General features: G+C 67.1%; 40 protein-coding genes and 2 pseudogenes. 18 read left to right on the forward strand and 24 right to left on the reverse strand.

The annotated features are described in order from the left end of the window. Positions 1-132 precede the first annotated feature (132 nt). On the reverse strand, positions 133-816 hold the full coding sequence (locus JF66_RS08765; RefSeq protein ID WP_035877107.1) for a response regulator: 684 nt from the start codon (positions 814-816) through the stop codon (positions 133-135). After that, positions 809-2,536 (reverse strand): ATP-binding protein, encoded by a 1,728-nt coding sequence (locus JF66_RS08770; RefSeq protein WP_035877108.1) that lies wholly within the window; start codon positions 2,534-2,536, stop codon positions 809-811. The genes JF66_RS08765 and JF66_RS08770 overlap by 8 nt, the downstream gene beginning before the upstream one ends. Before the next feature lie 179 nt (positions 2,537-2,715). Here JF66_RS08770 and JF66_RS08775 point away from each other — a divergent pair, with 179 nt between their 5' ends. The 4 genes and pseudogenes from JF66_RS08775 (at position 2,716) to JF66_RS08790 (ending at position 7,120) form a co-directional block, all read left to right on the forward strand. Beyond that, a complete protein-coding gene (locus JF66_RS08775; RefSeq protein WP_035877110.1) occupies positions 2,716-3,726 on the forward strand; it encodes a tripartite tricarboxylate transporter substrate binding protein in 1,011 nt (336 codons plus the stop codon). Positions 3,727-3,811: 85 nt separating this feature from the next. Further along, positions 3,812-4,297, forward strand: a complete 486-nt coding sequence (locus JF66_RS08780) for a tripartite tricarboxylate transporter TctB family protein (protein ID WP_197059368.1) — start codon at positions 3,812-3,814, stop codon at positions 4,295-4,297. After that, a pseudogene (locus JF66_RS08785) lies at positions 4,297-5,843 on the forward strand (tripartite tricarboxylate transporter permease). The gene JF66_RS08780 and the pseudogene JF66_RS08785 overlap by 1 nt, the downstream one beginning before the upstream one ends. A gap of 398 nt (positions 5,844-6,241) precedes the next feature. After that, positions 6,242-7,120 (forward strand): endonuclease domain-containing protein, encoded by an 879-nt coding sequence (locus JF66_RS08790; protein WP_156109704.1) that lies wholly within the window; start codon positions 6,242-6,244, stop codon positions 7,118-7,120. 134 nt (positions 7,121-7,254) lie between these two features. Here JF66_RS08790 and JF66_RS08795 read toward each other — a convergent pair whose 3' ends face one another. Continuing rightward, positions 7,255-8,403, reverse strand: coding sequence for an alkaline phosphatase family protein (locus JF66_RS08795; protein ID WP_231556352.1), 1,149 nt, complete (start codon positions 8,401-8,403; stop codon positions 7,255-7,257). 205 nt (positions 8,404-8,608) lie between these two features. Between JF66_RS08795 and JF66_RS08800 the strand changes: the two genes are divergently transcribed. After that, the gene (locus tag JF66_RS08800) at positions 8,609-9,103 is read left to right on the forward strand and encodes a universal stress protein (RefSeq protein WP_197059369.1); all 495 of its coding nucleotides are present in this window, start codon (positions 8,609-8,611) and stop codon (positions 9,101-9,103) included. Between the two features lie 114 nt (positions 9,104-9,217). Here the strand turns inward: JF66_RS08800 and JF66_RS08805 are convergent, their stop codons facing one another. From JF66_RS08805 to JF66_RS08820, 4 genes are read right to left on the reverse strand one after another with little or no spacing between them, the layout of a single operon-like run. Continuing rightward, positions 9,218-10,132 (reverse strand): carbohydrate ABC transporter permease, encoded by a 915-nt coding sequence (locus JF66_RS08805; protein WP_035877113.1) that lies wholly within the window; start codon positions 10,130-10,132, stop codon positions 9,218-9,220. Further along, complete coding sequence (locus JF66_RS08810; protein ID WP_081882257.1) at positions 10,129-11,385, reverse strand: carbohydrate ABC transporter permease; 1,257 nt, start codon at positions 11,383-11,385, stop codon at positions 10,129-10,131. The genes JF66_RS08805 and JF66_RS08810 overlap by 4 nt, the downstream gene beginning before the upstream one ends. Before the next feature lie 10 nt (positions 11,386-11,395). Beyond that, positions 11,396-12,646, reverse strand: coding sequence for an extracellular solute-binding protein (locus JF66_RS08815; RefSeq protein ID WP_035877115.1), 1,251 nt, complete (start codon positions 12,644-12,646; stop codon positions 11,396-11,398). Positions 12,647-12,702: 56 nt separating this feature from the next. Continuing rightward, the gene (locus JF66_RS08820; RefSeq protein ID WP_051973320.1) at positions 12,703-13,767 is read right to left on the reverse strand and encodes a LacI family DNA-binding transcriptional regulator; all 1,065 of its coding nucleotides are present in this window, start codon (positions 13,765-13,767) and stop codon (positions 12,703-12,705) included. Positions 13,768-13,935: 168 nt separating this feature from the next. Here JF66_RS08820 and JF66_RS08825 point away from each other — a divergent pair, with 168 nt between their 5' ends. Further along, on the forward strand, positions 13,936-16,011 hold the full coding sequence (locus JF66_RS08825) for a glycogen debranching N-terminal domain-containing protein (protein WP_051973321.1): 2,076 nt from the start codon (positions 13,936-13,938) through the stop codon (positions 16,009-16,011). Positions 16,012-16,264: 253 nt separating this feature from the next. Here the strand turns inward: JF66_RS08825 and JF66_RS08830 are convergent, their stop codons facing one another. Beyond that, positions 16,265-17,746, reverse strand: coding sequence for a sugar ABC transporter ATP-binding protein (locus JF66_RS08830; protein ID WP_035877172.1), 1,482 nt, complete (start codon positions 17,744-17,746; stop codon positions 16,265-16,267). A 116-nt stretch (positions 17,747-17,862) separates the two neighbouring features. Here JF66_RS08830 and JF66_RS08835 point away from each other — a divergent pair, with 116 nt between their 5' ends. Then, complete coding sequence (locus JF66_RS08835; RefSeq protein WP_035877116.1) at positions 17,863-18,648, forward strand: metal-dependent hydrolase; 786 nt, start codon at positions 17,863-17,865, stop codon at positions 18,646-18,648. A gap of 143 nt (positions 18,649-18,791) precedes the next feature. Here JF66_RS08835 and JF66_RS08840 read toward each other — a convergent pair whose 3' ends face one another. Both JF66_RS08840 and JF66_RS08845 read right to left on the reverse strand, forming a co-directional pair. Beyond that, positions 18,792-19,589, reverse strand: a complete 798-nt coding sequence (locus JF66_RS08840) for a nuclease-related domain-containing protein (RefSeq protein WP_035877117.1) — start codon at positions 19,587-19,589, stop codon at positions 18,792-18,794. 144 nt (positions 19,590-19,733) lie between these two features. Then, on the reverse strand, positions 19,734-20,522 hold the full coding sequence (locus JF66_RS08845) for a nuclease-related domain-containing protein (protein ID WP_051973323.1): 789 nt from the start codon (positions 20,520-20,522) through the stop codon (positions 19,734-19,736). 197 nt (positions 20,523-20,719) lie between these two features. On the opposite strand from JF66_RS08845, the gene JF66_RS21645 reads away from it, so the two are divergent. Next, positions 20,720-21,283 (forward strand): PepSY domain-containing protein, encoded by a 564-nt coding sequence (locus JF66_RS21645; RefSeq protein WP_051973324.1) that lies wholly within the window; start codon positions 20,720-20,722, stop codon positions 21,281-21,283. A gap of 717 nt (positions 21,284-22,000) precedes the next feature. Here JF66_RS21645 and rraA read toward each other — a convergent pair. Next, entirely contained in the window at positions 22,001-22,468 is a 468-nt protein-coding gene (gene rraA / locus JF66_RS08855) for a ribonuclease E activity regulator RraA (protein ID WP_035877120.1), read from the reverse strand. A 168-nt stretch (positions 22,469-22,636) separates the two neighbouring features. On the opposite strand from rraA, the gene JF66_RS08860 reads away from it, so the two are divergent. Both JF66_RS08860 and JF66_RS22935 read left to right on the forward strand, forming a co-directional pair. Continuing rightward, positions 22,637-23,266, forward strand: coding sequence for a hypothetical protein (locus JF66_RS08860; protein WP_035877121.1), 630 nt, complete (start codon positions 22,637-22,639; stop codon positions 23,264-23,266). Continuing rightward, complete coding sequence (locus JF66_RS22935; protein WP_156109709.1) at positions 23,242-24,102, forward strand: hypothetical protein; 861 nt, start codon at positions 23,242-23,244, stop codon at positions 24,100-24,102. Before JF66_RS08860 ends, JF66_RS22935 begins: the two co-directional genes overlap by 25 nt. Before the next feature lie 225 nt (positions 24,103-24,327). On the opposite strand, the gene JF66_RS08870 is transcribed toward JF66_RS22935, so the two are convergent. From JF66_RS08870 to JF66_RS08890, 5 genes are all read right to left on the reverse strand, one after another. After that, positions 24,328-25,080: an amino acid ABC transporter ATP-binding protein gene (locus JF66_RS08870; protein ID WP_035877178.1), complete on the reverse strand. Its 753-nt coding sequence runs from the start codon at positions 25,078-25,080 to the stop codon at positions 24,328-24,330. Positions 25,081-25,136: 56 nt separating this feature from the next. Further along, on the reverse strand, positions 25,137-26,099 hold the full coding sequence (locus tag JF66_RS08875) for an amino acid ABC transporter permease (RefSeq protein WP_051973326.1): 963 nt from the start codon (positions 26,097-26,099) through the stop codon (positions 25,137-25,139). 5 nt (positions 26,100-26,104) lie between these two features. Continuing rightward, the gene (locus JF66_RS08880; protein WP_231556353.1) at positions 26,105-27,037 is read right to left on the reverse strand and encodes an ABC transporter substrate-binding protein; all 933 of its coding nucleotides are present in this window, start codon (positions 27,035-27,037) and stop codon (positions 26,105-26,107) included. Between the two features lie 86 nt (positions 27,038-27,123). Beyond that, entirely contained in the window at positions 27,124-28,233 is a 1,110-nt protein-coding gene (gene menC / locus JF66_RS08885; RefSeq protein WP_035877122.1) for an o-succinylbenzoate synthase, read from the reverse strand. After that, entirely contained in the window at positions 28,230-29,096 is an 867-nt protein-coding gene (locus JF66_RS08890; protein ID WP_197059370.1) for a hypothetical protein, read from the reverse strand. Before JF66_RS08890 ends, menC begins: the two co-directional genes overlap by 4 nt. Positions 29,097-29,198: 102 nt before the next feature. Between JF66_RS08890 and JF66_RS08895 the strand changes: the two genes are divergently transcribed. From JF66_RS08895 to JF66_RS08905, 3 genes are all read left to right on the forward strand, one after another. Next, positions 29,199-30,800, forward strand: coding sequence for a CdaR family transcriptional regulator (locus JF66_RS08895; protein ID WP_051973327.1), 1,602 nt, complete (start codon positions 29,199-29,201; stop codon positions 30,798-30,800). Between the two features lie 203 nt (positions 30,801-31,003). Then, positions 31,004-31,681 carry a hypothetical protein gene (locus JF66_RS08900; RefSeq protein ID WP_035877123.1) on the forward strand — a complete coding sequence of 226 codons (678 nt, stop codon included), beginning with the start codon at positions 31,004-31,006 and terminating at the stop codon, positions 31,679-31,681. A gap of 338 nt (positions 31,682-32,019) precedes the next feature. Next, complete coding sequence (locus JF66_RS08905; protein WP_051973328.1) at positions 32,020-33,576, forward strand: hypothetical protein; 1,557 nt, start codon at positions 32,020-32,022, stop codon at positions 33,574-33,576. On the opposite strand, the gene JF66_RS08910 is transcribed toward JF66_RS08905, so the two are convergent. Beyond that, entirely contained in the window at positions 33,564-34,985 is a 1,422-nt protein-coding gene (locus tag JF66_RS08910) for a glycosyltransferase family 87 protein (protein ID WP_035877124.1), read from the reverse strand. The two genes, JF66_RS08905 and JF66_RS08910, sit on opposite strands and share 13 nt — an antisense overlap. A gap of 120 nt (positions 34,986-35,105) precedes the next feature. Between JF66_RS08910 and JF66_RS08915 the strand changes: the two genes are divergently transcribed. Both JF66_RS08915 and JF66_RS08920 read left to right on the forward strand, forming a co-directional pair. Beyond that, a complete protein-coding gene (locus JF66_RS08915; RefSeq protein ID WP_035877125.1) occupies positions 35,106-36,371 on the forward strand; it encodes a molybdopterin-dependent oxidoreductase in 1,266 nt (421 codons plus the stop codon). Beyond that, the gene (locus tag JF66_RS08920; RefSeq protein WP_051973329.1) at positions 36,368-36,958 is read left to right on the forward strand and encodes a hypothetical protein; all 591 of its coding nucleotides are present in this window, start codon (positions 36,368-36,370) and stop codon (positions 36,956-36,958) included. The genes JF66_RS08915 and JF66_RS08920 overlap by 4 nt, the downstream gene beginning before the upstream one ends. On the opposite strand, the gene JF66_RS08925 is transcribed toward JF66_RS08920, so the two are convergent. The 3 genes from JF66_RS08925 to JF66_RS08935 are packed head-to-tail and all read right to left on the reverse strand — an operon-like array spanning position 36,907 to position 39,037. Continuing rightward, complete coding sequence (locus JF66_RS08925; RefSeq protein ID WP_051973330.1) at positions 36,907-37,611, reverse strand: class I SAM-dependent methyltransferase; 705 nt, start codon at positions 37,609-37,611, stop codon at positions 36,907-36,909. The two genes, JF66_RS08920 and JF66_RS08925, sit on opposite strands and share 52 nt — an antisense overlap. Then, complete coding sequence (locus JF66_RS08930) at positions 37,608-38,372, reverse strand: DUF2064 domain-containing protein (RefSeq protein WP_081882260.1); 765 nt, start codon at positions 38,370-38,372, stop codon at positions 37,608-37,610. The genes JF66_RS08925 and JF66_RS08930 overlap by 4 nt, the downstream gene beginning before the upstream one ends. After that, complete coding sequence (locus tag JF66_RS08935; RefSeq protein ID WP_035877127.1) at positions 38,369-39,037, reverse strand: glycosyltransferase family 2 protein; 669 nt, start codon at positions 39,035-39,037, stop codon at positions 38,369-38,371. Before JF66_RS08935 ends, JF66_RS08930 begins: the two co-directional genes overlap by 4 nt. 108 nt (positions 39,038-39,145) lie before the next feature. Here JF66_RS08935 and JF66_RS08940 point away from each other — a divergent pair, with 108 nt between their 5' ends. Genes JF66_RS08940 through JF66_RS08950 form a run of 3 tightly spaced genes read left to right on the forward strand, consistent with a single transcriptional unit; the run spans position 39,146 to position 41,707 of the window. Further along, the gene (locus JF66_RS08940; protein ID WP_231556354.1) at positions 39,146-40,009 is read left to right on the forward strand and encodes a response regulator transcription factor; all 864 of its coding nucleotides are present in this window, start codon (positions 39,146-39,148) and stop codon (positions 40,007-40,009) included. Next, entirely contained in the window at positions 40,006-40,974 is a 969-nt protein-coding gene (locus JF66_RS08945; RefSeq protein ID WP_051973331.1) for a sensor histidine kinase KdpD, read from the forward strand. Before JF66_RS08940 ends, JF66_RS08945 begins: the two co-directional genes overlap by 4 nt. A 34-nt stretch (positions 40,975-41,008) precedes the next feature. Then, entirely contained in the window at positions 41,009-41,707 is a 699-nt protein-coding gene (locus JF66_RS08950; RefSeq protein WP_035877140.1) for an alpha/beta fold hydrolase, read from the forward strand. 137 nt (positions 41,708-41,844) lie between these two features. On the opposite strand, the gene JF66_RS08955 is transcribed toward JF66_RS08950, so the two are convergent. From JF66_RS08955 to JF66_RS24265, 4 genes and pseudogenes are all read right to left on the reverse strand, one after another. Then, the gene (locus tag JF66_RS08955; protein WP_035877145.1) at positions 41,845-42,912 is read right to left on the reverse strand and encodes an NAD(P)-dependent oxidoreductase; all 1,068 of its coding nucleotides are present in this window, start codon (positions 42,910-42,912) and stop codon (positions 41,845-41,847) included. Further along, entirely contained in the window at positions 42,909-43,607 is a 699-nt protein-coding gene (locus tag JF66_RS24255) for an MTAP family purine nucleoside phosphorylase (protein ID WP_231556355.1), read from the reverse strand. Before JF66_RS24255 ends, JF66_RS08955 begins: the two co-directional genes overlap by 4 nt. After that, entirely contained in the window at positions 43,604-44,038 is a 435-nt protein-coding gene (locus JF66_RS24260) for a hypothetical protein (RefSeq protein ID WP_231556356.1), read from the reverse strand. Before JF66_RS24260 ends, JF66_RS24255 begins: the two co-directional genes overlap by 4 nt. 208 nt (positions 44,039-44,246) lie before the next feature. Beyond that, a pseudogene (locus JF66_RS24265) lies at positions 44,247-44,458 on the reverse strand (hypothetical protein); the annotation flags it as partial.

Here is a 44,458-nt window from a genome sequence, read left to right on the forward strand (position 1 = left end):
GGCTCGAGCGCCTCGACCGCGAGGCCGACGCCTGACCGGCCGTCCCTCGCCAACCCCGGATACATCGGCCCTGCGCGCCAGGCCTGCGCGCCCGGCTCGAGCGCCTCGACCGCGAGGCCGACGCCTGATCGTCTACCCCGCGTTGACCCAGGCGTAGCGGCGCTGCGGGCGCCCGGTCTGACCGTAGCGCAGGGCAACGGTGGCCTGCCCGGTGCCGACGAAGTACTCCAGGTATTTGCGCGCCACCACGCGTGACATACCCAGTGCTTCGCCGCACTCCGACGCGGCCAGGTCGGGTGAGCTCGCACGTAACGCCGTCTCGATCAGCGCGCCGGTCACCGTGCTGAGACCCTTCGGCAGTTCGACAACACGAACGGATACCGTTCCCCCGGCCCCAAGCGCGCGGTCGAGATCGGCCTGGCTCAGCACCCCCGGGCGGGCGAGCAGCTCCCGTCGTTCGCCGTACCCCACCAGCCGACTCTGCAACTCGCTGATCTTGAACGGCTTGAGCAGGTAACTCACGATGCCGCCCTGCAGCGCCGCGGCCACGATGTCCGCCTCGCGCGCCGCGCTCAGCACGAGGAAGTCCACGGCCGCCCCCGCCGACCGGGCGTGACGGATCACGTCCAGCCCGGTCATGTCCGGCAGGTACATGTCGAGCAGCACGAGTTGCGGCGCGAGTTCCTCAATCAGGTCGAGCGCCTGCGCGCCCGAGTGCGCCACGCCCACCACCCGGTAGCCCGGCAGCTGTTGCACGATGCGCTCGTGCGCCCGCGCCACCATGAAGTCGTCGTCGACGACGAGCACATCACACACGAGCGGTCTCCTTCTGCCTGGGCTCCCGCAGGGCGGTCACCGGCAGCACGGCCTCGAACACCGCACCGGCTCCCTCGTCGTTGCGGTAGGTCACGTCTCCGCCGCGACGGGTAGCCACGAGACGCACGATCGCGAGGCCGTAGCCGTGGCTCGCCCCGGCCGCCGACGGCGCCTTCGATGTGATCCCCACCTCGAACACCCGCTCGAGCAGGGCCGTATCGATGCCGGGTCCGCTGTCACTCACCGTCACCCGCACCCGGTTCGGCTCGCCGACGCGGTCCATGCCGTTCGGGGCATATTCGGCTGAGGGGGCGAGCGCCGGCGGGTCACCGAGCACCGCGGCATCCGCCGTCGCCTCGAGTGCGCGCACGTCGACCTCGACCACCCGCACGGCGGCCCCGGTGACGGCATCGAGCGCGTTGTCGATCAGGTTGCCGAGCACGGTGACGAGGTCCACCGACAGTTCCGCGTCGACCCTCGGCAGCGCCGAGGCCTCGCTCAGGCGCAACTCGGCGCCGCGCTCCCGGGCGAGTGAAGACTTCGCGATGATCAGCGCGGCCACGGCCGGCTCCTGCACCCGGGCGAGCACCTCGCTGTCCAGCTGGGACCGGTCCCGACTGACGGAATCGATGTAGTCCACGGCCGCCTCGGTGTCGCCGAGCTGCATGAGCATCGAGATGGTGTGCAGCCGGTTCGCGAACTCGTGCGTCTGTGCGCGGAGCGTATCGGTGGCCTGCCTGCTGCTGCCCAGGTCGTGCTGCAGGGTGACGAGTTCGGTGCGGTCGCGCAGCGTCGTCACGACCTCCGGGCGGGCGCGCGGCGGATGAATCGTCGTCTGGTTGAGCACGAGCAACATGCCGCTGTTCACGAGCACGGCGTCGCGGTCGGAACCGTGCGCGCGCAGCGCCCGCACCGCGTCGGGGTCGAGGCCCACCCGGTCGATCGGCATGCCCTCGGCGTTGCTCGGAAGTCCGAGCAACGCTCGGGCACTGTCGTTCGCGAGGGTGATGATGCCGTCGGCGTCGACCGCGATCATGCCCTCCCGAATGCCGTGGATCATCGCGTCACGGTGCTCCACCAGCCGTCCGATCTGCTCGGGTTCGAGGCCCAGCGTCTGCCGCTTCACCCGGGCGGCGAGCAGCAGCGAGCCGACGGTGCCGAGCACACCGGCCACGCCGAGGTACGTGAGCAGGTTCGGGGCGGCGGATGCGAGCAGCCCGGCAAACGACGGAACCTGCCGCCCGGCGATGATCGTTCCAACGACCGCGCCGCCATCGCTCAGCACGGGAACCTGTCCGACCACATTGTCGATGCCGCCGAGCGCCACCTGGCCGGCCCACGCCCCGTCGGACGGCTTTTCTTCCAGTTCCAGCGTGGTGCCCAGCAGTCTCGGGTCGGCGGGCGAGGCCAGCACACGACCCGCGGCATCCGTCACGATGAGTTCGTCGACCCCGGTCGTGGTGCGCAGGGACTCGACCGGCCCCACGAGCTGCTGCGGCAGCACGTTCGTGGCGAGCTGGCTGCGCAGCAGCGGATTGGCCGCCGTGTATTCGGCGACGGCGAGCATGCGCCGCACCGCGCCGGTGGTGAACGTACTGCGGGACTGCTCCAGCGAAATGGCCGTGACGGCCACGAGCACGATGGCAATCAGCACGAGCTGAAACAGCAGCAGTTGCCGGGTGAGGCTGAGGCGGGCACGCGGGGACGCTGTCACATTCACGTGCCCTCCAGTCGGCCGGCGGTGGCCTGAAAAAAATTGTGCCTCACAATTGATCAGGAACGAAATGGAACGCAAGCTACACAACGTTCCCTAACACCACAAGTTGTGCCGGATGCAGCCGCTCGCTCACGATGAAGCTGTGCAGCGATGAGGCTGCCATCCAATCAAAGAGGATTGCAATGAGTACACCCACAGCAACGCGGCGCCTCCTCGGCACCGCCCTTCTCGCGTCCACGCTCGTGATCGCGCTCAGCGCCTGCGGCGTTACGAGCGCCGCGAACACGGCCGCGACCGTCGACGGCCCGCTCGAAAATCTGCAGGTCATGGTGCCCAACGCACCGGGCAGTGGCTACGACGTGACCGGCCGTGCCGCCGTCAAGGTGATGGACGAAATCGGCGCTGCCACCGGCACCGAGGTCACCAACCTGGCCGGCGCCGGCGGAACGGTAGGCCTCGCCCGCACGCTCACCGAAAAGGGCAACGCCAACTTCATGCTCATGATGGGCCTCGGCGTCGTCGGCGCCGCGTACACGAACGAAGGCGACGCCAAGGTGGCCGACGCCACCCCGATCGCCCGCCTCATCGAAGAGGCCGGCGCCATCTTCGTACCCGCCGATTCCCCGTACCAGACCCTCGACGACATGGTCACGGCGTGGAAGGTCGACCCGGCCGCCTTCGCTGTGGGCGGCGGCTCCTCCCCGGGCGGCCCCGACCACCTGCTGCCCATGCAGCTCGCGGATGCCGTGGGCATCGACCCGACAACGGTCAACTTCATCTCCTACGACGGCGGCGGCGAGCTGCTGCCGGCCATCCTCGGCGGCAAGCTGCAGTTCGCGGCCTCCGGCTATGGCGAGTTCCTTGAGCAGGTCAAGTCCGGCGACCTGCGCGTGCTGGCCGTGACGAGCGAGAAGCGCGTGCCCGTGATCGACGCCCCGACCCTCACGGAAGAGGGTGTTGACCTGGTCTTCACCAACTGGCGCGGCATCCTGGCCGCGCCCGGCCTGTCCGACGCAGAAACCGCCCGCCTCGTGGATGCCGTCACCGCCATGCACGACAGCGACGAGTGGGCGGCTGTGCTCGAGGCCAATGCGTGGACCGACGCCTTCCTCACCGGCGATGACTTCGGCACGTTCCTCACCGAACAGGACGACCGCGTCGCCTCGAGCCTGAAGCGCCTGGGCCTGATATGACCCTCGGCACCGCGGGCGTTCCCGGCTCTGTGACCAGTGCCGGGGCGCCCGCCCCAGCCAGCCCGACCCGAGCCGGGTGCCCGCGGTGCTGCGAGGCCGCTCCGAGCTCGGCGTCGCCGCCCTGCTCGCCGTGCTGGCGATCGTGATCGGCATCGATACCGCGAACATCCGTGAAACGGCCATCAACGCCGGCGTGATGGGACCGCGGGTGGTGCCGACCATCGTCGCCGTCGCCCTGGGTCTCTGTGCGATCGCGCTCACCGTGAGCGTGCTGCGCGGGGGCCGGGCGGACTCCGAAGAGGGCGAAGACATCGACCTCACCCTCCCCGCACACTGGCCCACCGTGTTCGGTCTGGCCGGCGTGATCCTGGCCTACGCCCTCACTATCGACTTTCTCGGCTTCGTCGTGGCGAGCGCGCTGCTGTTCTACGGCTCCGCGCTCCTGCTCGGCTCGAAGCGCCACGTCGTGTCGCTGGTCATCGGCGCCCTGCTCGCCGTGGGCGTGTTTTACGGCTTCGTACTCGGGCTCGGCATTCCGCTGCCGGCCGGCCTGCTGACAGGAATCCTCTGATGGACAATCTCTCCCTCCTGATGGACGGGTTCGCCAACGCGCTGACCCTCCAGAACCTGCTGTTCGCCCTGATCGGGGTGCTGCTCGGCACCGCCGTCGGCGTGCTCCCCGGCATCGGCCCTGCCATGACCGTGGCGCTGCTCCTCCCCCTCACCTACGCCCTCGACGTGACCGGTTCGCTCATCATGTTCGCCGGCATCTACTACGGGGGCATGTACGGCGGGTCGACGACCTCGATCCTGCTCAACACCCCCGGCGAATCCTCCTCGGTGGTCACCGCGCTCGAGGGCAACAAGATGGCCAAGGCCGGTCGAGGCGCCCAGGCGCTCGCCACCGCGGCGATCGGTTCCTTCGTGGCCGGCACCATCGCCACCGCCGGCATCGTCTTCGTGGCTCCCTTCGTGGTGGCGATCGCGATCAGCTCGGTGCCCCGTCATACTTCGCCATGATGGTCTTCGCGTTCGTGGCGGTGAGCACCGTGCTCGGCGCCAGCCGCATCCGCGGCCTGTCGTCGCTGTTCATCGGGCTCGCCATCGGCCTCGTGGGCATGGACGTCACCACCGGCCAGCCGCGCCTCACGTTCGGTCAGCCACTGCTCTCCGGCGGCATCGACGTGGTCGTCATCGCCGTCGCCCTCTTCGCGGTGGGCGAGGCCCTCTGGATCGCCGCGCACCTGCGGCACGGCAAACAGGCCACCATTCCGGTGGGCGTGCCCTGGATGGGCAAGGACGACTGGAAGCGCAGCTGGAAGCCCTGGCTGCGCGGCACCGTGATCGGCTTCCCGTTCGGCGCGATCCCGGCCGGCGGCGCGGAGATTCCCACGTTCCTTTCCTACGTCGCCGAGAAGAAGCTGTCCAAACACCCGGAGGAATTCGGTCACGGCGCCATCGAGGGCGTGGCCGGCCCAGAAGCCGCGAATAACGCATCCGCTGCCGGAACCCTCGTGCCGCTGCTCACGCTCGGCCTGCCCACCACGGCGACCGCGGCCGTGATGATCGCCGCGTTCAACCAGTACGGCATCCCCCCGGGACCAATGCTGTTCACGACCCAGCCGCTGCTGGTGTGGACGCTCATCGCCAGCCTGTTCATCGGTAACACCCTGCTGCTCGCGCTCAACCTGCCGCTCGCGCCGATGTGGGCCAAGCTGCTGCGCATCCCCCGGCCGTACCTCTACGCGGGCATCCTTTTCTTCGCCACCCTGGGCTCCTACGCCGTGGGACTGCAGGCGTTCAACATCATGCTCCTGCTCCTGATCGGCGCCCTCGGCTACATGGCCCGCCGGTTCGGTTTCCCGGTGCTGCCCATCATCGTGGGTGCGATCCTCGGCCCGGAGATGGAACGTCAGCTGCGCCGCGCCCTGCAGATCAGCGCCGGCGACCCGGCGGCCCTCGTGAGCGAGCCGCTCGCCGTTGTGGTCTACGTGGTCATCGCCCTGTACCTGGTGGTGCCACCCATCGTGAAGCGCATCCGCGGTGGTAGGGGCCCCGGATCCGGCACGGCGACCCCGGTCCCCACCGAGGCGGCCACCCGGGAACCGGCCCGCTAATCGTCCACCTGCCCAGCACCTGACCAACTCCCTTCGCATAACTCCTGCAATGTGCCGCCTCGGATCTGCCGAGGCGCGTGTTCCCGCGGTTCCGGAACCCGGGTCCCGCAATTTGCAGGAGTTATGCCGTTCGGCGGGACCTTTCCGGCGTAATCCCCTCTCCCGCCCCCGCGAGCGTGCGGTGTCTCGCACGTCCCTACCAGGCATAACTCCTGCAATATGCTGACCAGCGTGGTTCGTCCGGCATGATTCCGGGCCAGTTTCTCTGCCGACTCGAAATTTGCAGGAGTTATGCTCTCGCCCGCCGGTTATGCACAGGGCGAGTTCACTCCACAGATGCGGCGATGACCGGTCCCTGCGTCCAGAGAACGACGACCATCGTCGTCATGAATCCATTCGTGCCCTCTCTGAAACGCATCCAGAGCCGACAGGACCTGCTCGACAGCGGAATGCGACCGCTACAGATCACGGCGGCAGTGCGCGCCCAGGCGCTCATCCGAGTTCGTCGCGATCATTACGCCCTTCCGGGAACCGACCGTCACACGATCGAGGCCGTGCGTATCGGCGGGCGCGAGGCCTGCGTCTCGGCCGCACGCGAGATCGGCTTCTTCGCCTTTGATTCACACTTCACCCATGTGCATATTCCGCGAGAGGGCTCGCGTCTCCGGAGTCCCCAAAGCAGGCAGGTTCCCCTCGCGGCGGCCTCCCGGGATGGCGTGCAGCTGCACTGGTGGCCGCTCATGGACACAGCGGACGGAACGGAGTACTGCGTCGGAGCGCGTGACGCCCTCGCCCAAATCATTCAGTGTCAGGAGCCCCGCTTCGCTCTGGCGGCGCTGGACACGGCCTTACATGAGCACAAGATCACCGCGAGTGACCTCGTTCAGATTTTCGATCACGTCCCCGAGAAATACCGCGGCCTGCGGGCCCGAATTGACGCGCGAGTGGATGCCGGCCAAGAGTCTGTCCTGCGCGATCTGTTCCGTTCCGCCGGGTTTCGCTGCGACATCCAGGTCTCCATCGATGGCGTGGGCCGCGTCGATGTGCTCGTGGAGGGTTGCGTGGTCGTCGAGGCGGACAGCCACAGTCATCACAAGAGCTGGGAGGAACACATTCGTGACCGCACCCGAGACCGTTTGCTGGCCGCCCGCGACTATGTGACGCTTCGGGTGCTGTACCAAGACATCATGTTCGACCCGGAGGGCATCCTCCGAGCGGTGCGAGGCCTCGTCGATATCTGTCGGCACGGCAGCCCCCGGGCCTTCACCGTCGCCTAGTCACCCCGTGCGGCATAACTCCTGCATTTTCTCGAGGAGCCACGGCGGATGCCCGCGGTTCCGGGGTTCTCTCGTCGACCCGCCACGAATTGCAGGAGTTATGCCGTAGCCAGGACGGTAGGTGCGGGGCGGCGCTAGCCGGCATTGAAGACGTCGGCGCCGAAACGCACCAGGCCGGGAGCGCCGGCGAAGCCGAGGTAGGGGAGCCCGAACGTGTCCTCGATGCTCGCGAGCAGGCTGTAGTGGTTGTAGGGCGTGTTGGAGGTAGTGCCGGCCGCGATGAACGGCGACAGCACCAGGGCGCCCACCCGGCCCCCGCCGAGACCGTCGATGCCGGGCAGTGAGGCGTTCGGGCCCTGCGGCACACCGCAGCACGCGCTCGAGTCGGACTCGGGGCTGTCGCTCTCGTCGAACGTGATCACGAGCATTCCGTCTTGGCGGAAGGCCGGCGACGACGTGATCACGGGAACCCACTGCTTCAGCCACTCGTCGGCGCCGGCCAGCCCGCCGGGCTGACCGTCGACGCAGGGCGCATCGTGCCCGTCATGGCAGAGGTTCGGGGTGATCATCGACAGGTTCGGGGTGCTGGAGACGGCACCGAGGTCGCTCGTGAGCGTGTGCAGGTCGACCACGTTCCGGGCGCAGTCCGCCGAGTCGGTGATCCCGGCGAAGTACACGAACGGGTTGTGCTTCACGGCGTACTGGTCGCCGACCCGGGCCCGCTGGGTGTCATCGACGGCGTCGGGCAGCGGATGCCGACATGGCGTACCCATGTCTTCCAGGTAGCCCTTCCAAGTGAGGCCGGCGTCGGTGAGCTGCCCGGCCACCGTGGGCACGCTCGACGAGTAGACGCAGCCCTCCCCCACGGCCTGGCCCTGTCCCGCCATTCCGGTTTGCTCGAATGCGGTGAACCGGGGGCAGTCCGCCTGGGTCTGCCGGTTGGGGCCCTGGCCGGAGATCTGCGCGATGTAGTTGGGGAGCGAGTGATGGGCGACGCCGAAGTACTGGGTGAGCAGCACACCCTGGTCGCGCAGCGTGCCGGACAGATACGGCGCGGGCGAGTCGGCGCCCCAGGTGTTGTCGTAGCCCTTGTTCTCGAGGTTGATCACGAACACGTGCCGCGCACCGGAGTCGAAGGGCACGGCCGCGTCCGGCGACACCGGCGCCAGCATGGGAGCTCCCGTCACGTTCCAGAGGCCGGTGCCCACGATCACGACCACCGCCACCGCCGCGACGCCGACAAGCCACCGACGCCAGCGGGGCACGGTGGGCGTGGCAGTCATGAGAACATCATGCGCCAGCCGGCGCCATTTGTCGCCGTTCGCCACGACCCCGGGTGAGCGACGGCCGGACGCCGACGCGACGTTTGGCGGGCCCAGGCGCCGCACGCGAACCGAACGCCTCGGCCCGTCACCCGTTCGACGGGGCGCGCAGGCACCACAATGGTAGTGAGACAACGAAGCCCCACTACCCACGAGGAGAATGACGATGAACACCGAAGGCACTCTCGGCAGCACCGACCCGACGGCCGTTCCCGCCGCCGTTCCCGAGGGTAGTATCGTCGTCGGGCACGACGGGTCAGACTGCTCTGACCGGGCCCTCACCGAGGCGCTCGAACTCGCGCTCCAGCTGCACACACCCGTCGTTGTCGTGCGCACCTGGACCATCGACACCGCCCCGCGGCCCGCCAATTGGGAGTTCGGCTACGTCTCGTCATTCGCCGAATACGCCGCCTCCGTGGAAGACAGCCTGCGCACAGATGTCGCTCCGATCGCGACCCGCTTTACCGCCGTCTCCCTCGGCTACCGCGTGGTGCACTCGGGCGCGGCGAAGGGCCTGATCGAGATCTCTCGTCCGGCACGGATGCTCGTGGTCGGCTCCCGCGGTCACGGCGGCTTCACCGGCATGCTGCTCGGCTCCGTCAGCGACCAGTGTGTGCGCCACTCGACGTGCCCCGTACTGGTGGTTCGACCGCGCACATAGCGCACGAATAACGCTTCTCGAGGGGCGACGGAAGAGGGCTGGATCGAGCCTATCGAAATCGAGACCCCGCACCCGCGGCTGCGCTCCGGGCTTCTCAGATCAGCCTGGTTCGGATCAACCCTTTTCGGCCCCCTCGGTGGTGTTGGTGAGGCGTTTCTGGAACACGAAGAACATGATGGCGATCGGGATTGTCATCAGCACCGCGGCAGCCATCTTGAGCGGGAATTCGTTGCCCGAACCGAGCTGACCGGAGAACAGCGATGCGATGCCGGTGGTGAGGGTGTTCGTCTCCGGGCTCTGTCGGGACACGATGAAGTGGCCGAACTCATTCCACGACCCCTGGAAACTGAGGATGAACAGGGTGACCAAGGCAGGACGGGCCATCGGCAGCACAATGGTCCAGAAGGTGCGGAACACGCCGGCGCCGTCGAGTCGTGCCGCCTCTTCGACCCCGGCCGGGATCGATTCGAAGAACTGCTTCATGATGAAGATGCCGGCGGCGTCAACCAGCAACGGCACGATCATGCCGGCATAACTGTCGTACATGCCGAACTGCCTCAGAATCAGGAAGCGCGGGATCAACAACACCACTCCCGGCACGGCCATCACGGCGATCAGGGAGGCGAAGATCACCCCGCGGCCGCGGAACCGCAGTCGGCTCAGCGCATACCCGGCGAGGGAGTCGAAGAAGACCCTGCCGAAGGTGATCGTGATGGTGACGAAGACGGTGTTCATCGCCCACAGCGGCAACGGGACGTCCGTGAACAACCGCTCGAAAGACGCAAAAGACCAGACCTGCGGGATCAATCGGAGCGGGTCGTTGGTGGCCTCGTCATCGGTCTTGAAGGCCGACGAGAGGGTTATCAGGAACGGATAGATGTACACCAGGGCCAACACGCTCAGCATCACGTAGGTGGTGCCGGCTCCGGCGCGTACCCGCCAGCTGACGGATCTCTTGCGCCGCGGCGGCGCCGGCGTCGTCTCCGGGGCCGTTAGGGCTGGGGCCTGGGGCACGGTCACGGCGGTCATGCGCCTTCTCCTGACTGATTCGAGGGGGAACGTCCGCTGGACGATGCCCGGACCGAAGCGGATGCCCCGGTGGTCGATGCGCGGTCGCGATCGGCTGCGATCGCACGGGCGAGCGCCCGGCTGGGCTTGCCGCGGTCCTTCCTATCCCGCAACACGACGCGCTGCAGCACGGTCAGCAGGATGATGATGGCGAAGAGGATGAACGAGATCGCGGCACCCTGTCCCCAGTTCAGCTGTTTGAACGAGGAGTCGTAGGCCAGGTACGCGGGTGTCAGCAATGTCTTGCCGGGTTTACCCCCGCCCGTCAGGTAGATCTGGTCGAAGACCTGCCACGTTCCGATCAACCCGAGCGTGAGCACGGTGAAGAGGGTGGGTTTGAGCATTGGCAGGGTGACCGAGAAGAACTTTCGGAATGCGCCGGCACCGTCCATCAGCGCGGCCTCATCGACCTCGGCGCCGATGGCCTGCATCGCCGCGATGAACAGCAGCATGAAGGTGCCGGAGGTGGTGAACACGGCGAGCAGGATGATCGCGCACATCGCGACGCTCGGACCGCTCAGCCAGTCCCACCAGGTGACCCCCAGAGGCCCGCCGGCGGTGAGTCCCTCGGGGGCGGTGATGCCGACGCTGCCCAGGATGAGGTGCAGCACTCCGCGCGGGTCGGCGAACCAGACCGGGCCGCTGCCCCCGAACAGGCCGATGATCTTGTTCACGGCTCCCGTGGCCCCGAACAGGAACAGCCAGATCGCGGTGATGGCGATGGAGCTGGTGACGGACGGAAAGTAGAAGGCCGTGCGGAAGAAGCCCCGACCGCGCAGGATGCGCCGGTTCACCTGCACCGCGAGGAAGAGGGCCAGCGACGTCTGCAGCGGAACCACCAACAGCACGTAGTAAAGGTTGTTGCGGATCGAGGTGCCGAAATCTTTCTGGGCGAGTCCGGGGTCGATCAGGACGGCATCGAAGTTCTTCGTCCCGACGAAATTGACCTGTGGGTTCAGCGGAGACCCCAGCCCGCTCCAGTCGCTCACGCTCACCCAGATGTCCAGCAGAACAGGAACGACCAGGAAGACGCCGATGATGATGATCGGCGGGGAAATGAACAGCCAGCCGTACTTCGCCTCACCGCGGTGCAGGCTGCGACGTCGCGGAGTCGGCCGAGGCCTGTTACCGAGACGATTCGGGGCGGCCCCTGCCCGCACGGATGCCGTGCTGGTAGCCGCTACTGGAATGATGCCGCCCCGAATCGTGCCCATGATGTACCGCTTACTTGTTCGCCGCGTCGAGGGCGGCCTGGAGGTTCGTTTGCAGGGTGCTCAGGATCGCCTGAGGGTCGCCTGTGCTCAGACCCTGCAACTGGGAGTTGAAGTCGCTGATCACCGTGGATGCCCCGGCGAATGCGACCGGACTGACCGCGTAATCGTTGCTCGTGACAAACGATTCATTCTGCGGGTAGGTCGTGGAGTAGACCTTGGCGGCCGATTCCGTCGACGGGATGACCCCGAACGCGTCGGCGAACTTCAGCTGCTGTTCGTCGGAGGTGAGGAACTTCACCAGGTCTTCGGCGGCGGCCGTGGTCGTGGACTGGGCAGGGATCCCCCAGCAGTTGCTGAAGGTGAAGGTCGACTGTCCACCGGGACCGGCGGGGAGTTCAACGGCCTTGTACTTCAGGTCCGGGTAGTCCGTCTTAAGCCCGCTGATCCAGGGACCCTCGATGACCATCGCGGCCTTGCCCTTGCCGAGAGCCTCGCCGCTCCAGCCGGAGTCGAGGTCGGCCGGGAACTTGAGCACGCCATCCGTGAGGAGTTTCTTCACCTCGGTGAGGCCGGCGAGGTTCTCGGCGGAGTCGGCCGTGACCTTCTTGCCGTCCTCGGACAGCATCGATCCGCCGCCCTGGTTCATGAACGTGCCGATCCGGCCATATTCGGCTCCGAAGGACAACCCGGCAGTGTCGGCCGTAGTGAGCTTCGTCGCGACGGTCTCGAGTCCGGCCCAGTCGGTGGGGATGTCGGCGTCAGTGAGCCCGGCCGCGGTCCACTTCTCGGTGTTGATGATCAGGCCGAGGGTGGAGAAGTCCTTGGGCTCGCAGTAGAAGGTGTCGTTGTAGCTGAACGCGCTCGCGAGGGCCGGATAGAAGGCATCCTTGTTGGCGGCCTTGTCCGCATAGGGTTCCAGGTACTGCTTGCTCGCGTAGGTCTGGAACTGGTCCCAGCCCATGTAGAACACGTCGGGCGGGTTGCCACCGGCGAAACCCTGGCCCAACTGCTGTGTCAGGTCGTTCGCGGCGACGACCTTGACGGTGGCCTTGTTGGCGGCGCCCCAGCTATTGGCCGCTTCGGTCACGGCCTTCGTCTCGGCAGCGCCACTCGAGCCGATCAGAACCGTGAGATTCTGCCCGGCGATGTCGCCGGCAGCCCCCGCGCTGTCACTGCCACCGGATGCGCAGCCTGCGAGGCCAGCCACCAATCCGCCCGCCACCAGAACAGCACCCCAGCGTGCTCCTCGTCGTAATGTCATTGTGTTTCCTTCCCATTCTTGTGATTGCCGACCGCGCTCTTGTTCGCGGCGGAGGTCTATTCCGCGTCGGGGGCCAGTAACCGAAGCGGCTGCCGGATGACGAGGTGAGGGGTGATGAGGCAGTGCCGGATGTCTCCGGCTGCGCCGTCACGGTGGATGAGGTCTCCGCCGGTCTCGCCGAGCAGCAATTCAAGGGCACCGGCGGCCACTTCGCCCAGCGATTGGTCGACGCTGGACAGGCCGATGGCCTGGCCGACGGGTGAGTTGTCGAAACCGATGATCGGCAGGTCATTCCTGCCGATGGAGGCAGCGGCGATCATGGCGCCGAGGGCGAGGGTGTCGCTCGCGCAAACCAGGCCGTCGATGCGCGCGTCGCCCTCCAGGAGGGCCACGACGGCGTCCCTGGCATCCTCAAGCCGATCCTCGATGCTCACGTTGAGGGCGGTCAGATCTCCCTCGCCCAGATCCAAGCGTTCCTGGATGGCTTCCTGCCAACCGCGGCGGCGATCGTCGCCAGTGCCGGAGGGGCTCGGCCAGCCGATGAAGCCGATCCGGGAGGAGCCTCTGTCGATCAGGTTGATGGTCGCCTCGCGCATGCCCGAAAACCCATCCACGTCCACCCAAAGATGCGCGGGATTGTTCATATCGTTCGCGCCCCAGGGCCGGCCGAAGGTGACGAACGGAACGTTGTTCTGCACCAGCCACTCGGTGCGCGGGTCGCCGTGGAACGTGGCGGTGAGCACGAAGGCATCCACGTCTGCGCCGGCGCGCAGCTTACGAATCTGCTCGATCTCGGCAACCGGGTCGGCGGCGGTGAAGAGCAGGATCCGGATGCCACGGGCATCCGCCTGCTCGGTCAGGGCATGCAGGAAACGGTCGAGCAGCGCGCCGGAGATGCCGTTGGTCATCGGGTCGAGCCGGATGGCGATCGTAGAGGACTTGCGCATCCGCAGCCGGCGGGCCGAGGCGTGCGGCCGGTAGTCCAGCTTGCGAATGGCGGTCTCGACGCGCTTTCGGGTGGCTGGCTTGACGATCGCCGGGGTGTTCAACACGTTGGACACGGTCTGCCGCGACACCTGTGCCGCACGAGCGACGTCTTCGATCGTCGGTAACCGGTCCACGGTGCCTCCTTGCCGTTAGTGGTGATTTGATCGTTCAAAAATTTGATCGTTCAAATGCTAGGTGTTACGTTACCTGAATACGCGAATCTGTCAACAACACATCGCACAGCGGGCCTCGAATGCAGCACTGCAGGGCTCACCGAATCAATGAGGAGTCGTGAATCACGCATGTCCGAGACGCCGAAGCACCCCCATCAGCCCCTGCTGCACGATGAGCTGGTAGCGCTGTCCGCACCGACCCAGGTTTGGTCGGCCCCCGATGGTTCGATGGGTGGCCGCCCCCTCCACGGCATCTACCACTCCGACACCCGCATCGTGGGCGCCCTCACCCTGCTCGTCGGCAGCCAGATCCCCGAGAGCATCTCACACAGCATGACGGATGCCGCCACCCTTAGCTTCGTCTCCCTGCTGCGCCACCTCGACGGTCGCGGTGCAGATCCCCGCGTGCTGCTCACCCGGGTGCGCCAGGTTCGTGACGGCCGGGTAACCGAGACCCTCGAGCTCAGCTCTGCGATCAACGATCCGATCGAGACGACGGTGACCGTCGAACTCACCCCGTCGTTCGACATCATCCATGACGTCAAGGGCGGAGTGTCCACACCCGGCGTCGTGATCGATTCGGTACTGGACGACGCCGGAGTGCGCTACACCTCGGGGTCGATCACGGCCTCGTTCAGCTCGGCAGATGCCGACCTCGCGGTCGACGCCGACGGGCTAACGACCGCCAGCTGGAATGTGCTGATCCCGGCCCACGGCAGCGTCAGCGTGAGTTGGGAACTGGTCATCGTCGACCCGTCCGCCGTCGTGCGCGGTGCCCGCGGCGAATCCGACTGGGCCGGCGTCACCGCCACGGCCGACGACTCCCGGCTCGGCGCCTGGGTCGACACCGCCCTCAAGGACCTCGCCGGGTTGCGCATGGTCACCCGCGAGCAGCCCAACGACGTGTTCCTTGCCGCCGGGGCGCCGTGGTTCTTCACCCTGTTCGGCCGGGATTCGATCTGGGCCGCCCGAATGCTGCTGCCGCTCGGCACCGGCCTCGCCGGGTCAACCCTGCGCGTTCTCGCCGCGTTACAGGGCACCGAAACGGTGGCCGCGACCGCCGAGCAGCCGGGCAAGATCATGCACGAGCTGCGCCCGGGCACCCTTAATATGCCGGGCGAGGAGACGTCCCTGCCGCCGCTCTACTACGGCACCGTCGATGCGACGGCGCTCTGGATCAACCTGCTGCACGACGCCTGGAAGTGGGGCATGCCTGACGCCGAGGTCGAGGAACTACTGCCCAACCTCGAGAGCGCCCTGGTCTGGATGCGCTCATACGGGGACAGTGACGGCGACGGCTTCCTGGAATACGTCGACTCGACCGGGCACGGCCTGGCCAATCAAGGGTGGAAGGACTCCGGCGATTCCATCCAATGGCGCGACGGACGCCTCGCCGAAGGGCCGATCGCGCTCTGCGAGGTACAGGCCTATGCTTACGAGGCTGCCCTCGGGGGCGCCGCACTGCTCGAGCACTTCGGCCGTGCCGGCGGCGCGGACTGGCGCGAGTGGGCTGCCACGCTGAAGACCCGGTTCAACGAGGAATTCTGGATCGAATCCCCTGACGGCGCCTACCCGGCCGTCGCCCTTGACGCACGCAAGCTGAAGGTCGATACGGTGACCAGTAACATCGGCCACCTGCTCGGCACGGGCATCCTCGATGAGGAAGGCTCGCGCCTGGTCGCCAGACGCCTGGTCTCCCCCGAGCTGAGTTCCGGCTACGGCCTTCGCACCATGTCAAGCGACTCCGCCGGCTACTGGCCGCTCAGCTACCACGGCGGCTCGGTCTGGACCCACGACACCGCGATCGCCATTGCCGGCCTGGGCCGGGCCGGTTTCGCTGCGGAGGCAGCGACCCTGATCGAGGGGCTGCTGCGCGCCGCGGAGGGCTTTGACTACCGCATGCCCGAGCTTCATTCCGGTCACTCGACCACGGAGTCAGCGGCACCGATCCCGTACCCCGCGGCATGCCGCCCGCAGGCCTGGTCCGCGGCGTCCGCCATCGCTGTTCTTGGCACGGTCCTGGGCCTCGAACCTGACGCTCGTGCCGATGAGCTCCGGCTCGCGCCCCTGCCGGTCGCCGGGGCTCTCACGGTGCGCGGTCTCGTCTTCGGTGGCCGCAGCTTCGATGTGGCAACGGACGCTGCCGGCACGGTACGCCGCAACACGCTGCTCGCGGCGCCATCCGTGGTCCCCGTCCTGGACTAGCTCAGGGACAGCGGGCGGCACCGCGGCTCAGCCGCGGATCTCCGCCGGTCGAGACGCGACCGGCGGGCCGAGCGCACACCGAGCTGAAGCCCGAAGAACACCTCACCAGGCCTCGATCTCGACAGGCTCGATCCAAGTGCTTGTACCTAGCGCCTCGACCAGCGGACCCCTCCCGCTGGTCGAGGCTCGACGAAGGAGAGATCGAGACCCCGCAGGCCGACCCTCAGACGCGCCCGACCGCCGGTTTCATCGGCTACGTCGCGCCCCCGGAAACGCACTCCATGACGTTCCCCCGGGTGGCGTCGGCTCGGGGGATCTCAGCGGCAACGCGTCCTGACCGAAGCACCACGATTCGGTCACTGAGGCCGAGCACCTCGTCGAGGTCGGCCGACACCAACAGGATCGCCGCACCCCGCCGACGCAGCTCGACGAGCTCGCGGTGCATCCGCTGCCGGGCCCCCACGTCGACGCCGCGGGTGGGTTCGACGAGCACGAGCACCCGCGGATCGAGTTCTCCCCATCGAGCCAGGGTGACCGCCTGCCGGTTTCCTTCGAGCAGGGCGGGAATGTTCTCGCGCAGTTCCGAACTCGGCCTCCGCAGCACCGGAATGTCGATCTTCACGGCCTGCCGAACCGTGGCCAGCCGCTCCTCCACGGCCGCACGCACCGCATCCATTCCGGTGAGCACGGCAGCTGGCTCCTCGGCGAGCCGCACCGCACTCGCTTGCTCCTCGCGGTTGTCCGGCATCACCCCGATGCCGCACCGCACGGAGTCCCGCAGCCCGCGCACCCGAACGGGCACGCCGTCAAGAAGAAGGCTCCCGCCGCGCATGCGCTGCAGCCCCGTCAGCATGCGCGCGACCGTCGCGGCGCCCTCACCGACCATTCCCACGATCTCCCCGGCGCGCAGGTCGACGTCGACCGGACCGAACGCTGCGCCGTCGGTCAGCCCGATCCCGGCGAGCACAACAGGACCGGCTTCCCGGTTTTCGTGGGTCACGTGATGGGAGACCTCATGGCCGAGCATGTCGGTCGTGATCTGGTCGACGGTCGCGTCGGCGGCACGCACGGTGCTCACCAGACGGCCGGCGCGCAGCACGGTGATGCGATCGGCCAGCCCCCAGATCTCGTCCAGGCGATGGGTGATGATCAGCACGGCGATTCCGGCGCGACGGAGGCGGTCGACAACGCGCAGCAGGGCCTGGGCTTCGAGAATCGACACGGATGCCGTGGGCTCGTCGAGCACCATGAACCGGGCGTGATCAGCCACCGCGCGGGCGATCTCGAGCATGAGATGCTGCCCCCGGCTGAGCGAGCCGAGCAGCGCCTCCGTGGCCAGGTGCGCGCCGATGGCCGTGAGCCTGGCCTCGGCGGAGCGCCGCAGCTGCTGGCGGTCGACCAGGCCGTGACGCGTGGGCTCCTGGCCGAGCATGAGGTAGTCCGCCACCGTGAGTCGAGGATCGGCCCCGGGCGTCTGGTGCACGATGAACAGACCGTGCTCACGGGCCTCACGGGCGCTGCCGACGGTGATGGCCGTGCCGTTGACCGTGATCGTGGCCGAATCGGCGGGGTAGATGCCGCAGAGGATCTTCACAAGCACGGATTTTCCGGCGCCGTTCGCACCGAACACGGCGTGCACCTCACCGCCGCGCAACTCCAGCTGCACGTCGTCGAGGGCCTGCACGGCGCCGAACCGTTTGCTCACGCCGGTGATGCGCAGAAGTGCTGGAGTCATGATGTCTTCATTGTCGTTCACGGGACCGACACGCGCCACCGCCGCGTGGTGTCGGTCGTGGCACCTAGGGTGATGAGTCGGGCAACGCTCGCAATTCTGAGACGGAGGCCAGGCACATGATGGGTGCACACCACGCCATGACCGGCGCAGCAGCCTGGATCGCCGTGACGGCCACCGCGGGGCACGGCCTCGGGCTGTTCCCCGTGACGCCCACGGGCACGATCGCCGGGGCTCTGCTCTGCGCGGGCGCCGCCCTGTTGCCCGACGCCGACCACGGCTCGGCCACCATCGCGCAGTCCGTTCCGCTGCTCGGCAAGGTGGTCACCTCGGGCATCTCCCGCGCCTCCGGCGGGCACCGCCATGGGCTGCACAGCCTGCTCGCCGTGGCCTGCGTGTGGATTCTCGCCACCGGCCTGGGCCTGCTGGTGTGGCAGCCGAGCGGATGGTCCCAGCCGATCAGCGTGGGTCCGGCCGCGATGACCGCGATCACGGTGGCCTTCGCCGCGAAGGCCCTCAAGCTGGCGCGCTGGTGGAGTCTGGCGTGGCTGATCGGGCTCGCCGTGGCCGCCTTCATCGCGCTGTACGCCCCGGAACAGCAGGCCTGGTTCGTGATCTGCGTCGCCCTGGGCTACGCGGTGCACCTGCTGGGTGACTTCCTCACCACGGGCGGGCTGCCGCTGCTGTGGCCGTGGGTGCCGAAGCCGCCGCGGTTCTGGCGCAGGGTGCCACTTCTCAAGCGCATCTGGACATCCGGCGGTTACATGGCACTGCCGGTGCTCGGCAACGCGGGCTCGCTGCGCGAGTGGATTCTGCTCATCCCGGTGTCGCTCTACGCGGCGTACGGCGTGGCCTATGCCGCGTTGGCCGCCGCCAACGCGCACCTGCCCGCGCTGGGCTTCTGACCCGCATCGTCCTTCTGGCCCGCGCGGGGCTTCTGGCCCGGGTCGGGCTTCCGGTGTCGGGCGTGGCGTGTCGGGCTTCCCGCCCGAGGAGAGAAGCGGCCCCCTCGGCGGGGCCACTTTCTCGTGTCGCTACCCGATACCCGTTAGCCGATACCGACGCTCGCGAGCATCCCGGTGAGCACCTGAACAACTGCCACAACCTCCACGCCGATGGTCACTACCAGCACGGCTGTGCCCCAGGAGACCAACGTGCGTCGGCGGCGGCGCGACTGGCGAACATCGCTGTCGAGCTCGGCGAAACGAGCCATCACGTTGCCGGGATCGACCTGTGGGTGTGCACCCCACGTTGCGGGGTCGTCAACCAGGGTGGTGACCTCCATCACCTGCTGGGGGTTCAGGGCCACCGGTAGGCGCAGCAACCACGAGGTGAGGTGCTTGGAATCCAGGACCTTCACCACGGGCGGCTTCTCCCGAATGACGACCTCTCGCGGTTCAACCAGGGCGATCACCGGCCTCGCGGCATCGTACTGCGGCATCCGTTTTCTGAGCACACGAGTGACCAATTCGGCCTCAAATTCAGCGTCGCGCAGGTACGGCACGCGGCGTCCCTGCATCACGACCAGGCGTTTGAATACCCAGATGTTCTTGCCACGTGGATTGCGCATGGTGATCGTGAAGACCCCGGCCGGACCGACGACCAGGTGTGCGATCTCGGCGCTCCGTTTGCCCACGGGAAGCGAGTGGAAGACCGCCCAATCGGGCGGAAGCTTGGCGAGCGATGCGCCGAGGGCGATATCGTCCCTGGCCCCGTCATACCAGGCGACGTTGTCTTGGTGAAGGGGTGATCGCCCGAGGACACGGGCGAGTGGCGAACGTCGGGGCACGACTCTGTGGTCCATCAGGTCATCGATGACCGTGTGGGCCGCGAGTCGAGTGCGCATAGCGGGTATTTCGACAGTCACGGGGTTGGACCCTCCCTTGAGTCACTCAAAAGAATACCGGGAGGCATCCGTCATCAAGAGCCCCACAAGGGGCACTGGAACGATCCGTGCGCCACGCTCAGGCCGATCAGGGCGGTGGAACGGTCAGTGCGCTACGCTCAGGCCGATCAAGGCGGTGATCAGGTAGGGCATCCCCGCCGCTCCCACGATGAGGGCCGCCGAACCGAACGGTACCCAGAAGATGCGCTGTTTGCGGGCGGCGCGCACGGATTTCTCGAGCGCGGCAAACTCGGAGATGAGTTGCTGGGGTTCGAGCGAGGGAAACGCATCCCAGGTGTCCGGACTGTCGATGATATTCGCGGCCTCGATCCGGTCAACGGGATCGAGCACCGGCGGACGCGTCAGCAGCCAGGGCCGCAGGTCCTCGGCGTCGAGCACCTTAACCTGCGCAGGTTTTTGGTACATCGTGATGCGTTTGGCCCCCACAATGGCGACCACTGGGCGCACCGACGGGCGCAGCAGCATCCGCTCTCGAAGCAGCGTGGTGACCCGCGCAGCATCCAGCTCGGCCTTGCGAATGTAGGGCAGACGCTCCCCGTCGACGACCACGGTGCGACCGGCCACGCGCACCCGCTTGCCGCGGTGGCGTTTGGTCTGGATCGTGAAGACTCCCCCGGGGCCGACCACGAGGTGGTCGATCTCGGTCCCCTCCGCGCCGGCCGGGATCGCGTGGAACGTGGTCCACTCCGCCGGGAGCTCGGCAAGCAGCATGCCGACGGCCATCTCGGCCTTGGCCCCGCGATACCAGAACATGCTCTCGGGGCCGAGCGGCGAGCGCCCGAAGAATCTCGCGAGCGGCGAGCGGGGTGGTACGAGACTTTGTTCGAGGAGCAGCACCTCTATGACGGATTGCGCGGCAAAACGCTCTCGCATGGCTGGAATGTTGGACGCCACGAATCTCCTCGGGTTCACCTGAATCTATCCAGACCCCTCAGCCGCCTGAAGCCCCAATTATGGGCAGGACATCGGGATGCCGGGCCGCGGCCAGTGACCCGTAAACTAGGGGGTACACGCTTTCTCTGTGCCCCGATTACGGGCAAGTCGGGGGCTTCACACAGAGGACACATCACGTGAACACGAAGATCGTTGCGATCGCCATTGGAGCTGCTCTCGTCGCGGCTCTCGCCGGGGCCGGAATCGCCCTCGCGGTGACCAACCTGTCCGACGACAACGACACGCTCACCGGCGACACCCTGCAGCGCGCCAGCGCTGCCGCACTCGCCGAAACGGGTGCGGGAACGGTCACGAGCGCCGAACGCACCGATGACGGCGGCCCCGAATACAACCTCGAGGTGCGCCTCGAGAACGGCGACGAGGTCGACGTGGAACTCAACGGTTCCTTCGACGTCGTCTACGTGGGCGACCTCGACCCGAACACCTCCGGCTTGTCGTCCGCGCCGGTCGCGACCGCGGCGCCCGCACAGCCGACCGCCGAACAGGATGCCGCCGCCCGCGCGAACGCCGAAGCCGCCGCCTTGGCCGCCGTGGGCAGCGGAACCGTCACCGAGTTCGACCGCAGCGACGACGCGGACCACGTCTACGAGGTAGAGATCACTCTGAGCGACGGCCGTGACGTCGACGTGGAACTCGACGCGACGTTCCGCGTGACGAAGCTCGACGACGCCGTTCAGTAATCAGCGCTGGCCGCCGCTCGCTCGTCCGCCCCAACCCACTCCGCAGTGAGTCCGGCAGTAGCGTCGGCCTTGGGGCCGACGTGGGCAGGTCACCACCGAGACGCCAAGATCCGCCCCATGCGACACGCGAGACGACACCTTCGGCCCCATCAGGCCAGGCCAAGGGGCCAAAGTTGGCGGGTCACCTACGAGACGCCCACAACCGCCCCATGAGCGCACCCCAACACACGCGAGACGACAGCTTCGGCCCCATGACGCCACACCAAGGGGCCAAAGTTGGCGGATCACCTACGAAACGCCAACAACCGCCCCATGAACGCACCCCAACACACGCGAGACGACACCTTCGGCCCCATGACGCCACGCTAAGGGGCCAAAGTTGGCGGATCACCTACGAGACGCCAACAACCGCCCCATGCGACACACGAGACGACACCTTCGGCCCCATCAGGCCAGGCCAAGGGGCCAAAGTTGGCGGATCACCTACGAAACGCCAACAACCGCCCCATGAACGCACCCCAACACACGCGAGACGACACCTTCGGCCCCATGAAGCCACACCAAGGGGCCGAAGTTGGCGGGTCACCTACGAGACGCCAACAACCGCCCCATCAGCACACCCCAACACACGCGAGACGACACCTTCGGCCCCATGAGGCCACGCCCAAGCAGGTGGAGGGCGACGCGTCGTTCAGTGTTGTTTGAGCGGGAAGAAGATCAGCGTTCGACGAGGATTCCGTCTTCGTCGCAGAAGATGGTCTTGCCCGGAGTGAACGTGACGCCGGCGAAGGTGACGACAGCATCGGTGACGCCGCTGCCGGTCTTGGCGCTCTTGCGCGGGTTGCTGCCGAGGGCCTTGACCCCGAGGTCGAGAGCGGAGATGGCCACGCGGTCGCGGATGGCTCCGTTGATCACGACGCCAGCCCATCCGTTGGCCACGGCAGAGTCGGCGATCATGTCGCCCATCAGGGCGGAGTTGAGTGAGCCGCCGCCGTCGACCACGAGCACCGCGCCGTCGCCGGGCGTCGCCAGGATCGACTTCACGAGGGCGTTGTCTTCGAGGCACGTGACGGTGCGGATCGGACCGCTGAAGCGGGCCCGACCACCCAGAGTGTGAAACTGCAGCGGAACGGACTGCAGGTCTTCTCCGCGTTCGTCGTACAGGTCAGCGGTCAACAGCGTCATGGGTATCCTCCGAGAGAGTGTGGCACGTGCTCGATTCCTCCAGCGTAGGGCTCCACCGCTGACGCAGGAGACCGCACCTACCCCTCCACATCTGAGATTCGGGCGACGGATGCCCCGCGCTTGTGGATAACTTCTGCACGAGTCGATGATCTGCTCTACATTGACCGCATGCGCTTTCCCCTCCCCCGCACACGCCCCAGCATGCGCCGCAGCACGCGCCGCAGCATGCGCCGCAGCACTCTCCAGCGCACACTCTTTGGCACGCTCGCCCTTACGTCGCTGTGCCTGGTTGGCTGTGCCCCGGCGCCCGCGCCCGAATGGACACCGCCGCCGCCCACGAGCCCGACCGCCCCGGTGTTCGCCTCCAACGACGAGGCCCTCGCGGCCGCCACGGCCGCGTATGGGGCTTTTCTCAGCGCAGGAGGCAAGATTCTGGAGGAGGGTGGCGCGGATCCGGGTCGGATTGCCGCCTATGTCACGGCTGACTATCTGCCAAGCGTCACGGCGGAGATCAAGGGCTTCACCGACCGGGGGCACAAAAACCTTGGCGTACCAACGTTTGACACGGCATCGGTGGTTCGATATCAGGATCTGCACCCGAATCAAGCGTCCGTCGACATCTATGCCTGCTATGACGTCTCAGCGCTGCGCGTCCTCGACAACGGCGGTATCGATGTCACGCCGACAAACCGATTGGATCGGGTGCCTTTCCAAGTGCAGCTGGTCTCCAGCCCCAATTCGCCAAATGTCCTGCTCGTCAACAAGGAGGATGTATGGCCGGGCCGCAATTTTTGCTAACCCTCACCGTCGTCTTGGGCGTGTTTCTCACGCCAGCGGTATTCGCCGACGTGACACCACCGTGCGGAGCGATGGGAAGCAGCGATGCTGGCTGCCCCGAGGCCCAGGCTGTCACGGCAGGCGGACAGGTACAGGTATCTGCGCACGTCGACACGGTGACGGACGGTCAAGGCGGATCGGCAAGGGGCGGTACGGGATCGCACGGCGGCAAGGGCGGCAGGGGCGGCGCCGGGGGTGCCGCCGTGCCGGTCGTGAACCTGCCGAAGGAAGGTGTGGGCGGGTCGCACACCGGTCCGGCAGCCCCCACGGTCGCGCCACCGGCTGCCCCGTGCGCCACCTGCACGGCACCGCTCGCGACGAGCGTGAGCGACCTCGTGGGCTTCTCCCCCCAGCCGCCATCCCAGACGATGGAGCCCAACGGTCTCGCGATCGTGGGGCTCGCGGCGAACTTCGTGGCCGCGGCATCCGTTCAGGTGGTCTCGGGCGCTCTCCTCGGCACCCCCGCCGATGTGCGCTTCACGCCGGCGACATTTCACCGCGACTTCGGCGACGGTGCCGTCGGCAGCTCGACCACCGGCGGGGCCACATGGGAAGACCTGGGCGTTCCCGAGTTTTCCGATACGGACACGAGCCACATCTACCGCGAACGTGGAGACTACGTGAGCACCCTCTCGGTGGCGTATTCCGCCGAGTTCCGCGTGGGCGGCGGCGACTGGCAGCCCGTCACGGGCACGCTGGCCGTAGCGGGCAATCCCCTGCCGGTCGCCGTGCGCCACGTGAAAAGCGTGCTTGTGGCGCACGACTGCATCCAGAATCCGAGCGGTGTCGGCTGCTGACCCGCCGAAGCCAGGCGCCATCGACGCCATCAAACGCCCGAACCCACGAACCCACGAACCCACGAACCCACGAACCCACGAACCCACGAACTGCAGAATCTTGGCACCACGGCACCACGGCACCGCGGCACCGCAGAACCGCAGAACCGCAGAACCGGGGAACCGGGGAACCGGAGAACCGGAGAACCGGGGAACCGGCGAACCGTGGAACCGGGGAACCGGACGCTACATCACGCTGTCCAGGAATGACTTTGTTCGAGCGTTCTGGGGGTTGTCCAGCACCTGAGACGGGGGGCCCGACTCTACGACAACACCCGCATCCATGAAAACGACCTGGTCCGCCGCTCCGCGGGCGAATCCGATTTCGTGGGTGACCACGATCATCGTCATACCGTCGGCGGCGAGCCCGCGCATCACGTCGAGAACCTCGCCGACGAGCTCGGGGTCGAGCGCGCTGGTCGGCTCATCGAACAGCAGCAGCTTAGGGTCCATGGCGAGGGCGCGCGCAATTGCGACGCGCTGTTGCTGCCCGCCGGAAAGCTGGGCCGGATAGGACTGCGCCAGGTCAGCGAGTCCCACCCGATCAAGGAGCTCCTTGCCGCGTGCGATGGCGCCCTCCTTCGGCAGCTTGCGCACTCCGATCGGCGCCACGGTGATGTTTTCGAGGGCCGTCATGTGCGGGAAGAGATTGAACCGCTGAAAGACCATGCCGATCCCCCGGCGCTGCCGGGCGACCTCACGCCGATTCATTTCGAAGATGCGATTCTGGCGCTGGGCATACCCCACGAGTTCACCGCTGACCGATATCCGGCCACCGTCAATGCGTTCCAGATGGTTGATGCAGCGCAGGAACGTGGACTTGCCCGAGCCGCTGGGCCCGAGAAGGCACATCACCTGTCCGGCATCAACGGTCAACGAGATGCCTTTGAGCACCTCGACACCGCCGAAGCTTTTGTGCACGTTGCGTGCGTTGAGCAGGGGCTCAACGCTTCCCGCGACCCCGGAATCGAGCCGGGAGTCTTGTGTGGTGTCGGTCACGACGCATCCGTTCTCTGGTTCGGCGGGCTCACGCGACGGTTCCGGCCGAGGATGGCCATGACCCTGCCGATGGGCGTGGGCGGTAGCGTGCGGGCATTGCCGCGCCCGTAATGACGTTCCAGGTAGTACTGCGGGATCGACAGCATCGACGTGAGGAAGAGATACCAGCAGCTCACCACGATGAGCAGTTCGACCTGCCGCAGGTTCTGGGACGAGATCTGGGTGGCCACGGTGTACAACTCGAGCACGGCGATCACCGACAGCAGCGAGGTGTTCTTGAGCATCGAGATGGTTTCGTTGCCCATCGGCGGAATGATCACCCGCATGGCCTGCGGCAGCACCACCTTGAACAGGGTGAAGCCCGGGCTCATACCCACGGAGTAGGCGGCCTCATACTGGCCTTCATCCACCGAGAGCATGCCGGCTCGCACGATCTCTGCCGAGTACGCCGCCTGGTTCAGCGTGAGCGCGAGCAGCCCGGCAGCGAATGCCGGAATCAGCGTGTTCGTGTCGATCGAGAACAGCGTGAAATCGGTGAACGGAATTCCAAGTGAAATCTGAGCGTAGAGCAGACCGAGGTAGCCCCAGAAAACGATCTGGATCAGCAGCGGCGTTCCTCGAAAAGCCCAGATGTAGAGCCACGCCAGGGCGCTCATCACCGGGTTGTTCGACAGCCGCATGACGGCGAGCAGCACGGCGAGAATCGTCGAGATGATCATCGACACGATGGTCAGGATGAGGGTGAGCACGACCCCGTCGAGGATCCGACGGTCGAAGATGAACTCACTGATCGTTGGGTGATTGACGTTGTCGTTCTGCCAGAGCGAGCCGGCCAGAGCCGCAAAGCCCAGGGTGAGGACCACGGCCATGACCCAGCGCCACGGATGCCGAAGGGGTACCGCCGAGATGTCGTCGTCCGTCGCCGCCTCTCGGACGGCCTGCGTGGGAGAGAGAGTCATGTCGTCTACGACCCGAGGTTGAAGCCGGCCTCATCGAGGCCGTAGTCGGAAAGCTCGTACTTGTTCAGGATCTCCTCATAGCTTCCGTCTTCGATGACCGCCTGGAAGGCCAGCCGGATGGCGTTGCTCAGTTCGCTCTTTTCCTTCAGGATGCCGATCCCGCTGTAGACGGGGCTGTAGCCGGAGGGATTGTCGGGGTCGGTGACCACGTCGAACATCTCGCCGTCGCCGGCGGTCTGCGCGGTGTAGGCGGCGACGGCGGAGTCGACAACTTCGGCCACAGCGCGGCCGGAACGCACCGCGGTCTGCACATCCGTTTCACCGGGCAGTTCCATCACGTTGACGACGCCGGCACCGGATGCGATGCAGTCCGCGTCGTAGCTGCGCAGGATGTCGGCCTGAACCGTGGCCTTCGGTACGGCCACATTCTTGCCGCAGAGGTCAAGCACTCCACCGATGTTTTCGGGGTTACCCTTCACGACCAGGATCGTGAAACCAGCGTGGAAGTAGTCCACGAAATCGAGTGTCTGCTGGCGTTCCTTGGTGTCATTCATGCCCGACATGATCACGTCATGCTTGCCGGCCTGCAGGGAGGGAATGGCGGCCGCGAACGACTGCTTTTGCAGCTCGAACTTCACGCCAAGCTTCGCCCCGATGGCCTGAGCCAGATCGTGATCGAAACCGGTGACGTTCTGGTCGGCGTCGAACATCTCCATCGGCGGGTAGGGGATGTCAGAGGCCGCCTTGATGATTCCGGCTGCCTTGATGTCGGCAGGCAGTGCGGCCGCGGCCGCCACGTCGACGGTGCCGACCGGCGCCGCATCCGCGGTCGTTGCCGGAGTGGGCGTCGCGGAACATCCGGTGAGGGCCAGGGCCGCCACCACCCCCATCGACGCCATGAACTTCCAGGAGGACTGTGTGCGCTGTGTGATCGTCATTCGTTACCTCAGATTGTTTCGGTGAGCGAGCTGGCAGAAAGCAGTGTTGGTCGAGAAAGCAGTGACGTTCGAGAAAGCAGTGATGATCAGAAGGTGATGTTGGTCGTGGTCACCGTTACGCGCTTGAGCGCGTCGGGCAGCACCTCGACACCGATGCCCGGGCCCGTGGGCACGCGAAGGTGGCCTTTTTCGAGAACGAAGGGCGCGGTCAGGTCTTCGGCGTAGTACCGGTTGGATGCCGAGGTGTCCCCCGGGAGCACAAAGTTCGGCAAGCCGGCCAGCGCCACATTGGCGGCCCGGCCGATGCCGGTCTCCAACATTCCCCCGCACCAGACCGGCACGCCGTGCGCGGCCGCCACGTCGTGGATGCGTCGCGCCTCGAGGTAGCCGCCCACCCGGGCCGGCTTCACGTTGATGATGCTGCATGCGCCGAGGGTGATCGCCGTCGCCGCATCCCGCGCCGACTCGATCGATTCGTCGAGACAGATCGGCGTCGAAATCAGTTTGGCCAGGTTGGCGTGTCCCATCAGATCATCTTCCTTCATCGGCTGCTCCATCAGGAGCAGGTCGAAGGGGTCCAACAGGGCGAGGTGACGAGCATCCGCCAGCGTGTACGCGGTGTTGGCATCGACCTGAAGCAACATGTCAGGGCCGAAGCGCTCACGCACGGCACGCACCGGCGCGATGTCCCAACCCGGTTCGATCTTGAGCTTGATCCGCAGGTACCCCTCGGCCAGGTAGCCCTCAACCGCATCGAGGAGCTCGTCGATCGAATCCATGATCCCGACCGACACTCCCGCGGGAACGGTGTCGTGCACCGCGCCGAGGTATTGTCCGAACGACACCCCGGTTTCCTTGAGCTGAGCGTCGAGTATCGCCGTCTCGAGAACGGCCTTCGACATGAAGTGGCCCTTGACCGGTTCGAGCGTGGTCGCCACCTTCTCGGCGGTCAATCCATTGCCGAGGGCCTGCAGGCGGGGAATCAGGTGGTCACGAATGACAAGGTCACTGGCATCCAGAAACTCCGAGCTGTACAGCGGGTCCGGCTCGGCAGCGCACTCGGCCCAGCCCTCCGCGTTGGCGGTCACCACCCGAACGAGCGTGGTCTCACGTTCGACGGCCGTACCGAATGACGTGCGGAAGGGCCGAACCAGGGGCAAACGCACCCGGCGCAACTCGATGTTTTCAATCTTCATGCCTGACCTCCTGAAACGAACCGATACCAACCGGATCGGGTGACACCGTCGGCGGTATAGCCGGCGGCGAACAACTCTGTGAAGACGGAACGGATGCTGCGGCGCCAGGCTGCGGCCAACGCCGGGTTCTCCGCCCGAACGGCCACGATGTCCTCGGGCACACGGCACCAGCGCACGCCGGCGACGTCGATGACGGCCGGGTCACCGTCCGGGCCGTCGCCGCGAACGTCGTCCGGTGTGAACGCCGGGAATTCCGGCTGCGGCGCCAGACCCTGACTGCAGTCGACCGCGCGGGGATCGGCGAGCGGCCAGACGGCGATGAGGCGATCGCTCTCATCGTTGGCGTTGATGAGCCCGTGCATCGGTCCATAGAAGTCCTGCTCGTACTCGTCCGCGTGTGCACCGAGCTTCGTGAGGTTGAATCGCGCATTCCGGCTGACCAGCGGGTCGAAGGTCCACGTCATCATCGGGATGCCCCGGGCAAGTGCCCAGGCCCGCTGGTGCAGTTTCAGGGCGAATCCCACGCCGCGATCGGCCGTGCCGGGCACGACCCCGGCGATCAGGGAATACATCGAGACGTTTCCCGGGGCGACGATGGCGACGGCAGCACCGGTCAACGTGCCCGCTGCGTCGTAGGCGGCCGTGACGTTACAGCCGGCGTGGCTGATGCTCCGCAGCAGCTCCGCCGGAATCGGCGGTTCGGTCAGGGGCAGCCCCCAGACGTCGCTGAAGAGGTTCTCGATCTTCGTGAAGCCAGGCAGCCCACGCTCGTCAACAACCAGCACTCCGGCGACGCGAGCCGCGTCGGTTGCCGCCAGGTGTGCGTGATCGGCCATCGATCGGATGTCCATGCTCAGCGTCATTTCCACAGTCTGGGTGAGGGACGCGTGGTTTAGCTTTAGCGTTCAGCACGAAGCTCACGATGGTTTCTTGTGGTTCGACACAACCGTCGCTAGCGTTGCGGGATGACGACACACGTTTTTGAGACACCGCGCGTGGCCGTGTCGGAGCTCTTGACCACCCTGGAGGGTTCCGGTTTGCGCCTGGCTTCGCAGCAGGCCGATAGAACTGTCGCGTTGACCAGCCCCACGCTGTTCGACTGCCTGGTGCCCTTCGCCGGGCGACGACATGGCGTTTTGCTCGCCATCGGCGTGCACCCCGAGGCACCCGATTCCGCCGACGTCGTGCGCGGTGCTGCGGGGCGCGGTTTCGACGCGATCGTGATCAAGTCACTGTCGCTGAGCGTCGAGACGCTCGCTGCCGTCGCGGATGCCGCCGGGATCGCGCTGCTCGTCGTGGATGATGAGGTTGAATGGCGCCAGCTCGAATCCGTACTCAACTCGGCTCTGACGACGGCGGCCGAACCGCCAGGGTCACTGACCGGCCTGGCCGTCGGCGACCTCTTTGCCCTGGCCAACGCCATTGCCGCCCTCGTCGGCGGAGCCACCGCAATCGAAGACCTGCAAACTCGGATTCTCGCGTACTCCACCCTGCCCGCCCAGCCGATCGATGAAACCCGGCGCGACGGAATCCTGGGTCGCCAGGTACCGGATGATCCGGACAACGCCAATGCGTACGCATCCGTCTATCGATCCGAGGGAGCACTGCGGCTACCGGCCCTCGCGCCCGGGCTGCCTCGGATGGCCGTGGCCATCCGAGCGGGCACGCAGCCCCTCGGATCGATCTGGGTGGTGGATGAACGCGGCAGACTGGATGACGATGCGGCACAGGCGCTGGAACAGGCTGCCGACATCGCGGCCCTGCACCTGCTGCGGGCGCGGAGTGCGGCCGACCTGGTGCGGCAGCAGCGCACCGTGCTCTTGCGCCGGTTGCTCGATGATGGCGAGGACGCCCGGCTGGTGGCCGGCCAGCTGGAACTCGACACCACGGGACCGTATGCCGTCGTCGCCTTCCACCCGCAGCTCGGAGCGAGCGGTGAGGAGCTGGGGCTGAGTCGACTGTTCGACCTGATCTCCATGCAGTGCGAGGCGTATCAGCATGGGGCCGAGTGCGCGGTGATCGGGGCGACGATCTACGCCCTCTTTTCGGGCCCATCCGCATCGGACTTGACCGGGCTGCACGGCACGGCCCAGCGCATCGTCGAGCGCGCTGAAGGCGGCCTGCGCGCATCGGTGCGCGCCGCCATCGGCTCCAGAATGGCGCAGGTGACGCAGATCAGTCGGTCGCGGCGTGATGCGGATCTGGTTTTGCTGCTCCAGACCACCCACACCCCCACGAGCGTGGTGGCAAGTGCCCACGACCTGCGCAGCCGCCTCACCCTGCTTGAGCTGGCGCAGGTGTTTCGCGATACGCCCCGGTTCATGGCGCCGCAAGCCGAGCGGATGCTCGAATCGGATGCACGGTCCGGAACGGACTATGCCAAAACCGTGCGCACCTATCTGGACTGCTCCCGCGATTCCGCCGTCACTGCCGCGCGGCTGTCCGTGCACCAGAACACACTGAGATATCGACTCAAACGAACCCACGATCTCTTCGCCGTCGATCTGGAGAACGCCGACGACACGCTCGCGTTGTGGCTGAGCCTGCGCGTGGCCGAATTCGACTGAGCGTCCCTGGCGCGGTGCCATCTCTTGTGCACCGCCAGGCTTCCTCGTGTTTCCGGGGTTTTTCCCTGTGTGTTTGCTGAGTTGTGTAACGGAACGGTAACGGGTTGGTGGGTTTCCAAACCTTTTCGGGGATGGGGCCGAACACCAGTCAGACCTCAACACCACCACCCACAATCACCGCCCCCAGACAGGAAACCCACACCATGCGCACATTCTCCAAGGCCACCATCGGCTTCGCTTCCGCCGGAATCATGATCGCCCTCCTCGCCGGATGCTCCACCGCCGCCACGACGCCCGCCGCGTCCAGCGCCCCCAGCTCCTCGAGCTCCGCCACCGCCGAGGCTCCCCTCGCCTCGATCCCCAGCCTCTCCGGCGTCGACACGGCCGTTCTCCTCGACGCCGACTTCGCCGCCGCCCTCGGCACCCTCGGCCTCACGGCAGGCACCGTCGGCACCGCCACCCTCGAAGAAGGCAGCCTGCACTTCCCGATCACCGGCGGCAACGTGGACTACTACGACCCCAACGGCACCGTACGCCCCTACGTGCAGGGCACTCTCGAGCACGAAGGCTCCGGCTTCTCCCTCACCGCCGGCGACACCGTCGTTGAACTGACCAACTTCACCATCGACCCCGGCACCTCCGAGCTCTTCGGTGACGTCACCGTGAACGGCGAGTCCGCCGCCACGCAGGTCAAGGTCTTCGACCTCTACGGCGGAACCCTCAAGCCCCTCGAAATGGACGGCGACAACGCCATCCTCACCGGCACCACCGTGCACATCTCCTCCGACGCCGCCGGCCTCCTCAACTCCACCTTCAACACCGACGCCGTCGCCGACCAGCTCCTCGTCGGCATCGCCACCATCACCGTCGCCACCAAGTAACACCCACCAAGTAACACCCCTCGCAGCAGAAGCGGGCCCGTCGCACACGCGACGGGCCCGCTCTCGTGCACCCACCCCGCCCCCGCAAGGCCATGCCCCCGCCCCGTCACCGTTCAGCCGGCCAGCGCAGGGTGTGGAAGCCAGCAGATGTTTCACCGTGCGCCAGCTTCCGGACCCTGCGCTGGTCGTTCCAAACGGTGCGCCAGCTTCCGGAACATGAGTGGGCCTCCGCCGGGGTAAGGCGGCTGGGCGGGAGGGCGCCCGGCTGGATGTCAGCTAGTCCGGGTTACCCTCGTGCGAGGGCACCCCGACCCCCTGATCGCAAGGACACCACGTTTATGACGGCAGTATCACGCCGGTTCGGCGGCCACCGGGTAGCGGATGCCGCACTCGTGGGAGCGATCGCCCTGCTGGTCTCCGTCGCCTTCTCCTGGGTTCCCTCGGTCTGGTTTGACGAAGCGGCCACCATCACCTCAGCCACCCGCAGCTGGACCGACCTCGCCCGCCTGCTTCAGAGCGTGGACCTCGTGCACGGCCTCTACTACGCCGGAATGCACGTGTGGTTCGACCTCGTGCCCTACTCTCCGTTCACGCTGCGTCTGCCGTCCGCCCTCTTCATCGGGCTCGCCGCGGGGCTGCTCACCTACCTGACCAGCGCCCTCGCCAATCGCCGAACGGCCATTCTGGCCGGCCTCATCTTCACGGTACTGCCGCGGGTCACCTGGGCCGGAGCAGAGGGCCGGTCGTTCGCGCTCGGCACCGCCCTGGCCATGGTGTTGACGCTCGTCTTTCTCGCCGCATGGAACCGCGGCGCGGCGCCGCGACGCACCCGGGTGCTCTGGTGGGGACTCTACGGCGTTGTGGCAGTGCTCAGCACGGGCGTGTTCCTCTACCTCGCACTGCTCGTGGGCGCGCACGGTGTCACGGCGCTGTGGACCAGGCTTGCCCAGCGTCACTTCCCGGCCGACGGAACAGGGGTCCGCACGGCGAACGCCGGTCTGTGGGGCTGGCTGGGCGCATCCGCCGCGGCCGGCGCCCTGCTCCTGCCGTTTGCCCTCACCGTGTCGAGTCAGAGCAAACAGGTGAGCTGGATCCCGCCCATTGGTCACCAGACGCTCTACGACGTCGTCGTGTGGCAGTGGTTCGCGCTCAATCCCACCTTCGCCGCGGTCGGCTGGCTTCTCGTCTTCATCGGCATCGGCGTGCTCGTGGCACGTGCCCGGCGCACCCCGGTGAGCCACCGCGCCCACACGGCACGGCCGGGCCTGCTCGCGATCACCGTGCCTTGGATCGTGGTCCCGACCGTCGGCCTGATCGTGGCGTCACTGCTCATTTCCCCGCTCTATTCGCCGCGTTACCTCACGTTCGGTGCCCCTGCGATTGCCCTGCTCATGGCCGTCGCTCTCGCCGCCCTGCGCCGCCGCTGGATGAGCGTGATCGCCCTGGCCGTGATTGTGGGGATGGCCGTGCCGCAATACATGGCCCAGCGGATGCCCGAGGCCAAGCAGAATTCCTCGTGGAACGAGGTCGCCGACCTCGTGGCGCACGAGCGTGCGACGCACCCCGCCGAGAAAAGCGCCGTCCTCTACGGCCCGGTGCGACACCACCCGGCGGCAACCTCCCGCATCATCTCGCTGTCCTATCCCGACGCCTTCCAGGGAATGGTGGACGTCAAGCTCAAAACGCCTGCCGCCGAGGCCGGAACGCTCTGGGAGAAGCAGTATCCGCTCGCCGAGGTGACTCACCGTTTCGACGGCGTTGACGAGGTCTGGCTCGTGACCAGCGATAAGCAGGACTGGCGTCCGAGCATCACCGCGAAACTCGCTGCCCTCGGCTACCGCCTGCAGAGCGAGTGGAACCTCACCGGCGTCAACGTTCTGCGCTACGAACGCTGAACCGGCCCCAGACGGGCGCGCGTCCGCGAGAGCATGCGTCCCGGCTCACGCAGCAACCGGCCGGTCGCGCCCGGGCCAGCGCGGCGCAGCGACACCGCCACGATCACGATCACGGCGAGCGCCATCGACGTCTGGGTCACCGCGAGTGAGGGTTCGAGCAGACGCAGGCTCAGTGCGAGCGGCACCATCAGCCACTCCCAGCGTCCGCTCAGCGCGATGAACGGCAGCAGCAGCAGCGCGTACCAGGGGTAGCGCGGGCTCAGGATCAGCAGCGTACCGCCGATCATCACGAGCTGTCCCACCCAGGGCGCGTCGGGGTCGGTCTTGAAGAACACCAGCAGCGCGATGATCACGAGCAGCGCGCCGGCCACCCAGATCGCCGCCGAGCCGGGCGCGAACAGGGAGATCAGCGCGAACCGGGAACCGTCCTCGTACCCCTCCTCGGTGAGATAGCCCGGCAGGTAGCCAAGCACCCCGATGCCCGTCGCCAGAATGTACGGCACATAGAGCAGAGCGAACGTGACAACGGATGCGATGATCACCTTCCAGCCCCGGCGTCGCAGCATGGCCGGCGCGGCAATCACCGGGATGAGTTTCGTGGCGATGGCAATACCGAGCATGATGCCGCCCCGCCACTGCTTTCCGGAGCTCACGAGGAAGGCGGCGGCGAGCGTGAACACCACGCCGAGCATGTCCACGTGCGAGTTGTTGACCGCCTCGGTGGCCACGAGCGGGCACCATGCCCACAGGGCGGCGTGGCGCAGGTCGATTCCGCGCCGCTTCATGCCGACAAGCAGCATCACGGTCGCGCCGAGGCTCATCAGCAGCCCGGCCAGCTGCAGGGGCCAGTACTGCGGCGCGGGGCCCGTGATCGCGCGCACGCCGGCGAAGAAGATCTCGCTCGCCGGCGGGTAGATGGTGGGCACGTTGGAGCGGTTGAGCGCCGAGCAGAACAGCTCGTCGGTCTGATCCTTGTGCGCACGCTGGATGCGTTCGCCGGGGCAGACCGCGTCGCCGGCGGCGTTGATCACGGGCTGCTGAAACAGCCAGTCGGGGCGCAGCGAATCGAGCCGGGTATCGCTGGGCGGGTAGGCGTAGGGCGAGATGCCCGCGTTCTGCACGATCCCGTCCCAGGCGTAGCGGGCGGAGTCCGTGCTCGTGTTCGGCGGGCCGACCATGGCCGCGCCGCCGAGAACGACCGAACCGGCCAGCACGAGCACCACGATCGCACGGCCCTTGACGCCGCGCAGAGCCAGTAGCGAGAGAACGAAGAGCAGCCACAGCGCGCCGGTGCAGATCAGGAGCGCGGTCGAATCCGGACCGGGCTGAAAGTTGTCGTAGGTGAGAACGGTGTACGCGGTGAGGGCGGTGCTCACGAGCAGGAGCAGGGAGACCAGAACGATTCGCACTGTTCTATCCTCCACGACTCCGCGCACTCTCCCCTACCCCCGACACAACACCGGTGGCCCGTCACGGAACCGTAATATTTCGCTCCCCTGAAAAACGCCGGTCAGTGATGGAATTGTTCTATGCGGCGATTGATGTACGAAGCCCAGCGCGCCCTGGCGTCGCCGGTGAGAAACCCCCGAATGGCGACCGTGATCGGTCGTTTGCTCGGCGCCGCGTTCCTGATTTGCTTCGGCACCGGCCTCTACAGCCACTTTCTGCAGAATCCGCTCCCCGGTATGCATTTCGCGACGCGCCCGGAGTACCTGTACCAATTCACTCAGGGTCTGCACATCATCACCGGAATTGCCTGCTTCCCGCTGCTGCTCGCCAAGCTCTACATCGTGTTCCCGGCGCTTTTCGCCTGGCCGCCGGTCAAGGGATTCCTCAATTTTCTCGAGCGTGCCACCATCGCCCTGTTCGTGGGCGCCAGCCTTGTGCAGATCACCATCGGCCTGCTCAACACCTATCAGTGGTACCCGTGGCCGTTCCCGTTCCGCCAGGTGCACTTCGCCCTCGGCTGGGTGCTCATCGGGCTGCTCGTGATCCACATCGGTGTGAAGCTGCCGCTCATCACGCGCTACTGGCGCAAGGCTCCGGACGGCAGCGAACCCGATCACCTCGCCGAGGCCGCATCGCCCGACCGTTCGCAGAATCCTGAAGAGGTTCGTCTCTGGGGCACCACTCGCCCCGGCGGCGTCACCGGTCGTTTGCTCGATTTCATCGATGCCACCCCGGCGAAGACCAAGCGGGTGACCCGCCGCGGGTTCCTGACCACCGTGGCCGTGAGCGTCACCGCCGTGGTCGGCCTCACCGCCGGTCAGACGTTCGCCCCCCTCGACGCGACGAACGTGTTCGGCCCGCGCAAGAAGGGCGTCGGCCCGCAGGGCGTTCCCGTGAACCGTACGTCGAAGCAGGCCAAGGTGGCGGATGCCGCGATGGCGGCCGATTGGGCCCTCACGATCGTGTACGCCGGAACCGAGACCTCGTTCACCCGCGCCCAGTTGCAGGCGATGGAACAGACCGAGGTGCGCCTGCCCATCGCGTGCGTGGAGGGCTGGAGCCAGATGGCCACCTGGCGCGGTGTTCGACTGATGGACCTCGCCGACGCCGTGGGAGCGGATGCCGAAACCTCGTTCCGCCTGATCAGCCTGGAAGAGCGCGGCAGCTTCAGCAAGACCCAGATGGGCTACGAATACGTGCGTGATCCGCTCACCCTGGTGGCCCTTGAGCTCAACGGCGAGACGCTCGATCTCGAGCATGGGTACCCCGCGCGCATGATCGCTCCAGGACGCCCGGGAGTGCTCCAAACCAAATGGCTCAGCCGAATCGAGGCGATCAACGCGTGAGCGAGCAGAGCATGAACGAGCAGAGCATGAACGACCAGCGCGTGAACGACCAGCGCGTGAACGCCCGGCGTATGCCAGAACCGAGCCTGGCCGGGAGTGCAGACGACCCGACGGCCGGCACCGGCGAGACGCGCGCGATGCGCGGCATCCGGATCGGTCTGGTGCTGCTCGGCGCGGCGCTGCTCGCGTGGGGCGCCTACGTGATGTTCGACACCGTGCGCGCGACGCGCATTCCCGGCGTCGCGTTGTGGATCATCGCCGCCATCATTCTGCACGACGCGATCCTCGCGCCGATCGTCTTTCTGCTCGGCACCCTGATCAGCCGCGCCGGACACCGTTTCGGCGGCGCGGTCGTCGTGGTGATCGAAGGCTTTGTCGTCGTGGGATCGATCATGGCGCTGATCGTCGTGCCGATCATGATCGCCACGAACTTCACGCCCGACAACCCCACGGTGCTGCCGCTGAACTACGGATTCAACCTCGCCGTGTTCTTCGTGGTGCTGGCCGTGCTGGCCGCCGGGCTCGCCGTGGTGCTCTACTCGCGTTCGAAGCGCACGAACGAGCGACCGGACACGCGCCACTCCTGAACCGTGCGCAGGCCGGCGGCGGCCGCGTGCGGCCGAAGCGCGTTCGCGCCGATCTCGGCCCACGGGAACGGTTCACTGCGGCGCCCCTCGGCGTCTTCGAGCGTGCCCTCGTAGCTCAGATCGTGGTCGGGGTCCCCGCTCACCTCGATCACGAGCGCGCCGCCTGCGGCCAGCAGCGCGGCACAGCGTGCCATGAGCGCGCGCGGGTCGCCGCCAATGCCGATGTTGCCGTCGACCAGAAGCAGGGTCTTCCACTCCCCTTCCAGAGGAACGGGGGCGAAGACCGAACGATTGAGCACGGTGAGGCCGGCCGCAACTGCGATGCGTACGGCCGTTGCCGACACGTCGACGCCCACAGCGGACAGGCCGACGTCCATGGCCGCGCGCACCATGCGGCCGGGACCGCAGCCGATGTCGAGCACCGGTCCGCTCGCGCCGACGAGAAGCGACAGGTCCGTGGCGTCGGCGTCGGCGCTCCAACGGGCGGCATTCATGGGCGCGGCACCGGAGCCTTCCGCCGAGCGGATGCCGTGAAGGTAGAGCACGTTCGACGCACCGAGCAGGGCCGTGGCGTAGGGCTCGGCCCCGCCGGCACCGAAGGTGGCGGGTGGGGTGGCCAGAGGCTGGTATTCGCGGGCAGATGTAACCGTCATGAGCGGTCTCCCTGCTGGGTTGCGTTGTGCGGTGCGTTCTGGGGTGCGTTCTGGGGCGCGTTCTGGGGCGCGTGTTGAGCTGCGTTCTCGGCTGCGTTCTGGGCACTGGACGGGGCGGCCAGCTGGACGGCCAGGGTCGCGGCGAACAGTCCGTGCGGCGCTGTGGCCGCCACGCGGTGTGCGTCGTCGATTGTGTCCACGTCCACGAGGGGAGGCAGGCTACCGACGCGCAGGCCGGCATCCGTCAGGCGGGCCAGTTGCACGGCGCCGGTGTCGTCCTGCGACATGGGCACCCCGCGGATGAGCGACCCGGCCGGGTTGTGCATGGCCAGGGCCCAGAAGCCGCCGTCTTCAGCGAGGCCAAGCCAGGCATCCGTTGCGGGGTCGACGTTGCTGCCGTCGCGGCCGGCACGGTCCCAGCCGGAAAACACCGGGGCGAGCAGCTCGGCCGTCACCTGCGGGGTGTCCATGCCGATGAGCACGGTGGGTTCGGTGAAGGTGTCGAAGATGGCGCCGAGACGTTCATCGAGGCTGCCACCCACCTGCGGCAGGATCTCCCAGCCCACGGCTGCGGGCGGCGGAACGATACCGTCGTAGGCGAGTACGCGTCGGCTCGCCGGCAGGTGCATGACGGCACGCAGTGTGTCGTGAAGGCTCGCCGCGGCCAGCTCGGCAGCCTGCTCCAGGCTGAGGGGAGGATGCAGCCGGGTCTTCACGCGACCGGGCAGGCATTCCTTGGCGATGACGACGAGCACGGTCATGAGCGCACCTCCCGCAGCAATTTCGACATGTCGTGAATCGCGGTGATGGTGCCTCGAATCGTGCCGGTCACCTTGCTGCGTCCGACCCGCGGGGCGTAGGGAGTATCCACCTCGCGGATGCGCCAGCCGGCGTCGGCCGCGCGCAGAAACATCTCGAGCGGGTAGCCGCTGCGGCGGTCCTGGAGGTCAAGGGAGAGCAGCGCCTCGCGCCGGGCGGCCCGCATGGGGCCCAAATCATGAATGGTCACACCTGTTATTCGGCGCAGTCGCCAAGAAAGAGTGGTATTTGCTATTCGGGCATGTACGGGCCACGATCCGGCAGTCGTGGGACGGCGGCGTCCGAGCATCAAATCGTCGGTTCCGGCCTCGACCGGATCGACAAGAAGCGGCAGGAATTGGGGGTCCATCGAGGCATCCGCATCGCAGAACGCGGTGATCGGTGCCGTCGAAGCGAGCAGTCCGGCGTGTGCGGCCGCGCCGAAGCCGCGACGCGCCTCGTGCACCACGAGCGCGCCGTGAGTGAGCGCCACGTCGGCCGAGCCGTCCGTCGAACCGTTGTCGACAACGATCGCCCGGTATCCCTCCGGAAGTCGGGACAGCACCCAGGGGAGCGCTCCGGCCTCGTTCAGGCACGGAAGCACCACATCTACCCGCGTCTGAGTCATAAACCGACTTTAGGCGGGCAAATATGTAGAAAGCCTGCCAGTCACCAGCACGATGACGGCTCACCACGTTCACGCGCGGAATTCGGGTCACTCACCTATCCTGAGGAGGTGACACCCTCTCAGTACTTTGCAGCACCGCGAGCAGACGCGCTGGCCGGCCGCCGCATTCTCGTGATCGATGACGACCAGATGGTATCCGAAGTCGTCTGCCGGTATCTGCTCGCGGCCGATTTCGTGGTCGACCAAGCGCCCGACGGCCTCAGCGGCCAGCGTCAGGCCGAGGCCGAACGCCCGGACCTCGTGATCCTGGACCGCATGCTTCCGCACATCGACGGTATCGAGGTGTGCCGCCGCATCCGGGCTAACTGGGCCGTACCCATCATCATGCTGACGGCCCTCGGCGAAGAGGAAGACCGCATTGAGGGGCTCGAGGCCGGCGCCGACGACTACCTCACCAAACCGTTTTCTCCCCGGGAACTCGTGCTGCGGGTGCAGTCCGTGCTCCGTCGCAGTGGTGTCGAAAATCTCCCGGAGGGGATCATCTCGGCGGGCGAGTTCTCGCTGGACCTGTCGGCGCACGAGATCAGGCAGCGCGGCACGTCACTCGTGCTCACGGCGCGGGAGTTCGACCTGCTCGCCTACCTCATTTGGCGTCCGTCGAAGGTGCTCAGCCGCGAAGACCTGATGCGGTCGGTCTGGGGGTGGGAGTTTGGTGACCTCTCCACGGTGACGGTGCACGTGCGACGGTTGCGCGAGAAGATCGAAGCCAACCCGGCGCATCCCGTGCTCTTGAACACGGTGTGGGGCGTGGGCTACCGCTTCGACCCGGACGTGCCCGGCACTGCCGACCGTTCCGACACCGCGGCTGTCGCGGCTGCTCCGGCTATCCCGACTGCTCCGGCTATCCCGACTGTCCCTCCTGCTCCGCCTGTCCCGCCTGCTCCGACGATCCCGACCGGCGCGACCGCGTGACCGCCTCCCAGCTGGTCGACGTGGCGACAGCGGCGCTCGTCTGCGCGATCGTCGTAGGCGGGCTGGCACTCGGGGCGCTCGTGGTGGCCGCGCGCAGCATCCGGTCGAGCCGGCACGCGCCGACAACGGATGCCGTGGTCCCGGCGTCGGAACCGGCCGACCGCCACACCGACACCGCGAAGACCACGGACACCGCGGACACCGCGGAGACGGCCAGGCTGCTGGCGGACGCCCGCCTGCTGGAAACACGCATCGAGGCGAGCCGCCGGGAGCTCGTGTCTTGGATCTCGCACGACCTGCGCACACCTCTGGCCGGCATTCGTGCCATGGCCGAGGCACTCGAGGACGGCATGGCACCCGATCCCGAGCGCTATTACGCCCAGATTCGCGGTCAGGTCGACCAACTCACCGGCATGGTCGACGATTTGTTTGAACTGTCCCGCATCCACGCGGGCACGCTGCGTCTGTCGCTTGAGCGCGTCTCACTGTACGACCTGATCAGCGACACCGTGGCCGAGCTGGCCCCGGTAGCCACATCGAAGAGCCTCGATCTGCGGTTTGAGGGTGAGAGCGGCCTGACGATTCTGGCCGACCCCCGGGAGCTCGCCCGAGCGGTGGGAAATCTCGTGATGAATGCCATCCAGCACGCACCTGCTGGTAGCCCGATCGTGGTCTCCGCCACCCGGCACGATGACGGACGCGCGTCGATCGCCGTGCAGGATTCCGCCGGCGGCATCCCCGAGCACGATCTGGCGCGTGTCTTCGAGGCCGGCTGGCGGGCGAGCGAACATCGCACCCCGGCCGCTCCCGGCATGCCGTCGGGCGGCGGTGGGCTGGGACTGGCCATCGTTCAGGGCATCGTCGAGGCTCACCACGGCGACGTGGTCGTGCGGAATGTGCCCGGGGGCTGCCGGTTCGAGGTGCTGTTGCCGCCCGCCGAGAACACGGCGGGCGTTTTCGTCTGAACCGCTCGGCGTCGGGGCAGGCTAGGGTCACGTCATGGACATCATCCTTGTTCCCGGATTCTGGTTGGACGCCTCCTCGTGGTCGGAGGTCACGCCCGCGCTCGTCGCGGCTGGACATCGCGTGCATCCGCTCACCCTGCCGGGCCTCGAAGCGAAGGATGCGTCACGGGCGGGGATCGGCCTGCGTGAGCACATCGACGCGGTCGTGACGACGGTCGATTCCCTCGACGGGCCGGTGATCCTCGTCGGCCATTCCGGCGGCGGAGCGATCATTCACGGCGTCGTCGACGCACGCCCGGAGCGGGTGGCGCGCGCGGTCTATGTGGACAGCGGCCCGGTCGGCGACGGAGGCATCATCAACGATGAGCTGCCCGCCGTGGGTGACGACGTGCCGCTCCCGCCCTGGGACGCCTTCGACGACGCGGACCTCACGGACCTCACCGAGGAGTTGCGGGCCGACTTCCGTGCTCGCGCCATCCCGCAGCCGCGCGGCGTGGCCTGCGACCGGCAGGATCTGAGCAATCCGCGCCGATTCGACGTGCCGGTCACGGTTATCGCGTGCGAGTTTCCCACGACGGCGCTGATCGGGTGGGTGCAGTCCGGCGACCCGCACGTGGCGGAGCTCGCCGATATCACCGACGTCGAGTACGTGGATCTGCCGACCGGACACTGGCCGCAGTTCACCAAGCCGGTCGAGCTCGGTGCCGCGATCCTGGCCGCCGTGAACCGCTGATCACAGGTCCCGAGTCATTGGTCGGTGGTCACGGGTCCGCAGTCACGATTCGCTGGTCAGTTGTCGCTTGTCGCTTGTCGCTTGTCGCTTGCGGCGAGTCGCAGACCACTGGTTCCTGAAGCGCTGAGCCGGCGCCTCTAGGAGTGCACCGCTGCCCGAAGCGGCGCCGTGGCGAACTCGCGCATGCCGTCTTCGAAGGTGACGGCGGGCATCCACCTTAATTCAGTGCGGATGCGTTCGGACGACGCCGTGATGTGCCGCACGTCGCCGAGACGGTAGTCGCCGGTGATCACGGGCGTGGGACCGTGCGCGGCCGCACTGAGCGCCACCGCCATTTCGCCGATGGTGTGCACGGTGCCGCTGCCCACATTGAATGGGCGGAAGAACTGCTCGGCGGCCGTTTCGGTGAAATCGATGGCCGCGAGGTTGGCGGAAGCCACGTCGCGCACGTGCACGAAGTCCCGGCGTTGTGCGCCGTCTTCGAACACGGTGGGGGCTTCGCCGCGCTCGAGGGAAGAACGGAACAGCGAGGCGACGCCCGCATAGGGCGTGTTTTGCGGCATCCCGGGTCCGTACACGTTGTGGTACCGCAAGGCAATGGCTCGGCCGCCGGTGGAACGCGCCCAGGCGGTGGCGAGGTATTCCTGCCCAAGTTTGGTGCTCGCGTACACGTTGCGCGGGTCGAGGGGATCCTCCTCGGAGATGAGCGCGGGGTGCAGACGATCCCCCGTGATCTCGTCGACGGGGTCGAAGCGGCCGTCATCGAGGTCGACGGTGCGGCGAGGACCGGGCCGGGCATGCCCGTGCTGGCCAATGTAGCTGCCTTCGCCGTAGACCACCATCGAGGACGCCAGCACGAGGCGGTCGGTGCCGGCTCGGGCCATCGCGGCGAGGAGCACGGCCGTGCCCACTTCGTTGCTCGTCACGTAATCGGGGGCGTCGGCGAAATTGACGCCGAGTCCCACCTTTGCGGCCTGGTGGCAGACGACGTCAATCCCCACGAGAGCGGCGTCTACGTCGTCAGCGTTGGTCACGTCACCGTGAATGAAGTGCACGCGCGGGTCGATCACGGGCGGGGCGCCGTGCACGTCGGCGCGCAGGGAGTCGAGTACTCGCACCTGCCAACCACGTTCGAGGGCCTGCTCCACGATGGCGCTGCCGATGAAGCCGGCTCCCCCGGTGACCAGGAGGTGCGGCGCGCTCATTCGGCGCTCGATGCGGTCGTCATCGCGGCAGGCGTCGCGGTCGTCGTCGCAGCAGGCGTCGCGGTGGCCGTGCGAGTGGATGCGGCGTTGGCGACGTCGGTGGCACTCGGCGCCGCGACATCGGCACTGTGGCTGCCGGAGCGCGTGCGCGGAGTGCGTTCAAGGGCGATGAGCACCTCGGCGGCGGCCACGAGCTCGCGCGGTGCATAGTCTTCGGGAAGGCCGCGCAGGATTCCGTCGATCGCGGCGAGGATACGGGGCTGGGCCTCGCGCAGGCGACGGAAGACCAGGGAAGCGGAGACCGCGTCTTCGGTTTCGAGTGGGGCCAGTCCGGCATCCGCGTCGGTCACGAACGAGAGGTTGACCGTGCCCATGTTCAGCTCGGAGGCGAGCACGACCTCCGGGTATTGGGTCATGTTCACGATATGGGCCCCCATTGAGCGGAACCAGGTGGATTCGGCGCGGGTTGAGAAACGAGGGCCCTGAATGACGACCACGGTGCCGGTGGGTGCGAAGTTCTCGCCGAGCGCCTCGAGCGAGGCGATGGCGGCCGCGCGCAGCGCCGGGTCGAAGGGGTCAGCGGCCGCGAGGTGCTGCACGGATCCCTGATCGAAGAACGTGTCGGGGCGACCCGTCGTGCGGTCGATGAACTGGTCGGTGACCACGAGCATTCCCGTGGGGTACTCGGGGCTCACGCCGCCGACGGCAGCGGAGGAGATGATGCTTTGACGCCCAGAGACGCGAGCGCCCAAATGTTGGCGCGGTAGTTAATGAGGTGCGGCGCTTCGCTGTGGCCGGTGCCGTGGCGGGGAAGGAAGGCGACCTGGCGGCCGGCGCGTTGCCCGATGGTGACCTGCGCGTGCCCGTAAGGCGTGTCGATCTCGAGGGTGGTGGACTCGCTCGGATCGAACAGCTCGTACAGGCCGGAGCCACCGATCACGGCGATCTCCGCCCGTGTGCTCCCGTCAGATGAGCTGGCGTCTGTCGCGCTCGCGTCTGTCGCGCTGGTCCCCGTCGCGCTGGCGTCTGTCGCGCTGGCGCCTGTCGCGCTGGCGTCTGTCGCGCTGGCGTCTGTCGCGCTGGTCCCTGTCGCGCTGGCGTCTGTCGCGCTGGTATTGATGGTCACGGCTGGCTCCCGGTCTTCATGATCAAGTCGAACAATTCTTTCATGCCCCCTGCCGAACTGCGGCGCGACTCCCCCATCCAGTCGCCGCGCGAGGCATAGTCGCTGGTCGACATTCGAAACCGTCCCGCCGGTCGACGCGCGAGGAACGAGCGCATGGATCGAGCTTCTCGATATCGAGACTGCGCGAGCCGACACGAGCACGCTGTGTCTAGCTCTTGTAGTGCGGGCCGTCGTGACCCTTCGGTGTCGGTACCGGTGGGCGTCCGCCGCGACGCGGAGTTCTCTTCGGATCGACGGTAGCGGGCGGGATGAAGTACACGACGTTGTCTTTGACGATGATGCCCCACCCTTCGCGGTGGATCCTGTGATGGCAAGCACTGCAAAGCATCAGAATGTTCGATTGATCCGTCGGCCCGTCCT

The organism is Cryobacterium sp. MLB-32, from assembly GCF_000738085.1.
Lineage (GTDB): Bacteria > Actinomycetota > Actinomycetes > Actinomycetales > Microbacteriaceae > Cryobacterium.

Bases quoted from the DNA above. Each gene is read 5' to 3' on its own strand.
- JF66_RS08810 (WP_081882257.1), bottom strand. From the start codon at position 11,385: ATGGGCACGATTCGGGGCGGCATCATTCCAGTAGCGGCTACCAGCACG.
- JF66_RS08835 (WP_035877116.1), top strand. From the start codon at position 17,863: ATGATGGGTGCACACCACGCCATGACCGGCGCAGCAGCCTGGATCGCC.
- JF66_RS08950 (WP_035877140.1), top strand. From the start codon at position 41,009: ATGGACATCATCCTTGTTCCCGGATTCTGGTTGGACGCCTCCTCGTGG.
- rraA (WP_035877120.1), bottom strand. From the start codon at position 22,468: ATGACGCTGTTGACCGCTGACCTGTACGACGAACGCGGAGAAGACCTG.
- JF66_RS08845 (WP_051973323.1), bottom strand. From the start codon at position 20,522: ATGCGAGAGCGTTTTGCCGCGCAATCCGTCATAGAGGTGCTGCTCCTC.
- JF66_RS08905 (WP_051973328.1), top strand. From the start codon at position 32,020: ATGACGGCAGTATCACGCCGGTTCGGCGGCCACCGGGTAGCGGATGCC.
- JF66_RS08860 (WP_035877121.1), top strand. From the start codon at position 22,637: ATGCGCTTTCCCCTCCCCCGCACACGCCCCAGCATGCGCCGCAGCACG.
- JF66_RS08875 (WP_051973326.1), bottom strand. From the start codon at position 26,099: ATGACTCTCTCTCCCACGCAGGCCGTCCGAGAGGCGGCGACGGACGAC.
- JF66_RS08930 (WP_081882260.1), bottom strand. From the start codon at position 38,372: ATGACCGTGCTCGTCGTCATCGCCAAGGAATGCCTGCCCGGTCGCGTG.
- JF66_RS08915 (WP_035877125.1), top strand. From the start codon at position 35,106: ATGCGGCGATTGATGTACGAAGCCCAGCGCGCCCTGGCGTCGCCGGTG.
- JF66_RS08880 (WP_231556353.1), bottom strand. From the start codon at position 27,037: ATGACGATCACACAGCGCACACAGTCCTCCTGGAAGTTCATGGCGTCG.
- JF66_RS08890 (WP_197059370.1), bottom strand. From the start codon at position 29,096: ATGACGCTGAGCATGGACATCCGATCGATGGCCGATCACGCACACCTG.
- JF66_RS08895 (WP_051973327.1), top strand. From the start codon at position 29,199: ATGACGACACACGTTTTTGAGACACCGCGCGTGGCCGTGTCGGAGCTC.
- JF66_RS22935 (WP_156109709.1), top strand. From the start codon at position 23,242: ATGGCCGGGCCGCAATTTTTGCTAACCCTCACCGTCGTCTTGGGCGTG.
- JF66_RS08775 (WP_035877110.1), top strand. From the start codon at position 2,716: ATGAGTACACCCACAGCAACGCGGCGCCTCCTCGGCACCGCCCTTCTC.
- JF66_RS08925 (WP_051973330.1), bottom strand. From the start codon at position 37,611: ATGACGGTTACATCTGCCCGCGAATACCAGCCTCTGGCCACCCCACCC.
- JF66_RS08805 (WP_035877113.1), bottom strand. From the start codon at position 10,132: ATGACCGCCGTGACCGTGCCCCAGGCCCCAGCCCTAACGGCCCCGGAG.
- JF66_RS08955 (WP_035877145.1), bottom strand. From the start codon at position 42,912: ATGAGCGCGCCGCACCTCCTGGTCACCGGGGGAGCCGGCTTCATCGGC.
- JF66_RS08840 (WP_035877117.1), bottom strand. From the start codon at position 19,589: ATGCGCACTCGACTCGCGGCCCACACGGTCATCGATGACCTGATGGAC.
- JF66_RS08825 (WP_051973321.1), top strand. From the start codon at position 13,936: ATGTCCGAGACGCCGAAGCACCCCCATCAGCCCCTGCTGCACGATGAG.
- JF66_RS08935 (WP_035877127.1), bottom strand. From the start codon at position 39,037: ATGACTCAGACGCGGGTAGATGTGGTGCTTCCGTGCCTGAACGAGGCC.
- JF66_RS08795 (WP_231556352.1), bottom strand. From the start codon at position 8,403: ATGACTGCCACGCCCACCGTGCCCCGCTGGCGTCGGTGGCTTGTCGGC.
- JF66_RS08900 (WP_035877123.1), top strand. From the start codon at position 31,004: ATGCGCACATTCTCCAAGGCCACCATCGGCTTCGCTTCCGCCGGAATC.
- JF66_RS08815 (WP_035877115.1), bottom strand. From the start codon at position 12,646: ATGACATTACGACGAGGAGCACGCTGGGGTGCTGTTCTGGTGGCGGGC.
- menC (WP_035877122.1), bottom strand. From the start codon at position 28,233: ATGAAGATTGAAAACATCGAGTTGCGCCGGGTGCGTTTGCCCCTGGTT.
- JF66_RS08830 (WP_035877172.1), bottom strand. From the start codon at position 17,746: ATGACTCCAGCACTTCTGCGCATCACCGGCGTGAGCAAACGGTTCGGC.
- JF66_RS08800 (WP_197059369.1), top strand. From the start codon at position 8,609: ATGAACACCGAAGGCACTCTCGGCAGCACCGACCCGACGGCCGTTCCC.